This is a genomic window from Kitasatospora sp. NPDC043949, assembly GCF_056435365.1.
The window spans coordinates 134,572-177,822 of record NZ_JBWKEQ010000002.1 but is presented as its reverse complement, the minus strand read 5'-3'; the positions used below and the strand labels follow the sequence as shown (position 1 = coordinate 177,822).

The 43,251-nt window shown below is 75.0% G+C and carries 37 protein-coding genes (1 of these 37 only partly in view); 25 read left to right on the top strand and 12 right to left on the bottom strand.

From position 1 onward, the window contains the following. Positions 1–140: 140 nt before the first annotated feature. Positions 141–1,286: an alpha/beta hydrolase gene (locus AC07AL_RS02955; RefSeq protein WP_363579219.1), complete on the bottom strand. Its 1,146-nt coding sequence runs from the start codon at positions 1,284–1,286 to the stop codon at positions 141–143. A gap of 306 nt (positions 1,287–1,592) precedes the next feature. On the opposite strand from AC07AL_RS02955, the gene AC07AL_RS02950 reads away from it, so the two are divergent. The 7 genes from AC07AL_RS02950 to AC07AL_RS02920 all read left to right on the top strand — a co-directional run bounded on the left by AC07AL_RS02950 (position 1,593) and on the right by AC07AL_RS02920 (position 9,280). Continuing rightward, entirely contained in the window at positions 1,593–2,618 is a 1,026-nt protein-coding gene (locus tag AC07AL_RS02950) for a sugar ABC transporter substrate-binding protein (protein ID WP_478316576.1), read from the top strand. Further along, positions 2,615–3,646 (top strand): ABC transporter permease, encoded by a 1,032-nt coding sequence (locus tag AC07AL_RS02945; RefSeq protein WP_363579215.1) that lies wholly within the window; start codon positions 2,615–2,617, stop codon positions 3,644–3,646. Before AC07AL_RS02950 ends, AC07AL_RS02945 begins: the two co-directional genes overlap by 4 nt. Continuing rightward, the gene (locus tag AC07AL_RS02940; protein WP_478316574.1) at positions 3,643–4,491 is read left to right on the top strand and encodes an ATP-binding cassette domain-containing protein; all 849 of its coding nucleotides are present in this window, start codon (positions 3,643–3,645) and stop codon (positions 4,489–4,491) included. The genes AC07AL_RS02945 and AC07AL_RS02940 overlap by 4 nt, the downstream gene beginning before the upstream one ends. After that, the gene (locus AC07AL_RS02935; RefSeq protein WP_400805037.1) at positions 4,488–5,594 is read left to right on the top strand and encodes an ROK family glucokinase; all 1,107 of its coding nucleotides are present in this window, start codon (positions 4,488–4,490) and stop codon (positions 5,592–5,594) included. Before AC07AL_RS02940 ends, AC07AL_RS02935 begins: the two co-directional genes overlap by 4 nt. 114 nt (positions 5,595–5,708) lie before the next feature. Then, positions 5,709–7,502: a gamma-glutamyltransferase gene (gene ggt, locus AC07AL_RS02930; RefSeq protein ID WP_478316572.1), complete on the top strand. Its 1,794-nt coding sequence runs from the start codon at positions 5,709–5,711 to the stop codon at positions 7,500–7,502. A 136-nt stretch (positions 7,503–7,638) separates the two neighbouring features. Continuing rightward, positions 7,639–8,442, top strand: a complete 804-nt coding sequence (locus AC07AL_RS02925) for an exodeoxyribonuclease III (protein WP_363579210.1) — start codon at positions 7,639–7,641, stop codon at positions 8,440–8,442. Between the two features lie 154 nt (positions 8,443–8,596). Beyond that, positions 8,597–9,280 carry a hypothetical protein gene (locus tag AC07AL_RS02920; protein ID WP_478316570.1) on the top strand — a complete coding sequence of 228 codons (684 nt, stop codon included), beginning with the start codon at positions 8,597–8,599 and terminating at the stop codon, positions 9,278–9,280. 71 nt (positions 9,281–9,351) lie between these two features. Here the strand turns inward: AC07AL_RS02920 and AC07AL_RS02915 are convergent, their stop codons facing one another. Further along, on the bottom strand, positions 9,352–10,137 hold the full coding sequence (locus AC07AL_RS02915; protein WP_478316568.1) for a lysoplasmalogenase: 786 nt from the start codon (positions 10,135–10,137) through the stop codon (positions 9,352–9,354). Positions 10,138–10,371: 234 nt separating this feature from the next. On the opposite strand from AC07AL_RS02915, the gene AC07AL_RS02910 reads away from it, so the two are divergent. Next, positions 10,372–12,174, top strand: a complete 1,803-nt coding sequence (locus tag AC07AL_RS02910; protein WP_478316567.1) for a DUF2398 family protein — start codon at positions 10,372–10,374, stop codon at positions 12,172–12,174. A gap of 166 nt (positions 12,175–12,340) precedes the next feature. Here the strand turns inward: AC07AL_RS02910 and AC07AL_RS02905 are convergent, their stop codons facing one another. From AC07AL_RS02905 to AC07AL_RS02890, 4 genes are all read right to left on the bottom strand, one after another. Further along, on the bottom strand, positions 12,341–12,526 hold the full coding sequence (locus AC07AL_RS02905) for a hypothetical protein (RefSeq protein ID WP_350875387.1): 186 nt from the start codon (positions 12,524–12,526) through the stop codon (positions 12,341–12,343). A gap of 118 nt (positions 12,527–12,644) precedes the next feature. Continuing rightward, a complete protein-coding gene (locus AC07AL_RS02900; protein ID WP_363579201.1) occupies positions 12,645–14,288 on the bottom strand; it encodes a BCCT family transporter in 1,644 nt (547 codons plus the stop codon). 244 nt (positions 14,289–14,532) lie between these two features. Then, positions 14,533–15,192 (bottom strand): TetR/AcrR family transcriptional regulator, encoded by a 660-nt coding sequence (locus AC07AL_RS02895; RefSeq protein WP_363579200.1) that lies wholly within the window; start codon positions 15,190–15,192, stop codon positions 14,533–14,535. 165 nt (positions 15,193–15,357) lie between these two features. Further along, positions 15,358–16,257 (bottom strand): acyl-CoA thioesterase, encoded by a 900-nt coding sequence (locus tag AC07AL_RS02890; RefSeq protein WP_363579198.1) that lies wholly within the window; start codon positions 16,255–16,257, stop codon positions 15,358–15,360. Between the two features lie 136 nt (positions 16,258–16,393). Here AC07AL_RS02890 and AC07AL_RS02885 point away from each other — a divergent pair, with 136 nt between their 5' ends. The 3 genes from AC07AL_RS02885 (at position 16,394) to AC07AL_RS02875 (ending at position 21,660) form a co-directional block, all read left to right on the top strand. After that, the gene (locus tag AC07AL_RS02885; protein ID WP_478316563.1) at positions 16,394–17,797 is read left to right on the top strand and encodes an SWIM zinc finger family protein; all 1,404 of its coding nucleotides are present in this window, start codon (positions 16,394–16,396) and stop codon (positions 17,795–17,797) included. A gap of 80 nt (positions 17,798–17,877) precedes the next feature. Then, positions 17,878–20,598, top strand: a complete 2,721-nt coding sequence (locus AC07AL_RS02880) for a DUF7824 domain-containing protein (protein ID WP_478316561.1) — start codon at positions 17,878–17,880, stop codon at positions 20,596–20,598. A gap of 117 nt (positions 20,599–20,715) precedes the next feature. After that, the gene (locus tag AC07AL_RS02875; RefSeq protein WP_363630650.1) at positions 20,716–21,660 is read left to right on the top strand and encodes a DUF389 domain-containing protein; all 945 of its coding nucleotides are present in this window, start codon (positions 20,716–20,718) and stop codon (positions 21,658–21,660) included. Positions 21,661–21,694: 34 nt separating this feature from the next. Here the strand turns inward: AC07AL_RS02875 and AC07AL_RS02870 are convergent, their stop codons facing one another. From AC07AL_RS02870 to AC07AL_RS02860, 3 genes are all read right to left on the bottom strand, one after another. Further along, complete coding sequence (locus tag AC07AL_RS02870) at positions 21,695–22,879, bottom strand: MBL fold metallo-hydrolase (RefSeq protein WP_478316691.1); 1,185 nt, start codon at positions 22,877–22,879, stop codon at positions 21,695–21,697. A 347-nt stretch (positions 22,880–23,226) separates the two neighbouring features. Further along, on the bottom strand, positions 23,227–23,679 hold the full coding sequence (locus AC07AL_RS02865) for a MaoC family dehydratase (protein ID WP_363579191.1): 453 nt from the start codon (positions 23,677–23,679) through the stop codon (positions 23,227–23,229). A 134-nt stretch (positions 23,680–23,813) separates the two neighbouring features. Then, positions 23,814–24,257: a pyridoxamine 5'-phosphate oxidase family protein gene (locus tag AC07AL_RS02860; protein WP_063350036.1), complete on the bottom strand. Its 444-nt coding sequence runs from the start codon at positions 24,255–24,257 to the stop codon at positions 23,814–23,816. 202 nt (positions 24,258–24,459) lie between these two features. On the opposite strand from AC07AL_RS02860, the gene AC07AL_RS02855 reads away from it, so the two are divergent. The 13 genes from AC07AL_RS02855 (at position 24,460) to AC07AL_RS02795 (ending at position 38,825) form a co-directional block, all read left to right on the top strand. Further along, entirely contained in the window at positions 24,460–25,314 is an 855-nt protein-coding gene (locus AC07AL_RS02855; RefSeq protein ID WP_363579189.1) for a hypothetical protein, read from the top strand. 196 nt (positions 25,315–25,510) lie between these two features. Next, positions 25,511–26,074: a hypothetical protein gene (locus AC07AL_RS02850; protein WP_363616806.1), complete on the top strand. Its 564-nt coding sequence runs from the start codon at positions 25,511–25,513 to the stop codon at positions 26,072–26,074. After that, entirely contained in the window at positions 26,068–27,012 is a 945-nt protein-coding gene (locus tag AC07AL_RS02845; protein ID WP_363616808.1) for a hypothetical protein, read from the top strand. Before AC07AL_RS02850 ends, AC07AL_RS02845 begins: the two co-directional genes overlap by 7 nt. A gap of 242 nt (positions 27,013–27,254) precedes the next feature. Continuing rightward, positions 27,255–28,070 carry an SAF domain-containing protein gene (locus AC07AL_RS02840; RefSeq protein ID WP_363579183.1) on the top strand — a complete coding sequence of 272 codons (816 nt, stop codon included), beginning with the start codon at positions 27,255–27,257 and terminating at the stop codon, positions 28,068–28,070. Beyond that, positions 28,070–29,362, top strand: coding sequence for a hypothetical protein (locus AC07AL_RS02835; protein ID WP_363579181.1), 1,293 nt, complete (start codon positions 28,070–28,072; stop codon positions 29,360–29,362). Before AC07AL_RS02840 ends, AC07AL_RS02835 begins: the two co-directional genes overlap by 1 nt. After that, on the top strand, positions 29,352–30,992 hold the full coding sequence (locus tag AC07AL_RS02830; RefSeq protein ID WP_478316558.1) for a CpaF family protein: 1,641 nt from the start codon (positions 29,352–29,354) through the stop codon (positions 30,990–30,992). The genes AC07AL_RS02835 and AC07AL_RS02830 overlap by 11 nt, the downstream gene beginning before the upstream one ends. Then, on the top strand, positions 30,989–31,951 hold the full coding sequence (locus AC07AL_RS02825; protein WP_363630645.1) for a type II secretion system F family protein: 963 nt from the start codon (positions 30,989–30,991) through the stop codon (positions 31,949–31,951). Before AC07AL_RS02830 ends, AC07AL_RS02825 begins: the two co-directional genes overlap by 4 nt. Then, positions 31,948–32,826, top strand: coding sequence for a hypothetical protein (locus AC07AL_RS02820; RefSeq protein ID WP_363579175.1), 879 nt, complete (start codon positions 31,948–31,950; stop codon positions 32,824–32,826). The genes AC07AL_RS02825 and AC07AL_RS02820 overlap by 4 nt, the downstream gene beginning before the upstream one ends. 54 nt (positions 32,827–32,880) lie before the next feature. Next, positions 32,881–33,168 carry a hypothetical protein gene (locus AC07AL_RS02815; protein WP_363579173.1) on the top strand — a complete coding sequence of 96 codons (288 nt, stop codon included), beginning with the start codon at positions 32,881–32,883 and terminating at the stop codon, positions 33,166–33,168. Beyond that, complete coding sequence (locus AC07AL_RS02810) at positions 33,165–33,581, top strand: TadE/TadG family type IV pilus assembly protein (protein WP_159398548.1); 417 nt, start codon at positions 33,165–33,167, stop codon at positions 33,579–33,581. Before AC07AL_RS02815 ends, AC07AL_RS02810 begins: the two co-directional genes overlap by 4 nt. Then, entirely contained in the window at positions 33,578–34,108 is a 531-nt protein-coding gene (locus tag AC07AL_RS02805; protein WP_400805062.1) for a TadE/TadG family type IV pilus assembly protein, read from the top strand. The genes AC07AL_RS02810 and AC07AL_RS02805 overlap by 4 nt, the downstream gene beginning before the upstream one ends. A gap of 164 nt (positions 34,109–34,272) precedes the next feature. Beyond that, positions 34,273–34,719, top strand: a complete 447-nt coding sequence (locus tag AC07AL_RS02800; RefSeq protein ID WP_371520841.1) for a hypothetical protein — start codon at positions 34,273–34,275, stop codon at positions 34,717–34,719. Next, positions 34,719–38,825, top strand: coding sequence for a LysM peptidoglycan-binding domain-containing protein (locus AC07AL_RS02795; RefSeq protein ID WP_478316556.1), 4,107 nt, complete (start codon positions 34,719–34,721; stop codon positions 38,823–38,825). Before AC07AL_RS02800 ends, AC07AL_RS02795 begins: the two co-directional genes overlap by 1 nt. Before the next feature lie 78 nt (positions 38,826–38,903). Here AC07AL_RS02795 and AC07AL_RS02790 read toward each other — a convergent pair whose 3' ends face one another. After that, positions 38,904–39,191, bottom strand: coding sequence for a hypothetical protein (locus AC07AL_RS02790; RefSeq protein WP_363579166.1), 288 nt, complete (start codon positions 39,189–39,191; stop codon positions 38,904–38,906). 11 nt (positions 39,192–39,202) lie between these two features. Next, the gene (locus AC07AL_RS02785; RefSeq protein WP_400984400.1) at positions 39,203–39,745 is read right to left on the bottom strand and encodes an HAD domain-containing protein; all 543 of its coding nucleotides are present in this window, start codon (positions 39,743–39,745) and stop codon (positions 39,203–39,205) included. A gap of 158 nt (positions 39,746–39,903) precedes the next feature. Between AC07AL_RS02785 and AC07AL_RS02780 the strand changes: the two genes are divergently transcribed. Further along, positions 39,904–42,087, top strand: coding sequence for a hypothetical protein (locus AC07AL_RS02780; protein ID WP_400843583.1), 2,184 nt, complete (start codon positions 39,904–39,906; stop codon positions 42,085–42,087). Positions 42,088–42,226: 139 nt separating this feature from the next. Here AC07AL_RS02780 and AC07AL_RS02775 read toward each other — a convergent pair whose 3' ends face one another. Then, positions 42,227–43,251, bottom strand: partial view of a S53 family peptidase gene (locus AC07AL_RS02775; protein WP_363579160.1) — the 3' portion only. The gene runs 346 nt beyond the window's last position; the window shows 1,025 of its 1,371 coding nt (coding positions 347–1,371); the start codon falls outside the window, past its right edge; its stop codon occupies positions 42,227–42,229.

Sequence of the window (43,251 nt, the reverse complement as noted above, 5' to 3'; positions counted from 1 at the left end):
TTCCTTCTTCCCCCCCCCCCCCCCCCCCACCCCTCACCCCCCCCCCCCCCCCCCCCCCCCCCCCCCCCCCCCCCCCCCCCCCCCCCCCCCCCCCTCCCCCCTCCTGCATGATCGTTACTGCTTGGGACTACTGCGTGGGACTACTGCGGCGGGATGACCGAGGTCATCCACTCGAAGATGCTCGGCACCATGGTCTTCCACAGCTCGGTGGTGTGCGGGCCGTTGCTCTCCTGGACCTGGACCTTGGTCGGCTCCTTGGCTGCCGCCGCGATCGCCTGGCCGTCCTCCAGGCCGTCGCCCTTCTTGCCGCTGATGTAGAGGCTGACCTTCGGCGGCTGCTGGGCGCTCTTGAGGATGTTGACCGGGTTGTTGGCCTCGCGCAGCTTCGGGTCCTTGCCGACCAGGGAGTCGCTCTCGGACGCCGGGTCGTTGTAGCCGGACATCGAGATCGCGGCCCGGTACCGGTTGGGGTGCGCCAGGGACAGCTTGGCCGCGCAGTGGGCGCCGGCCGAGTAGCCGGCGATGCCCCAGCGGTCCGGGGACGGGTCGGCGCGGAAGTTGTCCATGATCATCTGCGGGACGTCCCGGGTGAGCCAGGCGTCGGCGTTGATCTTGCCGGGGATGTCGGTGCAGCCGGCGTCCTGGTGGTTGCCGAGGAGCAGGGTGCGCGGCGAGACCAGGATGAACGGGGAGACCTTGCCCTGCTGCATCAGCGGCTTGAGCTGCTCGGAGACCTTGAGGGTGCCGTACCAGGTGGAGGAGGAGCCCGGGTAGCCCGGGATCAGCTCGACCACCGGGAACTTCTTGTCCTTGAACGCCGGGTCGTTGTACTGCGGCGGCAGCCAGACCAGCACCTCGCCGTCGACCCCGGACACCTGGCCCTTGAGCTCGGTCTTCTGGACGTCGCCGGGCACCGCCGGGTCGCCCACGCCGGCGAACTTCTGGAGCGCCTTCGGCGGCTGCTTGGCCGCGTCGCCGCCGCCCTGGCCGGCGCCCTCCTTGCCCGAAGCGCCCTGGTCGGCCGGCGCCACCTGCGGCACGGCCCGGACGTGGTCACCGGTGCCGAGCAGGTCGTCCCAGTTGCCGTAGATCAGGTTGGCGTTGTTGACCATCACGAAGACCATCAGCACGGCCGTGATCTGGCAGAACATGATCATGACGAGCCTGGACAGGATCCGCACCGGGTTCGGCCCGCGGACCTTGCTCCAGTACAGGAGCGCCACCGCGATGGACACCGGCACCAGGATGACGGTGAGGATGAAGAATGGCGTACCTGTCAGTTGCATCGAGTTCTCGTATCCGGGTTGCTGGCCGCCCGGGCCCCACTCGCCCGAACGCACTCCAATGGCATTGGACGGCGCGGAACCGATGATCGGTTGCCATCCGAATCTGTGCGGAACCTGAGAGGAACATCACGTTTCCTGTGATGTTCCTGTTTCGGGTCGGCGCTAAGTCTGCCACCCGGACGGCCGTCGTCCGGACGAGATGTCCAGCGAACTTCCAGGAAGGTCCCCCGGGGCACCTTACCTCCCGCGTCGCGGGCGCCGCCGGGCGAGGCGGTGTCATCCACGTGCCGCCCGGCCAGAGAGACTATGGGGATGAGCACAACCCGCTTTCGCCCGTCCCGCCGTTTCTGGCCCGTCTGCGCCCTCCTGGCACTCGCGGTCACCGCGGCCGGTTGCAGCAGTACCGGAGGCCGCCGCGCCGAGGAGGCCCGCGCCAAGGCGTCGGCCGCCGGCGGCAGCGCCGTCACCACCCCGCGCTGGAAGGTCGCCATGGTGACCCACGCCGGGGCCGGCGACGCCTTCTGGGACAGCGTGCGCAAGGGTGCCGAGCAGGCCGCCGCCAAGGACAACATCACCTTCCTGTACTCCAACGACGCGCAGACCCAGAACCAGGTCCAGCTCGTCCAGGCCGCCATCGACCAGAAGGTCGACGGCCTGCTGGTCACCCTCGCCAAGGGCGACGCCATGGCCGACGTCCTCGGCAAGGCCAAGGCCGCCGGCATCCCCGTGATCACCGTCAACTCCGGCCAGGAGTACTCCGCCAAGTTCGGCGCGCTCACCCACATCGGCCAGGACGAGTCCACCGCCGGCCAGGCGGCCGGCACCGAGCTGGCCGGCCGCGGCCGCAAGAACGTGCTCTGCGTCATCCACGAGCAGGGCAACATCGGCCAGGAGCAGCGCTGCTCCGGCGCCCAGTCCAAGGCCGGCGGCGCCTTCCAGGTGCTGTACGTGGACGGCGTCAACATGCCCGACGCCCGCGCCGCGATCTCCGCCAAGCTCCAGGCCGACCCGGCCATCGACACCGTGCTCACCCTCTCCGGCCCGATGGCCGCCACCGGCCTCCAGGCCGTCCAGGACGTCCACCGCGCCGTCGAGCTCGACACCTTCGACCTGGGGCCGCAGGTGGTGGCCGGACTCAAGTCCGGCTCCGTCGGCTTCGCCGTCGACCAGCAGCCCTACCTCCAGGGCTACGAGGGCGTCGACCTGCTCTGGCTGTACAAGTCCAACCTGGACATGCTCGGCGGCGGCAAGCCCGTCGCGACCGGCCCGCAGATCCTGACCAAGGACGACGCCGACGCGCTCGCCGAGTACGTCGCGAGGGGGACCAGGTGAGCACCACCGACGTCCTCGCCCAGGACCGCCCGGCCGCGCTGCGCCGCCTCCTCGCCCGCCCCGAGCTCGGCTCGCTGATCGCCGCCGTCGCGGTGTTCACCGTCTTCGCGGTGGCCGCCGAACCCTTCCTGCGGGTCTCCTCGCTGGGCACCGTGCTCTACGCGGCGTCCACCATCGGGATCATGGCCGTCCCGGTCTCGCTGCTGATGATCGGCGGCGAGTTCGACCTGTCGGCGGGCGTGCTGGTCACCACCGCCGCGCTGACCTCCTCGATGGTCTCCTACCAGTTCACCGCGGTGACCTGGGTCGGCGTGCTGGTCTCGCTCGCCGTCACCCTGGCCGTCGGCGCCTTCAACGGCTGGATGCTCGGCCGTACCCGGCTGCCCAGCTTCATCGTCACCCTCGGCACCTTCCTGATGCTGACCGGTGCCAACCTCGGCGTCACCAAGCTGGTCTCCGGCACCGTCTCCACCAGGCCGATCTCCGACATGGAGGGCTTCGCCTCCTGCCGCTGGCTGTTCGCCTCCGAGGTCACCGTCGGCGGACTGACGATCAAGGCCACCGTCTGGTGGTGGCTCGGCCTGCTCGCGGTCGGCAGCTGGGTGCTGCTGCGCACCCGCTTCGGCAACTGGATCTTCGCCGTCGGCGGCGACGCGGACGCCGCCCGCGCGGTCGGCGTGCCGGTCGCCCGCACCAAGACCCTGCTCTACCTCGGTGTCGGCTTCGGCGCCTGGGTGCTCGGCCAGCACCTGCTGTTCTCCTTCGACACCGTGCAGTCCGGCGAGGGCGTCGGCAACGAGCTGATCTACATCGTCGCGGCCGTCATCGGCGGCTGCCTGATCACCGGCGGCTACGGCTCGGTGGTCGGCTCCGCGCTCGGCGCGCTGATCTTCGGCATGGCCAGCAAGGGGATCATCTACGCCCAGTGGAACCCGGACTGGTTCAAGTTCTTCCTCGGCGCGATGCTGCTGCTCGCCGCCCTGCTGAACGCGTACGTCAAGCGCCAGGCCGAACGGGGGCCCCGATGAAGACCGAACTGCTCGCCTTGGAGGGCGTCGGCAAGAGCTACGGCACCGTCCGCGCCCTCCAGGACGTCTCGCTCACCCTGCACGCCGGCGAGATCAGCTGCGTGCTCGGCGACAACGGCGCCGGCAAGTCCACCCTGATCAAGATCATCTCCGGGCTGCACCAGCACGACGAGGGCACCTACACCGTCGGCGGCGAGGAGGTCCGGCTCGACTCCCCGCGCCAGGCCCTGGACCGCGGCATCGCCACCGTCTACCAGGACCTCGCCGTCGTCCCGCTGATGCCGGTCTGGCGCAACTTCTTCCTCGGCTCCGAGCAGGGCCACCGCCGCTGGGGCGGCCTGCGCCTGGACGCCGAGGCGATGCGCGCCACCACCCGCGAGGCGCTCGCCCGGATGGGCATCGACCTGCACGACGTGGACCGCCCGATCGGCACCCTCTCCGGCGGCCAGCGCCAGTGCGTGGCGATCGCCCGGGCCGTGCACTTCGGCGCCAAGGTGCTCATCCTGGACGAGCCGACCGCGGCGCTCGGCGTCAAGCAGTCCGGAGTGGTGCTCAAGTACGTCACCGCCGCCCGCGACGCCGGGCTCGGGGTCGTCCTGATCACCCACAACCCGCACCACGCGTACCTGGTCGGCGACCACTTCACCCTGCTCAAGCGGGGCCGGATGGCCGGCAGCCACCCGCGCGCCGAGATCGGCCTCGAACAGCTCACCACCGAGATGGCCGGTGGCTCCGACCTCGCCGAGCTCTCGCACGAGCTGGCCCGGCCCACCGACCCCCAGCCCCGCACCGACCCCGAGCCCCGTCCTGACCCCGAGCCCCGTGAGGAGCGTCCGCAGCCGTGACCAGCCCCCAAGGCAGCACCCGGCCGGCCGTCCTGCCCACCCTGCTCGGCCTCGGCCCCCGCGCCGAGCGCCGCCGCCGCGCCCTGCCCGCCGGGATACTGCGACTGCCCACCATCGGCGTCGACATCGGCGGCACCAAGGTGGTCGCCGGAGTGGTGGACGGCGAGGGCAAGGTGCTGGAGAAGCTGCGCACCGACACCCCCGACAAGAGCAAGAGCGCCAAGGTCGTCGAGAACGTCATCGTCGACCTGGTGCTGGAGCTCGCCGACCGGCACGACGTCCACGCCGTCGGCATCGGCGCGGCCGGCTGGGTCGACGCCGACCGCTCCACGGTGCTGTTCGCCCCGCACCTGAACTGGCGCGGCGAGCCGCTCCAGCAGGCGCTCAGCGAGCGGCTGCGCTTCCCGGTGATCGTCGAGAACGACGCCAACGCCGCCGCCTGGGCCGAATGGCGCTTCGGCGCCGGGCGCGGCGAGGACCACATGGTGATGCTCACCCTGGGCACCGGCATCGGCGGCGCCGTCGTCCGCGACGGCTACGTCGACCGCGGCAAGTACGGCCTGGCGGGCGAGTTCGGCCACATGCAGGTGCTGCCCGGCGGCCACCGCTGCCCGTGCGGCAACCGCGGCTGCTGGGAGCAGTACTCCTCCGGCAACGCGCTGGTGCGCGACGCCCGCGAACTCGTCGCCGAGGAGTCCCCGGTGGTGCAGACGCTGCTCGCCCGGGCCGGCGGCACCGTCGAGGGCATCACCGGACCGCTGGTCACCGAGGCCGCCCGGGCCGGCGACCCGACCGCCACCGAACTGCTCTACGAGGTCGGCACCTGGCTCGGCGTCGGCATCGCCAACCTCGCCGCCGCGCTCGACCCGGGCCGCTTCGTCATCGGCGGCGGCGTCTCAGAGGCCGGCGACCTGCTGCTCGGCCCGGCCCGGGACACCTTCCGCCGTACCCTCACCGGGCGCGGCTTCCGGCCCGAGGCCAGCATCGTGCACGCCGCACTCGGCAACGAGGCCGGCCTGGTCGGCGCCGCCGACCTCGCCCGGCAGGTCGCCCGCCGGTTCCGCACCATCAAGCGGCGCCGGGTCGAGCGCAGCGGCGTCTGAGCCCTTTCGCCTGATTCGGTTCCGTCAACTACCGGTTGGTAGCGGTGCGGTGTGATTGTCGGGATCATGCCTCCTGTGAGACAACGGAGTTGACGTCGACTCAGGAGGACTCGGATGAGGGCTCTGGCCCGTATCGCACCACCGCTGCTGCTCGCCACCGCCCTGGTCTGGTCCTGCGCCGGGCCGGCCGGGGCGGCGGGGGCGGCCCCGCCGCCGAAGGCCCCCGAGGCGGTGGGCCGGGGCGGAGCGGTGGCCAGCGTCGACGCCGACGCCACCGCGGCCGGCATCGAGGTGCTGCGCAAGGGCGGCAACGCGGTCGACGCGGCGGTCGCGACCGCCGCCGCCCTCGGCGTCACCGAGCCCTACTCCTCCGGCATCGGCGGCGGCGGGTACTTCGTCTACTACGACCACGCCAGCGGCCGGGTGCACACCATCGACGGCCGCGAGGTGGCCGGCCGCACCGCCGACAGCGGGCTGTTCCTGGAGGACGGCAAGCCGCTGGCCTTCGCCGACGCCGTCACCAGCGGCCTGTCCGTCGGCGTCCCCGGCACCGCCGCCACCTGGGACACCGCCCTGCGCCAGTGGGGCACCCGCACGCTCGCCGACGCCCTCGAGCCCGCCGAGCGGATCGCCGACAACGGCTTCGTCGTCGACCAGACCTTCCGCGGCCAGACCGCCGACAACTACGACCGGTTCAAGGACTTCCCGGACACCGCCAAGCTCTACCTGCCAGGCGGCAAGCCCCCCGAGGTCGGCACCGTCCTGCGCAACCCCGACCTCGCCGCCACCTACCGGCTGCTCGCCGAGGACGGCGTCAAGGCCTTCTACCAGGGCGACCTCGGCAAGGACGTGGCCAACACCGTCCAGCACCCGCCGGTCGACCCGGCCTCCGGCCGCAAGGCCCGTCCCGGCAAGATCGACACCGCCGACCTCGCCGCCTACCAGGTCCGCCGCCAGGCGCCCACCCACGTCCCGTACCGCGACTACGACGTCTACTCCATCGCCCCCTCCAGCTCCGGCGGCACCACCGTCGGCGAGGCGCTCGGCATCCTGGAGGACGGCGACCTCGGCGCGTACAGCGACACGCAGTACTACCACCACTTCCTGGACGCCTCCCGGATCGCCTTCGCCGACCGCAACCGCTGGGTCGGCGACCCGGCCTTCGGCGACGTCCCCACCAAGGAACTGCTCTCCGCGCGCTACGCCGCCTCCCGGGCCTGCCTGATCAGCCCCGACCGCGCCCTCACCAGCCCGCTCGCCCCAGGCGACCCGCGCCACCCCGCCGACTGCGCCGAGGCCGGCCCCGCCGTCGCCGAGCCCTACGAGGGCCCCAACACCACCCACCTCAGCGTGGCCGACCGCTGGGGCAACGTCGTCTCCTACACCCTCACCATCGAGCAGACCGGCGGCAGCGGCATCACCGTCCCCGGCCGCGGCTTCCTGCTCAACAACGAGCTCACCGACTTCGACTTCACCCCGCTCACCCCGGGCGTCCCCGACCCCAACCTGCCCGGCCCGGGCAAGCGTCCGCGCTCATCGATCTCCCCGACCATCGTGCTGCGCGACGGCGAACCGCTGCTGGCCACCGGCAGCCCCGGCGGCGCGACCATCATCACCACCACCCTCCAGGTGCTGCTCGGGCGGCTCGACCGGGGCCTGAGCCTGGAACAGGCCATCGCCGCACCGCGCGCCAGCCAGCGCAACACCGTCGCCACCCAGGCCGAGCCCGGCTTCCTGGCGCTGCCCGAACGGGCCGCGCTGGAGGCGCTCGGGCACAGCTTCACGTCCGTCGCCGAGATCGGCGCCGCCACCGGCGTCGAACGGCTGCCGGACGGGCGGTGGGTGGCCGCGGCCGAACCGGTCCGGCGCGGGGGCGGCTCCGCGGCGGTGGTCCGGCCCACGGGCTGACCGGGCCGCAGGCCGGCCGGGCCGTACTGTCGGTGCCGGGCGGTATGTTCGGGGCGGGCGTCCCCTCGGGGGGCGCCCACCCCTCGTCTTGACCGAAGCACCCGTCCGTACCGAACCACCGGGAAGGCCGCCCGCCGTGACCGTCCGCATCGCCACCTGGAACATCAACTCCGTCACCGCGCGGCTGCCCAAGCTCCTGGAGTGGCTGGAGAGCGCCAAGCCCGACGTGCTCTGCCTCCAGGAGCTCAAGTGCGCGGCCGACGCCTTCCCGTACGAGGCGGTGCGCGCCCTCGGGTACGAGACCGCGGCCCACGGCACCGGCCGGTGGAACGGCGTCGCGATCGTCTCCCGGATCGGCCTGGACGACGTCGTGCGCGACCTGCCCGGCCAGCCCGGCTACCTCGCCGACGGCGCCCTGCTGCCCGACGTCGAGCCGCGCGCCGTCGCCGCCACCTGCGGCCCGGTCCGGGTCTGGTCGGTCTACGTGCCCAACGGCCGCGAGGTCGACCACGCCCACTACCGCTACAAGCTGGAGTGGCTACAGGCGCTGCGCACGGCCGCCACCGAGGACGCCGCCGGGCCCCGCCCGTTCGCCGTCCTCGGGGACTTCAACATCGCTCCCGCCGACGAGGACGTCTACGACGTCGCCGCCTTCGAGGGCCTCACCCACGTCACCCCCGCCGAGCGGGCCGCGCTGGAGGCCCTCGGCGAGGTGGGCCTGCACGACGTGGTGCCGCGCCCGCTCAAGTACGACCGCCCCTACACCTACTGGGACTACCGCCAGCTGGCCTTCCCCAAGAACCGGGGCATGCGGATCGACCTCACCTACGCCAACAAGCCGTTCGTGGACGCCGTCACCGACAGCTACGTGGACCGCGAGGCCCGCAAGGGCAAGGGCACCTCGGACCACGCGCCGGTCGTGGTGGACCTCGACCTGTGAATCACCCTGGGTGAGGGGCGGTAACCCGAACGGTCCCGACCGGTGGCCGGGGCCGGGCGGGCTGCCTACTGTCGGGCATAACCGGGTGCAGTTGTTCGACCACGTGGACATCGGAGTCCCCCCGGCTGCGCCCGAGAATCCCGGAGGTTCCGGCATGCGCCCCATGCGTACGGCCGCCGCCGCCCTGATCGGCGCGACGGTGCTGACCGGCCTGACGGCCCCCCTCGCATCCGCCAGGGACGGCTCGGCCTCGGTCAGCCCGCCCCAGGCCGCACCGGGCCAGACCGTGAAGCTCACGGTCTCCTGTGAGAAGTCGGACAAGCCCGACGCCAAGACCATCACCGCCCACTCCGCCGCGTTCGAGGGCGGCCCGGCCACTCTCACCCTGGGCTCCGACGGCAAGCACAGCGGCTCGGCCCGGCTGGCCGGCCAGCACTCCGGGGACAACAGGATCGACGGCACCTGCCCGGACGGCGGGGCGTTCTCCACCAAGGTCGCGGTCGCCGGCGTCCCGGTCGCCGGCTCCGACAGGGGCTCCGACAAGGGCTCCGAGAAAGGGCCTGAGAAAGGGCCTGAGAAAGGCGCCGAGAAGGGTCCCGAGAAGGGTCCCGAGAAGGGTCCCGAGAAAGGCCTCGGCGACTGGGGCAAGGCGGCCGGCGAGTGGGCGGGCTCGCTCGGCCAGTCCGGCGCCGGCGGCCAGCAGGTCGCCCCGCACGGCGCCGTGAACACCGGCCTCGGCGGTTCGGTCGCGGCCGATCCGGCGGAGCTGGCCGGGGGCCTGGCCCTGGTGGCGGGCGGCGTCGGAGGCTTCTGGCTGCTGCGGCGGCGCGGTGCCTGATGGGCACCGCCGCCGTTTTGTTTTCCCCGCGCGCCGTCGGACCCTGACCGGGCCGGCGGCGCACAGGCGTGTCAGCCGGCCTGCGGCGCGGGCTTCCGCTGCTGCTGAGGCCCGTGCCCGGTTTCCTGCCCGTGCTTGTTCTCGTGCGCGAGTTCGAGCTCACGGTGCTCGTGCCCGTGCTCGTGCCGGAGGGTGCCGCTGGCCAGCAGGTACTGGGCCAGGACGTACGTCGCCATGATCCAGAACTGGTGCCCCGGCAGCTCCCGCCACTTCGCCAGCTGGGTGGCGATCAGCGTGTCGGACAGCAGGAACAGCGCCCCGCCCAGCCCGGTCCGCCAGCCCAGCCCGGCCGAGGTGACGGCCGTGGAGGCGAGCAGCAGGCTGTAGCCGGCCACCGGGATCCGCAGGTCCCCGAGGTCCGGCCAGAGCTGCCCGACCATGGCCACCCAGGCGGTCGCGTACGCGGCCGCCACCACCAGGGCCCGCCGACGGTCGGTCAGCGCCCCGCGCCGGACGAACATCGTCACGTAGCAGACGTGCGCCGCCGCGAACGAGCCCATCCCGGCCAGGAACGCGGTGTCGTTCTTCAGCTGGAGCAGCACGTCCCCGCCCGCGCTCAGCAGCAGTGCCGGGGCCAGTGGCTTCGGCGCCCGCCGCCCGGCCGCGGCGGCCGCGGCGACGCTGTGCGCGGCCAGCAGCGGCATCAGGGCCGGCTTGGTGGCGTTCTGCAGCACGGACGCGCCGGAGGCGATCGCGCCCAGGTGCGTCGCCGAGGCGGCCGCGAAGCCGCCGAGCAGGCCGGCGGCCGAGCGCAGGCGGCCGCCGAGGACGGCACGGGTGGTCGTACGGATGCTCATGCGGCTGCTGACCTCCGGGGTCGGGCGCTGGGGGAGTGGGACGAACCCTAGGCGACCCGCCGGTGCGGCGGAAGAGCGGGTTACCGGTGCGTAACCCGGGTGGTGCGGGGCGGGTGACGGCGCGGCGGCGGGTGCGGGCCGGCGGGTGGCGTAGCGGAGGGCGGCCGGTCACTTCGGCGCACGGCCGGTTGCTGCCACCGGGTGACCCGGCCACCGTCTAGTCTGGTCCCCGACATGGAGCAGCAGGAGTACGCGGTCGGCGCCACCCGGGTGGCCGCCGGCAGGCCGGACGGGCGCACGGGCGGGACGGGGCGGAGGACCACCGACGCCCTCCTCGCCGTACGCGAACCCGCGGCCGGACCGGCGCCCGAAGCCGTGTCCGGCCCCCGTGCTGACGCCGCGCCGACCAGGCCCGCGCCGGAGCCGGGCGCCGCCTCCGCGCTCTCGCCCGACCCGGGCCTGCTCCGGCTCGCCCACTGGTTCGCCGCCGCCACCCCCGGCACCGCCGACGACCTGTGCGCCGCCTCCTTCGGCCTCTACCCGGCCCGCCATCTCGGCGCCCCCGCCGAAGCGGCGCCCGACGCCGACGTCAGCTGGTGGCACGGCCCCACCGCGCACGCGACCGCCGCCCTGCGCTCCCGGGGGCCCCGCCCCGTCGGCGGTCTGCGCCGCGCCCGGCGGGACGCCTCCGCGCTGCCCGTCGTCCGGTCAGGTGCCAAGCCGGGCAGGCCCGGCAGGCACCGCAAGCCCGAGCGCACCCGCCCGGTGCCGGGCGCGCAGGATCGTTCCGGCCAGGACCTTCCGATACCGGCCCCGGCCCTGCCCGTCGCGGACGTTTGCGCCCCGGCCCTTCCCGCGGTCGACCTGCCCGCCGCCGAACGCCGGATCGCCGCCCGGCTGCTGCTCGCCCACCCGCTGGTCACCGCCTCCGGCCCGCACGCCGACGGCTTCCCGCTGATCCGCCGTCACCGCGACTGGCTCGTCGAACGCTTCGACGCCCTGCTCGGCTACCGGCTCGTCGTCGGCCCCTGGCACGCCCGGCTCTGCAAGGCCGGCCTCGGCCCCGGCGCCGTCCGCCGCCTCGAACACCCCGCGACCGGCGCCCCGTTCACCCCCGCCGGTTACGCCCAACTCGCTCTAGCCCTCGCCCTGTTGGTCGACGCCCCCGAGCAACTGCCGTACGGGCGGCTGCTCGACGCCATGCGCGCCGCGGCGCCGGGCCTCGCCGCCGGCCCAGCCGACCGAGCGATGGCCCTCGCCGCGCTCGCCGACTGGCAGGTCCTCGGCGACCTGCCGGCCGACCCGGCCGACCCTGCCGTCCGGGCCGCCGTACTGACCGTCGACCGCGAACTCGCCCGCGCCGTCCCGGCCGGTCCGCCCGCCCTCGCCGACGACGCCGCCGACCTGATCCGCCGCGCCGCCGACGCCGAACCCGCCACCGCCGTGCGCCGTCTGCTCGCCGAGACCCCCGCCGTCCTCGACGCCGACCTCCCCGAGGACCGGAGCGCCTGGTTGCACGAGCACCGGCTGAGCGGCCCGGCCGCGCTCGCCGACTTCCTCGGCCTGGAGACCGAGCTGCGGACCGAGGGCGTCGCCCTGCTCGACCCGGCCGACGAGCTCACCGACCTCGTCTTCCCCGGCGCCGGCCCCCTGCCGCAGGCCGCCCTGCTGCTGCTCGAACGTCTGGTGGAGGAAGTCCGCCCGCTGCCCGGCGAGAGCACCACCGGCGGCGACGTCCCGATCCCCGACGCGCTGATAGACGGCCTCCTCGGCGACATCGCCGACGAGTACGGCCTCCTGGCCCGCTGGCGCCGCGACTACCTCGCCGACCGGACCGCGCTGCGCCGCGACGCCCTCGACCTGCTCCACAACCTCGGCCTGATCACCCCCACCCCCCGCGGCAGCCGCCCCCCGGGCTGGCTCCTGCGCCCGCCCGCCGCCCGCTACGCCCCCGCCCCGGACTTCCACCCCGTCCCCGGCACCGGCCGCCACTCCCGCCCCGCGCCGGCCGGGGCCCGGGAGCAGCGGCGCGCCTGAGGCCGGTTCGCCGCCCAGCTCCGCTGTCGCGCCTCGCCGCTCCGCCGTCGCCGGAAAGGCGGAAGCACCGCGTCCGGGGGCGGACGGCGGTGCTGAAGGGGTGGATCGGACGGTCAGTCGGTCTCTTTCTCTCCGCTCGCTTTCTCGCGGGTCGCTTTCTTGCGGGTCACTTTCTCGCGGTGGCCGTGGTGGCGGCGAGGGTGCCGTGCTGGACGGTCTCGACGGTGGCGCCGACGCCGAAGGTGCCGAGGGCGATGGAGGCGAGGACGGCGGTGGCGGCGAGGAGTCGGCGGTGGCGCCGGGGGAGCGGGAAGCGCGGTTCCTGGTAGGGCGCCTGAGGGCTGGCGTTCATGACAGGGAGGGTTCCAGGGTGGTGTGAACGGTCGGTACGTGCGGGTGAAGTCCGGGCGGGGGTTGGGCGTCGGTTGGCCGCGTACGCCCCACCCGCGCGGGTGAGGCGTACGCGCTGGTCAGCGGCGTGGTGTGCGTTCGGCGAGGGCCTCGCCGACGGCGACCCGGACGGCGTCGCGCAGGCCGTGCACGGGGTGCAGGCGGGACGGGCCGGCGGCCGGGTCCTCGCGGAGCTCCTTCACCAGGGACACGCAGAGCAGCAGCATCACGACCACGAACGGCAGCGCGACCAGGATCGTCGCGTTCTGCAGCGCGGTGAGCCCGCCGGCCAGCAGCAGGGCGGCGGCGACCCCGCCCATCAGCACGCCCCAGACGACCACGAGCCAGGTGCGCGGGTGCAGCGAGCCGCGGCTGGAGAGCGAGCCGAGGACGAGGGAGGCGGAGTCGGCGCTGGTGATGAAGAAGGTCATCACCAGCAGCACGGCGACGACGCTGGTGGCGGAGCCGAGCGGCAGCGAGCGCAGCATCTCGAACAGCGAGGCCTCCGCGCCCTTCGGGATGGTCGCGACCAGGTCGGCCGTGCCTGTGGTGACCAGCCGGATCGCGGTGCCGCCCATCACGCAGAACCAGATCACGGTGGCCCCGCTGGGCACCAGCAGGACGCCGAGCAGGAACTGCCGGATGGTGCGGCCGCGGGAGATGCGGGCGATGAAGGTGCCGACGAAGGGGGCCCAGGAGAGCCACCAGGCCCAGTAGAAGATCGTCCAGGAGCCGAGCCAGCTCTCGTCGGTGAAGGCCCCGGTCTGGGTGGACATGCCGAGCAGGTCGGAGAGGTAGCCGCCGACGGTGGAGGGGATCGCGTCCAGCGTGAACACCGTCGGGCCGAACACGAAGACGAAGAGCATGATCAGCGAGGCCAGGACGACGTTCGCGGTGGAGAGCCACTTGACGCCCTTGTGGACGCCGGAGAAGGCGGAGAGCACGAAGGCGGCGGTCAGCGAGCCGATGATGATCAGCTGGGCGTTCTGGGTGTTGCGCACGGAGGTGATGTAGCCGAGGCCGTCGGCGACCTGGAGCGCGCCGAGGCCGAGGCTGGTGGCGGAGCCGAAGACGGTGGCGAAGACGGCCAGCAGGTCGATCGCGCGCCCGGCCCAGCCGTCGGCGCCGCGCTGGCCGATGAGCGGGACGAAGGCGGCGGAGATGCGGTTGCCGCGGCCCTTGCGGAAGGTGGTGTAGGCGAGGGCGAGGCCGCCGACGGCGTAGATCGCCCACGGGTGCAGCGTCCAGTGGAACAGCGAGAACTCCAGGGCCTGCTGGGCGGCGGCCGCGCTCTGCGGTTCCAGGCCGGAGCCGGGCTGCGGGGTGGCGAACAGCTGGAGCGGCTCGCCGACGCCGTAGAACATCAGGCCGATGCCCATGCCGGCGCTGAACATCATGGCGACCCAGGCGAGGGTGGAGAACTCGGGTTCGTCGTCGTCGCGGCCGAGCCGGATGCGGCCGAAGCGGCTGAAGGCGAGCAGCACGGTGAGGACGAGGAAGACGTCGGCGGCCACCACGAACAGCCAGCCGAAGTTGTGCAGGACCCAGCCGAGCGCGCTGCTGGAGGTCCGGCCGAGCGAGTCCTCGGCGAAGACTCCCCAGGCGACCACGGCCAGCACCAGGGCGGCGCTGATCCCGAACACCGCCCGGTCGGCGGGCAGGGTCGCGGCGGGTTCGTCGGGTTCCTCCGCGCGTTGGTCGGGCTGCGGCGGCTGGCTGCTCATCGGGTGGACTCTCCTGCCTCGGGGCGGACGTGGGCTTCGGCGACATCGGCGGATTAAAGCTGCATGTCGCACTATGTCCAGTTCGTGCCGCGAGGGGCGGGAGGGCGCGCCGGGGAGGCGGAGGGTGGGGACTTACGTCCCGTCAGGCCGGGTGCTCATGGGCCGGGGCGCGCGCGGCGAGCCGGAACCACGGGCGGAAGCCGTCCGGCACCGGGGAGTTGAGCCGGCTGTCGCGTCGGACGGGTCAGGGCTGGTGGGCGCCGGACGGGACCTCGTACGGCGCCGGGTACGGCGTCTCGTACGGGTTCAGCACCAGCCGCACCACGTCCTCCAGCCGCCGCCGGGCGTCGCCGAGGGTGGTGCGCCCGGTCACCCAGGCGGTCAGCTCGCCCTGCCAGGCGTGGGCGACGATGTGCCGCACCAAGTCGCTGGCGGCGGCCGGCACCTCGGTCGTCACCGCCTGGAGGGCGGTGCTGTCGGCCCGGGCCATGCCCTGCAAGGTCTCGCTGGCGAACGGATCGGTGGAGGCGGCGACGGCCACCCGCAGCCGGGCCAGCTCGGGCTGGCGCTGGTAGGCCCGCATCCCGCCGCGGACGAAGCGGACCGCCCGGTCGGTGGCCCCCCGCCCGGCGCGCGGGCCGCGCAGCTCCGCCACCAGGTCGGCCAGCAGCAGGCGGTGCCACTCGGCGATCGCCGCGGCCAGGAGGTGGTCCTTGGAGGAGAAGTAGCGGTACGCCGTCCCCAGGGCGACTCCGGACCGCTCGCAGACCTGTTTCATCTGCAGCCGTTCGACGCCGATCTCGTTCACCAGGGCGAGCGCGGCCGCGATCAGGCTTCCGCGGCGTTCGAGCTGGCGCGGAGACATCGCCTCCACCGGCCGTGGTGACAGGTCAACCTTGGTCACCCGCACCATGATACGGGCCGGGGCCGCTCAGGAGTATGACGCCGACCGGCCCCCTTGCGTTCGCCGTGCGGTCACCGTCGCCGGGGTCCGGGCCGCCGGCCCGTTCCGCCGGGGCCCGCGCTGCCCCGTCCCGCGTCGCCCCATGCCGTCCCGTCCCGCGCCGGGTCAGCGCAGCCGGCGGATCAGCGATTCCTGCACGGCGGAGGCGACCAGCCGCCCGTCCCGGTCGTAGAACTCGCCGAGCGACAGCCCCCGGCCGTCCGAGGAGGACGGGCTGCGCTGGGCGAACAGCAGCCACTCGTCGGCCCGGAACGGGCGGTGGAACCACATCGCGTGGTCGAGCGAGGCGATCAGCAGCCGGGGCGGCTCGGTGCGCTGGAAGAAGTTCGGCTGCTCGTGCAGCCCGGCGGTGGAGGCCAGCGTGAGGTCGGAGAGGTAGGTGAGCGCGCAGACGTGCAGGAGCGGGTCGCCCTCGGGCAGCGGGGAGGCGATGCGCAGCCAGACGAACTGCTGCGGCATCCCCGGCACGGCCGCTGGCACGCCCGGCGCGTCCGGCGGGACGAAGCGCAGTTCGAGGTCGCGGAAGCCGCCGGTGCCGGTGATCGCCGCGCGCAGGGCCGGGTCCCAGAGCGAGAAGGCGTCCGGCAGGGTCTCCGGCCCGGGCAGCGGCGGCATCGTGCGGTGGCGGTCGGTCGCGGTCTCGGGGCGCTTGAAGGAGGCGGAGAGGGTGAAGATCGCGTTCTGGTTCTGCACCGCCGTCACCCGGCGGGTGGTGTAGGAGACGCCCTCGCGGACCCGTTCGACCTCGTAGCGGATCGGCTGGGACGGGTCGCCGGGCAGCAGGAAGTAGCCGTGCAGCGAGTGCACCGCGCGCGGGCCCCCGCAGGTGCGGCCGGCGGCGGTGAGCGCCTGCGCGGCGACCTGTCCGCCGAAGGCGCGCATCGGCGCCCCGGCGTGGCAGCGGCCCCGGAACGTGTTCTCGTCCAGTCGTTCCAGCTCCAGCAGTCCGGCGAACGAGCCGGCCGGGCGGTCGGCCCGGATTTCCTGTTCGGTCAGGTCGGTCACGGGCCCATAGTGGCAGAATTCCGCCGCACCGCGATGTGACCTGGGTAACGCCCGGGGGCTCCGGCATCCGGTAGAACCTGTTCCAGTGCGGTCGCGGCCCGACGGATTGTCAGTGCCCTCACCTAGCGTGTTCGACATGACGCAATCCGCACACGCGTACGCCTATCTGCGCCCGTCCGCCGTCCTCGACGGCGCCGACGGCCGGCGCCTCGACCTGGCCACCTCCGGCGGCGCCACCCCGCTCGGGGAGGCGGCCAACCCGCGCTTCTTCGCGGGCTTCCTGGCCGACCCGGCGCCGGCCGCCGCCGCGCTGCTCGCGGTCGCGGACGTCGCCGCCGCGCGGTACTACCAGCCGCAGCTGCGCGCCTCGCTCGACCCGGTGGTCACCGCCAACGGGGACCGGCTGCGCTTCGAGTCGTTCTCCGGCTGCTGCGGCGTCTACGCCCGGCTCGACGTGCTCCAGGCCGGCCTCGACGGCGACGAGATCGGCCACGGCACCACCAACGTGGACGTCAACAACCCGCTGCGGGAGGCCCTGAGCAGGATCGGCCCGACCGACCCGCTGCACCTCGCGGTCGGGCCGGACGCGCTGGAGGTCACCAGCTTCGACGGGCCGCTGGTCGAGAAGAAGGTGCCGTTGCCGCAGCGCTGGCTGCGCGGCTTCGCCGAGACCCAGGTCGTCGCCGCCGGCTTCGACCTGCGCGCCGAACTGCCCGCCGCCGAGGCGGTCCGCTTCCTGCGCTCGCTGCCGCGCGGCGGCCGCTCCAGCACCGCCTGGGTCGTCCCGGCCGGGCGGACGCTGCGGCCCACCACCCGGCCGGTGCCCGGCGCGGTCTGCCTGCCCGGGCCCGACCGGCTGGTGGCGCTCCAGCGGGTGCTGCGGCACGCGCTCGCCCTGCGGGTGTACGGCCCGGTCGCCGCCACCGGCCCGGCCGCCTCGGCGTGGGAGGTGGTCCTGCCCGGCATGCGGCTCACCCTGACCCTCTCGCCCGACGCCTCCCGGGGCTTCTCCGGCGAGGGCGGGGTGCTCGGCGCGCTCGCCACCGGCACCGCCGAGCAGGACGCCGACCTCGTCGCGGTGCTGCTCGCCTGGGAGCCGCGGGTCGAGGTCGCCGACCTGGCCGAGCAGTCCGGGCTCAGCCACGAGCGGGTCCGCGCCGCGCTCACCCGGCTCGGCACCGCCGGGCAGATCGGCTACGACACCGCCGAGGCCGCCTACTTCCACCGCCAGCTCCCGTACGACGCCGGGCGGGCCGAGGCCGCCAACCCGCGGCTGCGCGCCGCCCGGGCCCTGGTCGCGGCGGGCGCGGTGCGGCTGGAGCCGGGCGGTACGACGGCCGTCGTCACGGTGGACGACCACATCCAGCGGGTGCGTACGGACGAGGCGGGGCGCCTCGGCTGCACCTGCCTCTGGTGGGCCAAGTACCGCGGCGGGCGCGGTCCGTGCAAGCACGCGCTGGCGGTCGCGATGGTGCGGGAGGCGGCCCGGCGGGCGGCCGGGGAGCGGGTTTCGACGGTCGCGAAGGAGGTCGAGGCGTGAGCGGGGTGGCACAGGTGTCGGAAGCGGTGCAGGAGTCGGAAGCGGTGCAGGAATCGGTAGGGGTACAGGAGCCGGTAGGGGTGCGGACGCCGGAAGCGGGGCAGGGCGCGACCGCGGTCGAGGACCTGCTCGCCGCCGTCCGGGGCGGACGGATGCCGCAGATACCGGCGCTGGTCGCCGCGCTGGACCAGGCGCAGCGCCGGGACTGCCTGCTCGCATTGAAGGCGCTGCGCAAGGAACTGCGTGACGAGTGGTCGAAGGAGGCGCTCGCCACCAGGGGCGCCCTGCTGCTGGCCGGCGCCGGCTGCCACCCCGGCCCGGCCGGGGCCGCCACCTGGCTCGGCGCCCGCGACTTCACCTCGCTCGGCTGGGCCCGCCACCCGGCGGTGGGCCAACTCGTCGCGGCGCAGCCGGTGGAGTGGCAGATCGAGGTGGCCACCCGGCTCGCCGCCCGGCCGGCGCCGAGCTGGGGCTGGGCGCTGTACCCGGTGATCGAGGCCGTGGTGCGCCGCACCGGCTGCGCGGTGCCGCAGAGCGAGCCCTTCGTCCGCGAGTGGATGGAACGCCAGCGCCGGGGCAGCGGCGCACGGCCCACCCTGGTCGAGCTGCTGCGGGCCGACGCGTTCACCCCGCTGCTGCTGCCCCGGGTGTTCGAACTCGCCGACATCGGTGGCGCGGTGTCCTTGCGGTTCAGCCCCCGCCCCGGGGACGCCTTTACGGAGGCGATCGCCGAACTCGCCGCCGCCGGCGACCTCGACCGGGCCGACCTGATCGACCGCTGCCTGGCCCGGCTGCTGCGCGGCGGCAAGCAGGCCGACCAGCGGTTCTTCCTCGACGTGCTGCGGGCCTTCGCCCTGACACCGCAGGAGTACGCCGCCCGGGTCCGGGACGTGGTGCCGCTGCTGGACGGGCTGTCGGTGGTCGCCGGGCACGCCCAGGACGTGCTCGCCGGGCTGGACGAGGCCGGGCTGATCGAACCCGAGGTACTGGTCGAGTCCTCCGCGGTGGTGCTGTTCCGGGCCGAGAAGAAGCTCGTCCGCGCCCAACTCGGCTGGCTGGAGCGCGCGGCCCGGCGCGCACCCGGGCGGTCCGGGCCGGTGGTGCTCGCGGCCGCCGAGGCGTTCGGGCACCCGGACCAGGCCGTCCAGGAGCGGGCGCTGAACGTGGTGGCCCGCCACCTGCGCGCGGCCGGGGAGGCCGTCCTGCCCGAACTGCGGCTCGCCGCCGAGGCGCTGAACCCCGCCCACCACCGGCGCGCCGGCGAACTGTTCGGCGCACCGGTCGGTGGCGACGGCGACGACGACCCGGACACCGGGTGGAACGAACTCCTCCCGCCCGCCCCCCAGCCCCTCCCGATCGGCCCGCCGATCGCCTCGGCGGCCGAACTCGCGCAGGAGCTGTCCGCCCTGCTCGCCGCCGACGAGCCGGAGCCGGCGGTCTTCGAGCGCGTGCTGGACGGCCTGGTCCGCCAGGCCCACCAGAACCGGGCGGCGCTCGCCGAGGCGCTGGAGCCGGTCCGGCGGGTCCACCCGTGGAGCGGCGTCGGCCGCTGGCACGACTGCTCGCCCCGGGACGTCCTCTACGTCGCGGCCGCGGTGGCCGGCGAGACGCCGCCGCACCGGGTCTGGGACTTCCTCGGCGGCAAGAAGAAGCGCTCCCCGCTGCGCGGCCAGAACGACACCGCGCAGGGCACCGCCCTCGCCGCCCGGCTGGAGGAGGCCGCCTGGCAGGTGACCGCCGACCGGCCGCCCTACCTGCTGGCCATCCCGACCGACACCACCGGGGCGCTCGACCCCGGCACGCTGGTCGAACGCCTCGCCGGGTACCAGGCGGCGGGCATCACCCCCGGCCGGGCCGACCTGTGCGCGGCCCTGCTGCGGGTCGGCCCCCGCGCCGACGCCGGGGTGCTGCGCGCCGCCGAGGCGCTCACCTCGCCGTCCGGGCGGTGGGCCGCCCAGTGGCTGCGCACCGGCGGCCTGCCCGACCAGCCGTCCGAGCGGGTGCTGTTCGCCCCCGGCCGGGGCTCGAAGCACGGCCACCAGTACGCGGACCGCTGGTGGGAGGACGTCCGGCGGGTGGCCGTCGCCCAGCCCGGCATCGGGGCCGGCCCGAAGGGCCCGGACGGCGAGCGGCTCGCCCCCGAGTTCAGGGCGCTGCTGGAGGGCACCGAGCCGAGCGTGGCCCGGGCCCGCAAGGTGGGCGGCTGGACGTGGCGGCCCACGGCGCACTGGGCCGCGATGCTCCCCTGGCACCGGGAGGAACTGGCGGCCCGGTGGCTCGACCACTTCGCCGCGGGCGCCGACCGGGACGAGCGCGACACGGGCCGGCTGCTGCCCGCTCTCGCCGAGGCCGGCGGCCCGGCCGGGCTCGCCCTGCACCTGGCGCTGGCCTACGGCCTGGGCGCCCGGCACACCGAGGACCGGACGGCGGCCGTCGACGCCCTGCTGGTGCTCGCCGCCCGCGGCGACCTGGACGGCGCGCAGCTCGGCCGCGAACTCGGCGCGCTGGTCGACTGCGGCGCGGTGAAGCTCAACCGGCTCGCGGCGGCGCTCGCCCTGGCCGCCGGGACGGGCGCCTACGGCACGGTCTGGTCGGTGCTCGAGCCCGCGCTGCCGGCCCTGCTGGGCGGCGAGGGCACGCCCGCCCGGGGCCTCGGCGACCTGCTCGCCCTCGCGGCGGACTGCGCCCGGCGCACCCGCGCCCGGGGGCCGGTGGCCGAGGTGACGGCGACGGCGGAGCAGGGCGGATCGAGCCGCCTGGTCAAGGAGGCCCGCGCCCTGCGGGACGTCCTGGCGGGGTGACACCGCGGCCGCCAGCAGGGCGAGGAGCACCACCGGGTGACGGCGGATCGCTGGCGGCGTCGGGTCACGGCCTAGGGTGGGCGGGACTTTCGCCCGCCCCGTCCCACCGGAGTGCTCGTGTTGCACCTGCGCCTGATCGTCCCGCCCGACCTGCGGGAGCCCGTGCTCAGCAGCCTGGACGCCGCGGTCGGGGTGACGCACGTCGTGGTGCTGCCGGGTGCGGCCGTACGGCCTGCCGGGGACGTGGTGCTCTGCGACGTCGCCCGCGAGTCGGCGGACGAGATCCTGGGGGTGCTGCGCGGGACCGGCCTGCCCGAGCGCGGGGCGATCGACGTCTCCGGCATCGAGCTGACCCTCTCGGCGGCCGCCGACGAGGCCGAGCGGCTGGCCCCGGGGGAGGGGGCCGACGCGCTGGTCTGGGAGTCGGTCTCCGAGATCACGCACGAGGAGTCCACCCTCACCTGGGTGTTCCTGGCCTTCCTCACCGTGGCGACCATGCTGGCCGCGTGCGGCGCGGTGCTGGACAGCGCGATCCTGGTCGTCGGGGCGATGGCGGTCGGGCCGGAGTTCGGGCCGCTGGCCGGGCTGTGCGTGGCGCTGGTCCAGCGGCGGCTGCGCCCGGCGCTGCGGTCGCTGAACGCGCTGGTCACCGGCTTCGCGGTGGCGATGGCGCTGACCGTCGGGTTCTCTCTGCTGATGGACGGGCTCGGGCTGTTCAGCGAGGCCCAGTTCGCCGCCGCGCGGCCGAACACCTCGTTCATCTGGCAGCCCGACGCGACGTCCTTCGTGGTCGCCTTCCTGGCGGGCATCGCGGGCGTGCTCTCGCTGACCTCCTCGAAGGCCGGGATGATGGTCGGAGTGGCGATCTCGGTGACCACGGTGCCCGCCGCCGCCAACGCCACCGTCGCGCTCGGGTACGGGGAATTCCGCCAGTTCTCGGGCTCCAGCGTGCAGTTGCTGCTGAACCTGCTGGGGATCGTGCTGGCCGGGGTGCTGACCCTGCTGGTGCAGCAGCGGGCCTGGGCGCTGATCCGCCGCCGGCGGCCGGGGGCGGACAAGTGACGGCGGGCAGGTAACAGCGAGCAGATGACGGATTTCAGCGAGCAGATCTTGAGATCTGCTCGCTGAAATCCGTCGCCCGTTCCCGGTCCGGCACCGCGCTGCGGTCCCGGACCAGCGGCTCGATGCCGCGAGGCGTGGCCGCGACCGCGCGCCACCACAGCCGCAGCGCGGGCGGGTCGACCGGTTCGAAGGGCTTGCCGGGCCGGGGCACCGCCAGCCGGGCGCCGAGCGCCTGGGCAGCCGTGACCACCCGTTCGGCGGGCTCCTCCCAGGGGTGCGTCGCCAGGTTGAAGGTGCACCAGTGGATCGGCAGCAGCAGATCGCCGCCGAGGTCCAGGTGCGCCCGGACGCCCTCCTCGGGCGTCATGTGCACCTCGGGCCAGAAGTCGCTGTACGCGCCGACCTGCATCAGCGTCGCGTCGAACGGCCCGAGCCGGCGGCCGATCTCGGCGAAGCCCGGGAAGTAGCCGGTGTCCCCGCTGTGGAAGATCCGGTGCCCGCCGCCGGCCACCACCCAGGACGCCCAGAGGAACAGCGCGCTGGTGCGCGGGCCGCGGCTGCAGTAGTGCCGGGCCGGGGTGGCGGTGAGGGTGAGCCCGGCGACCTCGACCGACTCCCACCAGTCGAGTTCGGCGATCCGCCGGGCCGGTACTCCCCAGCGCTCCAGGTGCGCGCCGACGCCGAGCGGGACGGCGAACACCGCGTCCGTTCCGATCAGTGCGCGGATGGTGGCCATGTCGAGGTGGTCGTAGTGGTCGTGGGAGATCACCACCACGTCCACCGGCCCGAGTTCGGACAGCGGCAGCGGCATCGGGTGCAGCCGCTTGGGCCCCGTCCAGGCGAACGGGGAGCAGCGCTCGCCCCACACCGGGTCGATCAGGACCCGCCGCCCGCCGATCTCGGCGAGCACGGTGGCGTGGCCGAGCCAGGTGAGCCGCAGTCCGGAATCCGGCGGCAGGGCGAGGTCGACCGGGAGCAGCCGGTGCACGGGTACGGCGGCGGTCGGCGCCCGGCGGGTCTTGTCCCCGGTCAGCTGGGCGCGGGTGATCTCCAGCGGGCTGCGCTCGTAGACCAGGCGGCGGGTGGGCAGCGGGTTGCGGAAGGCGCCGTCGGCGAACTGCGGGGAGCGGTGGATCCGGGCCAGCCGTTCGCCCCGGGGCTCGGCCCCGAAGGCCTCGGCCCGGACCCGGTGCCAGGCCGCGCGGGGCAGTCGGGCCAGGTCCGACCCGGTGCGGTTCGCCGTCGGGCCGAGGGCCGGGCTGGTGGTCGGGCTGCTGGTCGGCGGGGTGGTGAACTGCGAGGACAGACCGGCGAGGCGGGAGAACCAGGGGGCGGGGCGGGGCAAGGCTCCTCCAAGGACGGTCACGGCTACCGGGCGTGCCGGGGCGCGTATCCGGGCGGCTGGTGAGGCCGCTGCGGTACGACAACCATCTCGTCGGAGATTACTCGTCATGGGCCGTCCGGACCTGGTGAGCGGCCCCGCGCGGGCCAATCGGCGTACCCCGCCCCGGCCGCGCGCCCAGCGCCACCGCCCGGTGCCGCTACGCGGAGAACCGTCCGGTACCGCTACGCGTAGAAGCGGGTGATCGTCTCCGCGACGCAGTGCGGCTTGGCGCTCTCCGCGCTGGTGATCGTGAACCGCACCACCGCCTGGACCCCGCCCGGCACCTCGGTGGCCGAGAGCAGTTCGGCGGTGGCCCGGATCGCGGTGCCCACCGGCACCGGCGCCGGGAAGCGCACCTTCTCCGAGCCGTAGTTCAGCGCCATGCGCACGCCCTCGACGCCGTAGCACTCCTTCGCCAGCACCGGGATCATCGACTGGGTCAGGTAGCCGTGCGCGATGGTCGAGCCGAACTGGCTCTCCTTGGCCCGCTCCGGGTCCACGTGGATCCACTGGTGGTCGCCGGTCGCCTCGGCGAACAGGTCGATCTGCCGCTGTCCGATGGTGTGCCACTCGCTGGTGCCCAGTTCGGTGCCGACGGCGGCGGTCAGATCGGCGAGGGAGGCGAAGCTCGTCACGGTGCGCTCCTGGGGGAGGGGTCAGGACGCCGGAAGCGTATGCGTACCCGCCGGTATCTGTCAGCGGTGCGGAACGCGGGAACCCGGGGACACAGGAACGCGGGAACCCGGGGGCGCGGCGGCCTGCGGGTGTTTCAGGACCGCAGCGCCCCGCGCCCCAGCGCGTCCTGCCCGGTCGGGAACAGCCGCCGGCCGCTGACCAGTTCCGGCACCAGCGCGACGAACAGCGGCTCCGGGTCCCCCACCCACGGCCGCAGGCCGGACCGCAGCACCCGCCGCACCTGCTCGGGCTCGCGCACCACGTCCGCCCGGCCGTGGACCAGCACGCTCCAGCCCGTCCGGGTGACCGGGTCCAGCAGGTCCGCCTGGAAGGCCACCACCGTGCCGTCAAGCCCGCGCGCGGTGGCACTTCCCCGGCGCACGGCGAGCACCAACCGCCCGTCCAGGACCTCGAAGGAGACCGGTAGCACGGCCGGCAGCGCGTGCTCGGTGTACACCACGCGCCCGACGGGCACGGTGCTGAGCAGCCGCAGGCACTCGGCCTCGCTCAGGGTCTCCACACGGTCCTCACGCTCCATGCGTCCGATCGTCCTCCGGTCGGCGCGCGTGCCGATAGGGCCCATGGTCCCTGAGCGGACGGGCCGGGAGCCCCGTAGGTGGCCGCCCGGAGCGGTAGCCTGCCCGGCGGCGGTACGGTACGCGCCCCTGCTCACCACGGCAGCGGCGGGCGCGGCGGGCGGCCCCGGGTGCGCCGGGGCCGGCATGGGAGGGGGCGTGCGGATGGCGGGCGGGGTCGACCTGGTGGTGATCGGGGCGAACGGCGGGCCCGATCGGGGCTTCGGGGGCTCGGCGCTGGCGCCGGACGGAGCCCGGCTGCTCGCGCGGGTGCTGCCCGGGATGTGCTTCGACGTCGGCGCGGCCGGCTGCCGGGTCACCGAAGTGGCGCCGGACGCGGACGCCAACGCGATGCTCACCGCCGTCCGGGAGGCCGCCCAGCACCCGGGCCGGTGGCTGGTGGTCTGTCTGGTCGGCCAGTTGGCGGTCGATCCGCGCGGGCGCCGGCTCGCCCTGGTGACCGGCGGCAGCACCGCCGACAACGCCTACCGGCGCGGCCTGGCCTGGGACTGGGTGGTCAGCGCGATGGTGCACGGCGACCACGAGGAGGCCCTGCTGCTGGTCGACGCGGTGGCCGACCGGGACACCTGGGCGGCGCTGGAGCGCGGCGGCGGCGAGGACGGCGCGGGCGAACTGCTGGCCTACCCGCGCGTCCCGCTGTGGGGCCGGGTCGGCCGGTACACCCCGGGCAGACGCGGCCGGGACGCCGTACTGCCGGGTGGTGAGGGCTCGTTCAGCCACGCCCTGACCACCGTGCTGCGGCAGGGCGTCCCGGGTGCCCCGGCCGCCGTCGCCCCGCTGGACCTCCAGCCGTCCGTCGCCGCGCTGCTCGACGGGGGCGAAGCGCCGGGTAGTTCGGGTGCGCCGGGCGCGCGCCTGCTCGTTCCGCCGCAGGGCGGGCGCCTGTTGATGCGCAATCGGGCCGCGGTTCGGGGCGCATTGGCCGGATTGTCGCTTTCCGAAGAACTGTTGGCCGTTCTGTGGCGGGAAAGTGCCCCGACGGAACCGCCTTCCGCGTAAGGTCAGGTGGCCTGAGGTGTTGCCGTGATGGGGTGGGTTGGCGAAGAATCGATCCCCAGCGGAAACACCTGCGGGACGACGGAATTCTTCCGGCGGCCACGGATCATGAATCGGTCGGTCGCGACGAGGTGGGGCGATGCGGCAGCGCGGAAATGTGTTGCGCCCTGGGGCGGTTGGGGTCGGTGGGGTGGTTCTGGTGTTGCTCCTCGGCGCCTGTGCGAGCGGCGGTGCCGACGGTTCCGTCGATCGGCTCGGAACGGCTGCGCCCAGTGTCGCGGGAGTGGATCCGGTACCTCCTTCGGGTGGTTCGGTAAACACCTCGATCGCGCCGACGGACGGGCCGGAAGGTGCCATGGGGCGACTCGCCCTGAAGACGTATCAGGACTGGTGGCAGGCCCAGGCCGAGGCATTCGGGCGGTCGGATTCGGACGGATTCGCTCTGGAGACGTACTCTTCCGGGCGGGCCCTTACCGACACCCTGGTCAGTCTCCGCCAACTTCGCGACGCCAAACTGGTGATGACCGGAACGCCGCGCAATTCGGCGGTGGTCAAGGCCATTGACCTGAAAGCCGATCCGCAGACCGCCGTGATCGAGGACTGCGTCGACGTATCGGGATGGCACCGCGTCGACGCCGTCACCCAGGTGGCAAAGGATCCGGGCGACCGACTGAACCGCTACGTCGCGACCGCGTCCCTGCGCTGGTTCCAAGCACGTTGGCTGATCTACGACTTCAAGCGGGAGGTGGACCGGGCATGCTGAACACGCGTAAACCGGCCCGGCGATTCGCGATCCTCGCGCCGTTGTCCGCCGGGTTGCTGTTGGCCTCGGCGGTGTCGGCGGCGGCGGACGAACCGCCGGGCGGAGGTGCCGAACAGTGCTACCCGGACGTGATCTGCTCCGGGGTCAACTCCGGGGGCACGAAACCGAAGCCCGGACCGTCGCAGCCCGGCGGTGGCGGTGGCGGAAGTACGGGCGACGGGCCGCTGCTGTGCAGCTACCACGACCAGCAGTGGCCCTGCCACGACCCGGAGCGCGGCTGGTTCAACAGCGGCGTCGGGTGCTACTTCCGCCCGCTGGACAACCCGCCCCCCGAGGGCGACCCGGAGTGGCAGGGCCACAAGCCGTCCGAGGGCGCGCTCTACTCGAAGGTCTGCCCGCAGACGGGCGGCGGCCAGGACGGCGCCGAGATCGTGTTCGAGGCCACCTCGCCGGCCGGGCCGCCGGCGCTGAACCTGGTGGACGTCGGCTTCGGCTTCGCCCACGAGATGCGCTTCCCGAAGCCGACGGCGGGCGTCGCGCCCAAGGGCACGGCGGTGGTGAAGGCGCCGGTCTGGCTCTGGCTGGACGGCGTGGCGGCGCCCGCGCCCAAGACGCTGTCCGTCCCGGGGGCCTCCGTCACCGTCACACCGGTGCTGAGGGGCGTGACCTGGGTCTTCGACAGCGGCGTCTCCGTGACCTGCGACAAGGCCGGGACGCCGTACGACCCCAAGTACGGCGCCGCCAAGTCGCCGGACTGCGGCTACGAGTTCGCCGTGGGCTCGGGCACCAGGAAGAGCGGCGTCTTCAACGGCACGGTGACGGCGAACTGGGTGGGTGAGGTCGTGGTCACGGGGCCGAACGCGAAGACCTTCGACGTCAAGATGCCGCAGTCCTCGAACTTCACGCTCAAGGTCGCCGAGGTGCAGGTCCTCAACTGACCTGGCGGCGGCGGACGTCCGATGCCCCGCGGCCCGGCTGCGGGGCGCCGGCGGCCCGGCCGCACGCGACCACGGCGCCGAAGTCCATGTGTCGAAGCCCGGCACCGGCGGCCTGAGCAGCGGTGACCCGAGCACCGAGAAACCAGTACTGACGATCCGGAACGAGCACGAGGGAAGGGCGGAACCCGGTGGAGAACCGTACATTCGCGACGCCGGGATCCGGCACACCCGCAGGGGCCGCGGTGTCCGTGGCGGTCCCGGACCAGGGGCAGGGGCCGGGCGAGGCCCCGGGCGGCGGCGCGGGCAAGGGCAAGGGGCGCGCCGCCCCGCACGTCCCCGGCCGGACGCTGCGGGCCCGGCGACGGCGCCCGGCGGTGCTGGCGATGGCCGTCGCGCTGATCGCCGCCGGCGGCCTGGGCGGCGCGGTGCTCTACAACAGCACCGGCCAGCGGGTCGCCGTGCTGGCGCTGGCCCGGGACATCCCGTGGGGGCAGGTGATCACCGACGACGACCTAGTGGTGGCCCGGATCGCCGGGGATCCGGCGCTGCGGCCGCTGTCCGCCACCGAACGGGACAAGGCGGTCGGCATGCGGGCCGCCACCGACCTCAAGCGCGGCGCGATGCTCACCAGGGGCGACGTCGCGCAGACCCTGGCGGTGCAGCCCGGCCAGATCGTGGTCGGCGTCTCGGCCAAGCGCAGCCAGCTGCCCGCCAGCCGGCTCCAGCCGGGGCTGCAGATCGTCGTGGTCTACACCCCGGACAACACCAAGGCCGACTCGATGCCCGCGACGGTCATCACGGTCGGCCGGGTGGACACCGACGGCAGCCAGGTGATCGACGTGGCCGTCGGCGCGGCGGACGGCCCCCGGCTGGCGCAGTGGGTGGCCGGCGGCCGGATCCAGGTCCTGCTGGCCCCGCGCGCCGCCGCGGCCGGCAGCGCGACCGGGACCGCCGGTGCGGGCACCGGCGGCAGTACCGTGCCGACGGCCCCGGCGACCGGGACCACCCCCGGCGCTGCCACGGCCCCCGTACCCCCGACCGGGGCGGGTGGCGCCTGATGGCGGTGATCGCGGTGGCCGGCGGCCCGGGCGCGCCCGGCGCGACCACGGCGGCCCTGGCCCTGCTGCTGGCCTGGCCGCTGGAGTCCGGACGGCGGGTCCTGCTGGTGGAGGCCGACCCGGACGGCGGCGCGGTGCTCGCGGGCGCCCTGGAGGGCCGGGTCGACGCGGTGTACGGGCTGCGCAACCTGGCCGTCGCGGACCGGCGCGGACTGCTCGCCGAGACCATCTGGGAGCAGCTGATCGACCTCTCGCCCGAGGGCACCGCCGAGCGGCTGCTGCTGCCCGGGCTGACCGACCCCACCCAGGCCCCGGGCCTCGCCTACACCTGGGAGCCGCTCGTCGACCTGCTGCACGGCCTCGAACCGCAGGGCTACGACGTCATCGTGGACCTCGGCCGCTCCGGCGCCACCGGCGTGAGCGCCGTGCTGGCCCGCCGGGCGGACGTGGTCGCGGTGACCGTCCGCACCACGCTGCGCGGCCTGAGCTCGGCCCGGCCCCGACTGGCCGCGCTCGCCGAGGACCTCGCCACGGCCGGCACCGGGGTGGACGCGCTCGGACTGCTGCTGGTCGCCGAGGGGCCGTACTCGGGGCCGGAGGTGGCGCGCGAGTTCGGCCTGCCGGTGCTGGGGCTGCTGCCGCACGCCACCCGCACCGCCCGGGTGCTCTCCGACGGCGGTGACATCACCGACCGGCGGTTCATCCGCTCGGAGCTGATGCGGACGGCGCGTTCGGCGGCGGACGAGGTGCAGCTGCTGGTCCGCCGCCGTCGCCAGCGGCTCGCGCCGACCGCCGCGCCGGTCCCGGCCCAGCTCACCGCCGCGGCCCGGACCGGGACCCCGGCCCAGCCCCCGACCGCGGTTCACGCCCAGCCCCCGGTGCCGACCCCGCAGGCGGCTGCGCCGACGGCGTACCGGCCGGTGGAGGGGGAGCAGCCCTCGTACACCCCGCCGCAGCCGGTCGGGCCGGTGATCACCACCGGCCCGGTGGCGCCGCTGGCCGGGCTGGCCCCCCAGCCGGCCGCTCCGGCCCCGTTCCCGGGGCACGTCCAGCCGCAGCCGCAGCCGCCGTACGGGCCGCAGGCCGGCTACGTCGCGTACGACCAGCAGGGCGGGTCCACCCCGTACGACCAGCAGGTGGGGGCCCCGTACGGCCAGCAGCCCGGGTACGTCCGCCCGGAGCCCGAGGACGACGGCCGCTACCCGCTCCAGCAGCCCGCCGTGACACCTGATCAGGCACACCCGAACGGTCCGCAGCCGTACAACCCCGGGGAGGTGCTCCGTGCGCGGTAGCCCCCTGCACCAGCACCCCGCGGCCGACCCGGCCGCGCTGCCCTGGGCCACCCAGGCCCAGACGCAGACGCAGACACAGGCGCAGGCGCAGGCGCCGGCGGCCGCCCCGCCCCAGGCCTACCGGCCGGGCCCCGTCGCCCCGCAGCCCGCGCCGCCGCCGTACGTCCCGGCGGGCGGCGCGGCCACGCCCACCGCCGTGCCCTCCCAGCTGCCCTCGCTCGACCTGCGCGGCGCCGCCACCCGGCCGGCCGTCGACCCGCAGGTGGCCCGCGAGCTGAAGCGCCAGGTCGCGGCCGAACTGCACCAGCAGATCACCCGGTTGACCGCCACCTCGGGCGCCGAACCGGACCGCGCCACCCGCCGCCAGCGCGGCCGCGCGCTGATCGAGGAGGCAGTCGCCCGCTGGTCCGACGCCTACGCGCAGACCCACGGCATCCCGCCCACCCGGGAGCAGGACCGCGCGCTCGCCGAGGCCGTCTTCGACCTGCTGTTCCGGGCCGGGCGACTCCAGCCCTACCTGGACGACCCGGAGATCGAGAACATCCTGATCAACGGCTGTGACGACGTCTGGGTCTCCCGGGTGCACCAACCCCTGCGCCAGGTACCGCCGGTGGCCGAGAGCGACGCCGAACTCGTCGAACTGCTCCAGGACCTGGCCCGTCAGCACGGCGGCGGCGAGCGCAGCCTGTCCACCGCCAGCCCGACCCTCGCGCTGCGCCTGGAGGGCGGCATGCGCCTCCAGGCGCTCACCGAGGTGACGCCCCGCCCGTACGTGGCGATCCGGCGCCACCGGGTGGCCTCGGCGACCCTGCCGGAGATGGTCGAACTCGGCACCCTGGACAGCACCTTGGCCGCGTTCCTGGCCGCCGCGATCCGGGCCCGGAAGAACGTGATGATCACCGGCACCCAGGGAGTCGGCAAGACCAGCCTGCTGCGCGCGATGGCCGCAGAGATCCCGCCGGACGAGCGGATCGGCACCCTGGAGTCGGAGTTCGAGCTGTGGCTGCACACTCTCGGCCACCTGCGCCAGGTCGTCCCGATGGAGGCCCGCGAGGGCAACGGCGAACGCGTCGAAGGCCGCCTGGCGGGCGAGTTGACGATCGGCGACCTCATCCCGGCGGCGCTGCGGATGACGCTGTCCCGGATCATCGTCGGCGAGGTCCGATCCGGCGAGGTCGTCCCGATGCTGCGGGTCATGACCAACGGAGAGGGCGGCTCGATGTGCACCCTGCACGCCCGCGGCCCGCACATGGTCGTCGACCGCATCGCCGAACTCTGCCTGGAGTACGGCTCGCACATGACCGACTCGCTCGCCTACCGGCTCACCGCCAACGCCCTGGACCTCATCGTGCACGTCACCATGGTCGACGAGACCGCCGTCGGCGGACGCCGGCACCGCTTCGTCTCCCACGTCCTGGAGGTCGCCGGCCTCGGCGAGAGCGGCCGGCCCGCGCTGAACACCGTGTTCGGCCCCCGGGTGGACCTCGGTGAGCCGCGGGCCGTCCCGCACACCCCGCCGCAGTGCCTGGACGACCTGCGCAGGGCCGGCTTCGACGCCGCCCTGCTCGGCTCCCGCTACGGCGGCTGGGCCACCCCGCTGCAACTGCGGATCGGCGGTGGCGCGCGATGATGCTGCTGTTCGCCCTGTGCGGGCTGGCCGTCGCGGGCGGGCTGGTCGCCCTGGTGGCCTGGGCCCGCGGCAGCGACCCGGCGGACGAGGACGAGACCCCGGAGCGGAGCAACCCGCTGGCCGGCCGCGCCCACGTCTTCTGGTACGGCGCCCCCGGCGCCGCCTCGGCCCGGGTCGCCCGGCTGCGCCGGATCCAGCTGCCGCTCGCGCTCGCCGGCGCCCCGCTCGCCTGGCTGTTCACCGGCATCCCGCTGGCCGCCCTGCTGGTGCCGCTGGCCGTGTTCGGCCTGCCCTGGCTGTTCGACACCACCCGCCCGGACACCCGCCGGATCGAACGCCTGGAGGCGCTGTCCGAGTGGACCCAGCGCATCGCCGACGTGCTGCTGCTCGGCGTCGGCCTCAACCAGGCCATCGTCACCAGCCGCCGCACCGCCCCCGCCGCCCTGGAGGAGGAGATCGGTGAACTGGCCGCCCGGCTCCAGGCCCGCTGGCGGCCCGAGGAGGCGCTTCAGGCCTTCGCCGACAGCGTCGCCGACGCCACCGCCGACAAGGTGCTCGCCGCGCTCGTGCTGCGGTCCGGCGACAGCGGCCCCGGCCTGGCCCGGGCACTGGCCGACATGGCCGACTCGGTGCGCGAGGAGGTCCGCCAGCGCCGCGCCATCGAGGCCGACCGGGCCAAGCACCGCACCACCATCCGCTGGCTGGTCGGCATCATCGTGCTGGTCGTCACGGTCGGCTCCTTCAACACCGAGTACACCCGGCCGTACGGCACGCTGCTCGGCCAGATCGTGCTCGCCGTCGTCGCCGCCCTGTTCGTCGCGATCATCGCCTGGATGCGCGCCCTCGCCTCGCACCCGCCGGTGCCCCGGCTGCTGGCGCCCGACCGGCGCGGCAAGGCCGGGCGCCGCGCCCCGGTGCGCGAGGACGAGGCGCTCCAGCAGCTCGGGGAGGTCCGGTGATCTCCCCCTGGTCCGTGCTGGCCGGGGCCGTCGCCGCCGGCGGCGTCGCCCTGCTGATCGCCGAACTGCGGCCCGCGCCGCCCGACCTGCGCCAGGCCCTGGACCGGCTGCACCGCACCCCCGCCGAACGGGCCGCGGACCCGGACGAGCGGCCGCGCTGGTACGACCGGATCGGCGAGCGCTCGATCGGCCTGCGCGGAGTGTCCCTGCCGCACCGCGAACTCGCCCTGATCGGCCGCGCCCCGGCCCGGTTCATGGTGCACAAGCTGCTGTTCGCCGCGATCGGCCTGCTGCTGCCCGCCTACCTGGGCGCGATGGCCGCGCTGATGGACATCGGCCTGCCCTTCGCCCTGCCGCTGCTGGCCGGGCCGCTGCTGGCCGGCCTGCTCTGGTTCGTCCCCGACGCCATCGTGCGCGGCGAGGCCAAGGAGGCGCGCACCGAGTACCTGCACGGCATCGCCGCCTACCTCGAACTCGTCGCCCTGGAACGGGCCGCCGACTGCGGGCCCGCCGAGGCGCTGCGCCGCGCCGCCGCGGTCGGGCGCGGCACCGTGTTCCGGCGCATCCGCGACGCCCTCGACCGCGCCGCCACCGACCGGCTCCCGCCCTGGGCCGGACTCGACGCGCTGGCCGAGGAGTTGGGGCTCAGCCCGCTGCAGGACGTGGCGGACATCATGCGGCTGTCCGGCACCGACGGCGCCGCCGTGTACGACACCCTGCGGGCGCGCGCCAAGGGCCTGCGCGGTGAGCTGCTCGCCGAGGACCTCGCCCGCGCCAACGCCGACAGCGAGCGGATGGTCGCACCCGGAGCCGCCCTCACCCTGCTGATGACCGTCCTGATCGTCTTTCCCGCACTCCACCAGATGCTCAACTGACCCTCCTCGCAGGGCATCTGGCACCACACCGCACTCCACCCCCGGGAGACCCGAATGACCGTCCGACTCGTCCACCTGGCAGGCCGGCTGATCCGGCCCGTCCTGCTGCCCGTGCAGTTCGCCCTGCTGCTGTTCACCCTGCGGCTCGGCCGGCTGCGGGCCGCCCGCGCGCGCGGCGACCGCGGCGCGATCAGCATCGAACTCGCCCTCGCCATCATCGCGTTGGTCTTCGTCGCGGGCGCCGTCGCGACCGCGCTGTACCTGCTGAAGGACAAGGTCGTGCAGAAGGTCGAGCAGGACCCGAACATGCCGGGTGCGGGCGCGGGAGGCGCCACCAAGTGACGTACCGACCTCGCCGCCGCGGCGACCGGGGGTCGATGAGCGTGAGCCTCGCCATCGTCTTCCCGGTCGTCCTGGTGCTCCTGATGCTCGTCGTCCAGGCCGCGCTGCTGTGGTACGACCGCCAGCTCGCGCTCACCGCCGCCCGCGAGGGCGTGGACGCCGGCCGGATCCAGGGCAACGCGACGGACGAGGTGAAGAACGAGGCGGCGCGCCGACAGGCCAGGGACTTCCTCGACCGGCAGGGCGTGCACTCGTACACGGTGACGACCGACGGCAGCACGCCCGAAGTGGTCCGGGTCACGGTGGCGGTACGCCCGCCGCTGCTGATACCCGGGCTGTCGGCACCCGCCCTCACGCAGTTCGCCGAGGCGCCGCGCGAGCACTTCGTCCCGCCGGTGGCGGTGGCGCCGTGAGACCGCGGACCTGGGCCGATCGGTGGCCGGCGCTCCGCGCCGAGCGCCGTTCCGAGGGCCGTTCCGAGCCCCGCGCCGCGCGCCGACCCCGGTGGTGGCCGGTCCGGCGGAGCGACGGCGGCGCGGTCGCCATCGAGGCGGCGATCGTCGTGCCCCCGGTGGTCGGGCTGGTCCTGGTGGCCATCGCCGCCGGGCGGGTGCAGACCACGGCCGGTACGGTCGAGGCCGCCGCCCGGGCCGGCGCCCGCACCGCCTCGCTGCAGCGCAGCGTCGACGGGATGACGCAGCCGGGCCGGGACTCGGCCCTCGCGACGCTGCGCCAGCAGGGCGTCTCCTGCCGCAACGGGGACGTCCAGGTCGTGCCCGGCCAACTGGACCTGCCCGGCGGCGCCGTCACGACCGTCAAGGTCACCGTGGTGTGCGACGTCGAACTGGCGGACCTGCTCGGCGGACCGTCCGGCGTACCCGTGACGAAGCACCTCGTCGGCGAGTTCACCTCCGTGGTGGACCGCTACCGGGGCACATGACGACCCGGGGCGGCACCCGGCGGGACACGGGCCACGACGGGGGATTGGGGACGGCCCGCGCGGGGGAGACGCAAGCGGAGAGCGCACGGGGGATGACGCGACGGGACCGGCCGGCGCCCGGTGGGGGCCGGTGGGGAGGACGAGGGGCGGGAGGGGCAGGGGGGATGGGAGTGCCTGTCAGGGCGCGGCGCCGGCGCCGCTCCGACCGGGGCGCGGTCGCCCTCTTCGTGGCGATCTGCGCGGCCTACGTCGTGCTCGTCATCGCCCTGGTGATCGACGCCGGCGGCCGGTTGCGGGTCGCCGAACGCACCGACGCCTACGCCCAGGAGGCCGCGCGGGTCGGCGGACAGCAGCTCGACCAGGCCGCCGTCCTCCAGGGGAAGGGCTTCAAGGTCCAGCAGGAGTACGTCCGGCAGGCCGCCGACGCCTACCTGGCCCTGTACGGCCTTCAGGCGGGCGAGGTCGAGTTCTCCGGCGACGGCAAGGTCGTCACCGTCACCGTGCGGGCCGACTACCGGCCCGTCCTGCTGGGCGCGCTCGGGGAGCGGAAGGTAACGGGCAAGGGCAGTGCGACCCTCGTCCACGGAGTCGAGAAAGCGGAGACCGACTGATGGCCGCGCCACGTGCCAAGGACCAGGCCCGAACCGCCCCGGGCCGGGCTCGAACCGCCAAGGGCCGGAGCCCCGGCGCCAAGGACCAGGCCCGGGGCGCCGACGGCCGGGCCCACACCGGACACCGGGCCGCGGGCCGCCCCGCCGCCCCGGCGCCCCGCCCACCGCGCGGGCGCGGCCGCGGCGCAGCCCTGATCGCCGCGCTCGCCGCGCTGGTCACCCTGCTCGCCCTGCTGCTCGGTGTCCCCGCGCTGCTGCTCTACGGCACCCGTGCGGTCGCCGCGATGGGCGACGTCGCGCCGGAGGGCGTCGGCCAGGCGCTCACCGGCCCGGACGACGGACGGCTGTTCCTCTGGCTGCTGGTCGTGGTCGGCTGGCTCGCCTGGGCCTGCTTCGCGCTCTCCGTCCTGCTGGAGATCCCCGCGCAGCTGCGCGGCCGGATCGCCCGCCGCATCCCCGCCTTCGGCTGGAGCCAGCGGATGGCGGCCGGCCTGGTCGGCTCGGTGTTCGCGCTGATGCCGGTCGCCGGCTCGGCCTTCGCCGCCACCCCGGCCCACACCGCCACCGCCCCCGCGCAGTTGGCGGCCGGCGTGCAGCGCGCCGCCCTGCCCGCCGCCCAGGCCGCGCCCGCCCTGGCGCCCGCCGCCGAGCAGAACCCCACGTACACCGTGCGGGACAGTCGGCCCGCCGACAGCCTGTGGTCCATCGCCGAACGCCAACTGGGCTCCGGTGAACGGTGGGTGGATATCGCCAAGCTCAACGACGGCCGGGTGATGGACGATTCCGGCATCCGCTTCGACGCCGACCGGCCGATCCAGCCGGGGTGGGCGCTGCTGATGCCGGGGGACGCGAAGGCGGACGGGTCGGCGCCCGCGCCTGCTCCTGCGCCCGCTCCTTCGTCCGAGCCTGCCCCCGCCCCCGCTCCCGGTGCCGGGTCGGCCCAGGTGCCGCAGGCCGGGACGGAGCCGGGTGCGGGCGGGCATGCGACGGTGACCGTCCAGGGCGGGGACAGCCTGTCCGCCATCGCCCAAAGGGAGTTGGGGGACGCCGAGGCGTGGCCGAAGCTGTTCGAGGCGAACAAGGGCGCCCAGGCGCCGGACGGGGAACGGCTGACCGATCCGGACGTGCTGGTGCCCGGGATGGTGCTCACGGTGCCGGGGGCCGCCGCTCCCGCGCCTGCTCCTTCGCCTGCTCCTTCGTCCGAGCCCGCTCCCGCTCCCGCTCCCGCTCCGGCGCCGCAGTCGGCGCCGTCGACCGGCCAGCCGCCGGCCGATCAGGCGCCCGCCACCCCCGCCCCCGCGCCGACCCAGGCCGCGCCGACCCCGGCCGCGTCCAATCCCGTCACCCCGGCGCCCACCCACGCGCCCACCCATGCGCCTGCCCCCGCCGCGCACGCCGAACCGGCCGCCGGCGACGACTACTCCATCGCCCTCACCGCCTCCACCGTCGGTGTCCTGCTCGCCGCCGTCATGGTCGGCACCGTCGCGCACAAGCGCGGCACCCAGCTGCGCGCCCGCCGCCCCCGGCACCGCATCACCATGCCCGACGCCGAGGCCGCCGCCTTCGAGAACGAGCTCAGGGCCCGTCAGGACGACGCGGGCCTCGACCTGCTCGACCGCGCCCTGCGCACCATGGCCCGCAACACCGTGCGCGGCGGCAAGCGCCTGCCCGCCATCGTCGCCGCCCGGATCACCCCCGGCCACACCATCGAACTGCACCTCTCCGGCCCGGCCACCCCGATCGCGCCGTTCCGTGCCGCGCACGCCGCCAACGTCTGGTGGTGCAGCCTCGACTCCGGCGACCTGCTCAGCGCCGCCCAGGCCCGCAAGACCGCCGCGCCCTACCCCGCCCTGGTCACCCTCGGCACCTCGCCCGACGGCTCGGTCGTCCTCGCCGATCTGGAGGCCGTCCGGCTGCTCCACCTCTCCGGCCACCCCGACGACGCCCGCGACATCCTGCGCACCCTCGCCATCGAACTCGCGCACAGCCCGCTCGCCGACCGGCTCCACCTGCACCTGGTCGACCTCGCCGAGGAGGTGCCGATCAGCGGCCCGGCCGCCGAACGCATCCACCGCCACCCCACCCTGGAGGCCGCGCTCGCCGCCCTCGGCCCGCGCACCGCCAAGGCCCGCGCCACGCTGGTCGCCGCCGAGGCCGCCAGCCCGCGCGACGCCCGCAGCCGGGGCCAGGCCGACGAGTCCTGGACCCCCGAGATCGTGCTCTGCGCCCAGCAGCCCGGCGGCGAGGTCCCCGCCGAACTCGGCCGCCTGCTCGACGCCCGGCCGCGCACCTGCGTCGCCGTCATCACCCGTGCCCCCGAACGCGGCACCGGCCCGGTCGCCCGCTGGACCCTCCCGGCCACCGGCCAGGCGGCCATCCCCGGCCTGCACCTCACCGTCGAACTCCAGCGGCTCAGCGACCAGCAGTACGACCAGGTCGCCGAACTGCTCCGCGCCGCCGACGACCTCACCCAGCACCCGGCCCCCGCCTGGACCCTGGACGGTCCCGGCCTCGACCCCGACGCGGACGACGACGCCGACACGGCCGAACTGCCCGCCGCCGTACCCGTACTGGCCGCCGTCGGGGCCCCCGCGGCCGGCGTGCAGGGCGGTACGGACACGGCCGCCGGGCCCCGGCTGCTCGCCCGGGTCATCGGCACCGGCGCCAGCCCGTTCGCGGGCACCGACCCGGCGACGCCGGTGCCGGCCCCTCCGGCCGGGCCGGGGCGGTACGCGGTCAACGGACAGGGGCGGCAGGCCGCCTCCGCCGAGACCGAGACCGAGGTCGAGGTCGAGGTCGGGAGCGGAGCCGGTACCGGGAGCGGGATCGGGACCGAGGAAGAGCTCGTGGTCGGTCAGGTCGTTGACGAGGCCGCGGACGAGGCAGCGGACGAGGCCACCCGGGACCTGCGCCGCCCGGACGCGGTGGCGGGGGACGCGGCGGAGGCACCGCAGCAAGCCCCCGCGGCGGTCCTCGCCGTGCCGTCCGTCCAGCCCGTGCCGTTCGTGCCGTCCGTGCCCGCCGTCCAGTCCGTCCAGTCCGTCCAGCCGGTCGTGCCGCCGCCGCCCGTCGAGCCGGCCCCGGTCCACCAGCCCGCGCCCGCGCCCTCCGGCGTCGACCCGCGCGTCCCGTCCCGGCCGGAGCCCTCGCCCGACCTCGTGCCCGGCACCGAAGCCGAGGCCCCGGCCGAAGCCGGCTCCCAGGCCGATTCCTACGCCGAGCCCGGGCTCGAACCCGGATCCGAGCCCGGCCCCGCCGCCGCCCCGGTCGCCCAGACCACCCCCGGGCGCAGCGACAGCGACGACCTGCTCGCCATCCTGCGCTCCCCGGAGGCGCACGCCGCCCGCAACGCCCCCCGGATCCGCCTGCTCGGCCCGGTCGACGTCGCCGGAGCCCTCGGTGCCGCCGAACCCGGCGCGCTGTCCCGGCTCACCGAACTCGCCGTCTACCTCGCGCTGCGGCCCGGCGCCGACCACCACGCCCTCGACCACGACCTCCACCCCGGCGCCGCCCACCTCGACCCGCACCCCACCGCGGCCGACGCCAAGAGCCCGCTCCCCGGCAAACTCGCCGACCTGGCCGCCTGGTTCGGCACCTCGCCCGAGGGCCGCGCCTTCCTGCCGACCGACACCACCGACGGCTACTCCTTCACCCCGGTCGTCACCTGCGACTGGGACGAGTTCCGCAGCCTCTACCGGCGCGGCATGCGCAGCACCAGCGCCACCGCCGACGCCGCCCTCGCCCACGCCCTGGCCCTGGTGCGCGGCGCCCCGTTCGCCGAGGCCCCGCCCGCCTCCTACGGCTGGGCCGAGGCCGAACGCCAGGACATGATCGCGGCGATCGTCGACACCGCCCACGAACTGGCCGCCCGCCGCCTGCAGTACGGCGACCACCGTAGCGCCGAGGCCGCCGTCTTCCGCGGCCTCGCCGTCGCCCCGGACGTCGAACTCCTGCACCGGGACCTCTTCTACGCCTACGCCTCGGCCGGCGCCCGCGACCAACTCCTGCGCGCCGTCAACCGTCTCGACGCGCTCAGCCGCCGCACCGGCCGTGACCTGGACGCCGACACCGTCGCCCTGCTCCGCGATCTGCTGGCCGGTTCCTGACGTCCCCTGCATGCCGCTGCCCGGCCGCCCCTCGGGGTGACCGGGCAGCGGCATGCAGGGCAGGGCCGGTGGGGTCGGTCAGGTCGGGCAGACGCACCGGCCGTCGACGGTGCGTTCGGTGGCGGTGTGGACGTCCCAGACGGCGGCGACCGGGACGCGGGCCACCGTCACACCCACCCGGGTCGGGTCCGCCGGCGTCCGGGCGACGACGTCGACCTGCCCCTGCTCCGCCACGGTGGCCCGGGCGAGCACGCTGAAGACGTACGCCCCGCCCTCGACGCCGTACCCGTCCGCCCACAGCTCGACCACCGCCCCGCCGTCCAGCGTCAGGTGCCAGGGCAGGGGCGGTCCGGCGGCGTAGTCCACGGTCCGGGAGTCTAGATGGTCGGGGAGTCCAGGGCGCGTCGAGTCGGTAGCGCGCGCAACCAGGCGTCCAGGGTGGCGAAGTCGGCTGCGGTGAGGCCGCGTTGGGGGTCGACGCGGTGGAGGAGTGCGGGGGCGGGCGAGTGGGCCGCGATCCAGCGGCGGTCGGTGGCGGTGATCTCGTCGTCCACCCAGACGAACGGGCGGCCGGCAGCTCGGGCGACCAGCGCGCGGGTCTTCCCGTGCAGGCCGGCCGGTTCGTCGCCTTCCGCCACCGGCCAGTCCACGATGGGTAGTTGCGGCAGTCCGAGCCGGGGGGAGAGGCACTCGTTCGCATCGGACATCCACGTCGTCGCCCACACCAGTTCGCACGGCAGGCTCAGCAGGCACCCGCCGAGTGCCGGATCGACGCGGGCCAGCAGGGGGTTGACGCCCGGACCGGGTGCGGCGGCGGAGTCGCCGCGGAAGACGGGGTAGCCGCCAGGGGGCGGCGCGCCGAAGGGGATGAGTGGTCCGTCGACGTCGAGGAACAGGAGAGGTGTACCGGGGCCTGCCATGACGGCACGATAGCGGGCCGCGTGGCGCGCCGATCGGAGACCCGGCCTGGATCGGGTGTGCCGGGATCTCGTAGGGTGGCGCGACGGGAGTGGTGGTAGGCACCACCCAGCAAGGGCATCAGACGCCGCGAAGCGGCGGGGTGGGCGGTGACCAGAAGATGGCGGAGACGACAGCTGTCCCCGGAGGCCCCGAACCGGCAGCGGACTCGGGCCCCTGGGACGCCGTACCGCCGCCGCGCACCCCGGCTGAGGAGCACCCGCCCGGGCCCGCCGCGCTCTACGAGCCGCCGCCCGTGCCCCCGCTCCCGCCGTCCGCTCCGGCAGCCCCGCCGACGGCTCCGGCCGCGGTGCCGGGCCCGCCGCCGACCGCGCCCACCGGATGGACCGTCACCGGCATGCCCGCCGTGGGCGCGCTGCCGTCCACGGCCACGCCGCTGTCCTTCCCGGCCCCGGGCGTGAGCGCTCCCGGTACGGGCGGACTGGGGGCGGCGCCGCGCGGACGGATCCTGGTCGTCGAGGGCGGGTACGGCAACTCCGGGCGCCGCACCTGGGGTCGGGGCGGTCCCGCCCAGGCGTCGGTGCTGTCCGCGATGCTCGCGGCCGTCTCACCGCAGGTGCTGCTCGCCGCGGACGCGGTGGACGCCGTCCACCTCCCCGGCGCCAGCGACCCGCACACCGTCCTCGCCCACCTGCGCGCCGCGTCCCGCCATCCGGGGCCGCTGCTCGTCCACTTGGGCGGTCACGTGGTCGCCGACAAGCGCGGCGGACAGCTCCAGCTCACCCTGCGCGACTCCAAGCAGGACGGCCTGCCCTGGCAGGCCGTCGCCGCCGAGCTGAGCCACCGCCCGGCCGAGTGGCAGACCCTCGTCGTCGCCGACCTCAGTGCCGACCAGAACGCCTGGCCGTACCTCCAGGGCGCCGCCTCGCCGCTCAGCGAGGGCATCCCGCTCTGGGCGGTCGTCAGCCCGGACCCGGAGCAGATCGGCACCTTCACCCGCGCCCTGATCGAGGCGCTGCACGGCGGCCGCCCCGGCGCGGGCGACGTGCTCGCGCCCGAGCAACTGCGGCAGCAGGTGTACTCGGTGCTGCGGCCGGACGTCGTCATCCTGGCCACGCACGCCCCGGACCGCCCGGTCTTCCGCAACACCGCCCGCCGTGGCGACGGTCCGCCGGCCGACGTGTCGGCGTCGGCCGACGCGGTGCCGCCGGTCGATGCGGTGCCGGTCGATGCCGTGCGCGCCGATGTGGTGTCGTCCGGGCCGCCCGCGCTGTCGGTGCCGCCGGTGCCGGGCCGGGCGGAGTCACAGGACGCCGTCGTCGAACCGCCCGTGGCGCCCACGGCTCCGCCGCCGTCGGCCTCCCCCGCTCCCACGGCCGAGGCCGGTCCGGTGAGCCTGGTCAAGCCCGGCGTGCCGCCCACCCCGCCGAGGCCGGCCCGCCCGGTCAGCCTGCTGAAGGGGCAGCCGGCCGGTCCGGCCGGCGTGACCCTGCACAAGCCCGCTCCGGCGGACGCGACGCCCGAGGTTGTCGAGCCGTCCGCAGGCGTGACGCTGGCCAAGCCCCAGCAGCCGGAGATGGAGCCGGAGTCGGAGCGGGAGCCGGAGCAGGCACCGGCGGACGCCGCCACGCTGACGGCGGAACCGCAGGACGCCGTCCCGGCGCAGGCCCCTCCGGTGGACGAGGCCCCCGCCGACGCGGTGCCGACGGCGGAAGCGCCGGACGGCACGGCCCCGACCGACGACGAGGCCCCCGTGGGCGAGGCCCCCGTGGACGCGGTCCCGGTGGCGGAGGCCCCGGCGGACCCCGTCCCGGCGGACGAGGTACCTGCCGATGCGGTGCCCGTCGACGCTCCGGTGTCCGGTCAGCCGCGTGCCGACTACCGGGAGGCCATCGGCCGGATCGTCCGCAGCGCGGACGCCGGAGAGCACGGCGCCGCCACCGAACTCGCCTTCGCCCTCGAACTGGAGGCGATCGCCGAGCACGGCGCCGTCTCCGAACCGGTCCTCCAGGTGCGCCAGGTCCGGGCGCACGTGTGCCGTCTCGCGGGCCGGTCGGCCGAGGCCGCGGACATCTACCGCGAGGTGGCCCTGGCGCTGCTCCGTTCGCAGGGACCGGACCACCCGGAGACCCAACAGGCGGCCACCAACGCCGAGGCCTGCTGGCGCTCTGTCCCCGATCGTGCGGCGGCCCTTCGGATCGCCCCGGAGATCATCGAGCTCCGCGCCTACCTCCCGGGCCCCGACGGCCGCAAGCTCCGCGCCGCCGAGCGCTACCTCGCCCAACTGGCCGCCGCCCCGGAGCCCGCCGCGACGCCTGCTTCCGCCCCGGCGGACCGCGTCTGACCCTTCGCGCCGCGCGCGGCTGGGCCGGACGACCGGTACCTGGCCGCGAACAGATGACAGAGAACAGCGAACAGATAACAGATTTCGAAATCTGTTATCTGTTCGCTGTTAGTTGTTACCTGCTACTCACTGCGGCCCGTCAGCGACCGGCGATGGCGTGGACGAACTTCGCGCCGTCGATGGTGCCGAGGCCGCTGGAGAGGTCGTAGCCCTCGGTGGCGGTGTAGCCGGTGACGCTGCCCCAGGAGTTGTCGCCCTCCTTCACGTCCGTGATGCCGCTCCACGCGCTCGGGAGCAGGTTGAGCCCGTACAGGCGCCAGTTGAGCTGGCCGAGGCGGTGGCCGGCGAGCTGGTCGGCGAGGGCGACGACGCCGGAGAACAGCGGGGTGGCCTCGCTGGTGCCGCCGGTGAGGTGCCAGCCGACGGAGGTCGGGTCGTAGGACTCGTAGGTCCAGGCACCGCCGTCGACGGCCGCGCTCATGCTGATGTCGGGCGTGCCGCGGTGGTTGCCGGTGACGTTGGCGACGCCGGCCTGGTACCACGGGCGCTCGAAGATGCCGGAGACGCCACCGCCGCCGGCGCCGGACTTGTCGTGCCACACCTTGTCGGGCGCGGTGCGCGCGCCGTTGTCGTCCAGGGTGAGCTGGGTGCCGCCGATGGAGGTGACCAGCGGGTCGGAGGACGGCCAGGAGTTGACCTTGTACGGGTACAGGTCGGTGCCGTTGGCCTGCGAGTCGGTGGCGCCGTTGTCGCCGGAGGCGGCGAGCACGGTGACGTTGTGGTCGGCGGCGGCCTGGAAGGCGTAGCGCAGGTCGGTGAGCGACTTGAAGTCGCCCTTGTCGTAGCCCGGGAAGGTGTTCTCGGTGGCGCCGAAGCTCTGCGAGATGACGTCGCCGCGACCGGCCTTGATGAGGGCCTTCTCGGCGTCCATCATCTCGGGCAGGCCGGTGGTGCCCTCGGTCTCGGCGACACCGGTCTCGACCAGGACGATGTGCGCGTCGGGGGCGATGGCGTGGGCGTACTCGACGTCCAGCGTGGTCTCGCCGGCCCAGCCGGTGTGGTCGGGGTTCTTGGGGTCGAAGGCGGGGACGTTGCCCCACTTGACCACCTCGACGTTGGTGTCCTGGATGCCCCACTGCTTGTCGAAGACCTCCAGGTCGTGCT

Bases quoted from the DNA above. Each gene is read 5' to 3' on its own strand.
- AC07AL_RS02800 (WP_371520841.1), top strand. From the start codon at position 34,273: ATGGGAGTGCCTGTCAGGGCGCGGCGCCGGCGCCGCTCCGACCGGGGC.
- AC07AL_RS02860 (WP_063350036.1), bottom strand. From the start codon at position 24,257: ATGGAGCGTGAGGACCGTGTGGAGACCCTGAGCGAGGCCGAGTGCCTG.
- ggt (WP_478316572.1), top strand. From the start codon at position 5,709: ATGAGGGCTCTGGCCCGTATCGCACCACCGCTGCTGCTCGCCACCGCC.
- AC07AL_RS02795 (WP_478316556.1), top strand. From the start codon at position 34,719: ATGGCCGCGCCACGTGCCAAGGACCAGGCCCGAACCGCCCCGGGCCGG.
- AC07AL_RS02835 (WP_363579181.1), top strand. From the start codon at position 28,070: ATGGCGGTGATCGCGGTGGCCGGCGGCCCGGGCGCGCCCGGCGCGACC.
- AC07AL_RS02885 (WP_478316563.1), top strand. From the start codon at position 16,394: ATGACGCAATCCGCACACGCGTACGCCTATCTGCGCCCGTCCGCCGTC.
- AC07AL_RS02845 (WP_363616808.1), top strand. From the start codon at position 26,068: ATGCTGAACACGCGTAAACCGGCCCGGCGATTCGCGATCCTCGCGCCG.
- AC07AL_RS02950 (WP_478316576.1), top strand. From the start codon at position 1,593: ATGGGGATGAGCACAACCCGCTTTCGCCCGTCCCGCCGTTTCTGGCCC.
- AC07AL_RS02900 (WP_363579201.1), bottom strand. From the start codon at position 14,288: ATGAGCAGCCAGCCGCCGCAGCCCGACCAACGCGCGGAGGAACCCGAC.
- AC07AL_RS02785 (WP_400984400.1), bottom strand. From the start codon at position 39,745: ATGGCAGGCCCCGGTACACCTCTCCTGTTCCTCGACGTCGACGGACCA.
- AC07AL_RS02920 (WP_478316570.1), top strand. From the start codon at position 8,597: ATGCGCCCCATGCGTACGGCCGCCGCCGCCCTGATCGGCGCGACGGTG.
- AC07AL_RS02905 (WP_350875387.1), bottom strand. From the start codon at position 12,526: ATGAACGCCAGCCCTCAGGCGCCCTACCAGGAACCGCGCTTCCCGCTC.
- AC07AL_RS02915 (WP_478316568.1), bottom strand. From the start codon at position 10,137: ATGAGCATCCGTACGACCACCCGTGCCGTCCTCGGCGGCCGCCTGCGC.
- AC07AL_RS02955 (WP_363579219.1), bottom strand. From the start codon at position 1,286: ATGCAACTGACAGGTACGCCATTCTTCATCCTCACCGTCATCCTGGTG.
- AC07AL_RS02825 (WP_363630645.1), top strand. From the start codon at position 30,989: ATGATGCTGCTGTTCGCCCTGTGCGGGCTGGCCGTCGCGGGCGGGCTG.
- AC07AL_RS02855 (WP_363579189.1), top strand. From the start codon at position 24,460: ATGGCGGGCGGGGTCGACCTGGTGGTGATCGGGGCGAACGGCGGGCCC.
- AC07AL_RS02780 (WP_400843583.1), top strand. From the start codon at position 39,904: ATGGCGGAGACGACAGCTGTCCCCGGAGGCCCCGAACCGGCAGCGGAC.
- AC07AL_RS02910 (WP_478316567.1), top strand. From the start codon at position 10,372: ATGGAGCAGCAGGAGTACGCGGTCGGCGCCACCCGGGTGGCCGCCGGC.
- AC07AL_RS02940 (WP_478316574.1), top strand. From the start codon at position 3,643: ATGAAGACCGAACTGCTCGCCTTGGAGGGCGTCGGCAAGAGCTACGGC.
- AC07AL_RS02815 (WP_363579173.1), top strand. From the start codon at position 32,881: ATGACCGTCCGACTCGTCCACCTGGCAGGCCGGCTGATCCGGCCCGTC.